This window comes from Flavobacterium sp. 38-13, assembly GCF_001899155.1.
Lineage (GTDB): Bacteria > Bacteroidota > Bacteroidia > Flavobacteriales > Flavobacteriaceae > Flavobacterium > Flavobacterium lindanitolerans.
The window spans coordinates 1-57,671 of the sequence record NZ_MKVG01000007.1 but is presented as its reverse complement, the minus strand read 5'-3'; the positions used below and the strand labels follow the sequence as shown (position 1 = coordinate 57,671).

54 protein-coding genes (1 of these 54 running past the window's edge) are annotated in these 57,671 nt (G+C 38.2%); 19 read left to right on the top strand and 35 right to left on the bottom strand.

The window, feature by feature from the left end; all coding sequences use genetic code 11:
• From BGO88_RS03105 to BGO88_RS03055, 11 genes are all read right to left on the bottom strand, one after another.
• Positions 1-467 carry the 5' end (the start) of a ligand-gated ion channel gene (locus BGO88_RS03105; RefSeq protein ID WP_286705933.1) on the bottom strand. It extends 550 nt beyond the left edge of the window, so 467 of the gene's 1,017 nt are visible here — the first part of the coding sequence; its start codon is at positions 465-467; its stop codon lies beyond the left edge, outside the window.
• Between the two features lies 1 nt (position 468).
• The gene (gene gad, locus BGO88_RS03100; RefSeq protein WP_286705932.1) at positions 469-1,743 is read right to left on the bottom strand and encodes a glutamate decarboxylase; all 1,275 of its coding nucleotides are present in this window, start codon (positions 1,741-1,743) and stop codon (positions 469-471) included.
• A gap of 65 nt (positions 1,744-1,808) precedes the next feature.
• Positions 1,809-2,879, bottom strand: coding sequence for a hypothetical protein (locus BGO88_RS03095; protein ID WP_286705931.1), 1,071 nt, complete (start codon positions 2,877-2,879; stop codon positions 1,809-1,811).
• Positions 2,880-2,939: 60 nt separating this feature from the next.
• Complete coding sequence (locus tag BGO88_RS03090; RefSeq protein WP_286705930.1) at positions 2,940-3,716, bottom strand: hypothetical protein; 777 nt, start codon at positions 3,714-3,716, stop codon at positions 2,940-2,942.
• Between the two features lie 15 nt (positions 3,717-3,731).
• Entirely contained in the window at positions 3,732-4,958 is a 1,227-nt protein-coding gene (locus tag BGO88_RS03085) for a TolC family protein (RefSeq protein WP_286705929.1), read from the bottom strand.
• A 12-nt stretch (positions 4,959-4,970) separates the two neighbouring features.
• Positions 4,971-5,183: a hypothetical protein gene (locus tag BGO88_RS03080; protein WP_286705928.1), complete on the bottom strand. Its 213-nt coding sequence runs from the start codon at positions 5,181-5,183 to the stop codon at positions 4,971-4,973.
• 99 nt (positions 5,184-5,282) lie between these two features.
• Positions 5,283-5,672 (bottom strand): hypothetical protein, encoded by a 390-nt coding sequence (locus BGO88_RS03075; RefSeq protein ID WP_286705927.1) that lies wholly within the window; start codon positions 5,670-5,672, stop codon positions 5,283-5,285.
• A 33-nt stretch (positions 5,673-5,705) separates the two neighbouring features.
• Positions 5,706-6,161: a DUF2589 domain-containing protein gene (locus BGO88_RS03070; protein ID WP_056071224.1), complete on the bottom strand. Its 456-nt coding sequence runs from the start codon at positions 6,159-6,161 to the stop codon at positions 5,706-5,708.
• A 20-nt stretch (positions 6,162-6,181) separates the two neighbouring features.
• Positions 6,182-6,463 (bottom strand): hypothetical protein, encoded by a 282-nt coding sequence (locus tag BGO88_RS03065; RefSeq protein WP_056071227.1) that lies wholly within the window; start codon positions 6,461-6,463, stop codon positions 6,182-6,184.
• Positions 6,464-6,491: 28 nt separating this feature from the next.
• Positions 6,492-7,193 carry a DUF2589 domain-containing protein gene (locus tag BGO88_RS03060; RefSeq protein ID WP_082482210.1) on the bottom strand — a complete coding sequence of 234 codons (702 nt, stop codon included), beginning with the start codon at positions 7,191-7,193 and terminating at the stop codon, positions 6,492-6,494.
• Positions 7,194-7,214: 21 nt separating this feature from the next.
• Positions 7,215-7,814 carry a hypothetical protein gene (locus tag BGO88_RS03055; RefSeq protein WP_101471934.1) on the bottom strand — a complete coding sequence of 200 codons (600 nt, stop codon included), beginning with the start codon at positions 7,812-7,814 and terminating at the stop codon, positions 7,215-7,217.
• Between the two features lie 87 nt (positions 7,815-7,901).
• Between BGO88_RS03055 and BGO88_RS03050 the strand changes: the two genes are divergently transcribed.
• From BGO88_RS03050 to BGO88_RS03040, 3 genes are all read left to right on the top strand, one after another.
• Positions 7,902-8,423, top strand: coding sequence for a hypothetical protein (locus tag BGO88_RS03050; RefSeq protein ID WP_286705926.1), 522 nt, complete (start codon positions 7,902-7,904; stop codon positions 8,421-8,423).
• A gap of 147 nt (positions 8,424-8,570) precedes the next feature.
• The gene (locus tag BGO88_RS03045) at positions 8,571-10,262 is read left to right on the top strand and encodes a tetratricopeptide repeat-containing sensor histidine kinase (protein ID WP_286705925.1); all 1,692 of its coding nucleotides are present in this window, start codon (positions 8,571-8,573) and stop codon (positions 10,260-10,262) included.
• A gap of 3 nt (positions 10,263-10,265) precedes the next feature.
• Positions 10,266-11,015, top strand: a complete 750-nt coding sequence (locus BGO88_RS03040; RefSeq protein ID WP_286705924.1) for a LytR/AlgR family response regulator transcription factor — start codon at positions 10,266-10,268, stop codon at positions 11,013-11,015.
• On the opposite strand, the gene BGO88_RS03035 is transcribed toward BGO88_RS03040, so the two are convergent.
• A complete protein-coding gene (locus tag BGO88_RS03035) occupies positions 11,016-11,861 on the bottom strand; it encodes an EamA family transporter (protein ID WP_056071241.1) in 846 nt (281 codons plus the stop codon).
• A gap of 146 nt (positions 11,862-12,007) precedes the next feature.
• On the opposite strand from BGO88_RS03035, the gene BGO88_RS03030 reads away from it, so the two are divergent.
• The 5 genes from BGO88_RS03030 (at position 12,008) to BGO88_RS03010 (ending at position 19,502) form a co-directional block, all read left to right on the top strand.
• Positions 12,008-12,883: a pepsin/retropepsin-like aspartic protease family protein gene (locus tag BGO88_RS03030; protein WP_286705923.1), complete on the top strand. Its 876-nt coding sequence runs from the start codon at positions 12,008-12,010 to the stop codon at positions 12,881-12,883.
• 164 nt (positions 12,884-13,047) lie between these two features.
• Complete coding sequence (locus tag BGO88_RS03025; protein WP_056071247.1) at positions 13,048-13,437, top strand: hypothetical protein; 390 nt, start codon at positions 13,048-13,050, stop codon at positions 13,435-13,437.
• A gap of 179 nt (positions 13,438-13,616) precedes the next feature.
• On the top strand, positions 13,617-14,696 hold the full coding sequence (locus BGO88_RS03020) for an efflux RND transporter periplasmic adaptor subunit (RefSeq protein ID WP_273238219.1): 1,080 nt from the start codon (positions 13,617-13,619) through the stop codon (positions 14,694-14,696).
• Between the two features lie 209 nt (positions 14,697-14,905).
• Positions 14,906-18,076, top strand: coding sequence for an efflux RND transporter permease subunit (locus BGO88_RS03015; RefSeq protein WP_286705922.1), 3,171 nt, complete (start codon positions 14,906-14,908; stop codon positions 18,074-18,076).
• Positions 18,069-19,502 carry a TolC family protein gene (locus BGO88_RS03010; protein ID WP_286705921.1) on the top strand — a complete coding sequence of 478 codons (1,434 nt, stop codon included), beginning with the start codon at positions 18,069-18,071 and terminating at the stop codon, positions 19,500-19,502. The genes BGO88_RS03015 and BGO88_RS03010 overlap by 8 nt, the downstream gene beginning before the upstream one ends.
• A 105-nt stretch (positions 19,503-19,607) precedes the next feature.
• Here the strand turns inward: BGO88_RS03010 and BGO88_RS03005 are convergent, their stop codons facing one another.
• The 3 genes from BGO88_RS03005 to BGO88_RS02995 all read right to left on the bottom strand — a co-directional run bounded on the left by BGO88_RS03005 (position 19,608) and on the right by BGO88_RS02995 (position 25,307).
• On the bottom strand, positions 19,608-20,774 hold the full coding sequence (locus BGO88_RS03005; protein ID WP_286705920.1) for a restriction endonuclease: 1,167 nt from the start codon (positions 20,772-20,774) through the stop codon (positions 19,608-19,610).
• A 121-nt stretch (positions 20,775-20,895) separates the two neighbouring features.
• Positions 20,896-22,857, bottom strand: coding sequence for a tetratricopeptide repeat-containing sensor histidine kinase (locus BGO88_RS03000; RefSeq protein ID WP_286705919.1), 1,962 nt, complete (start codon positions 22,855-22,857; stop codon positions 20,896-20,898).
• 290 nt (positions 22,858-23,147) lie between these two features.
• Positions 23,148-25,307 carry a tetratricopeptide repeat-containing sensor histidine kinase gene (locus BGO88_RS02995; protein WP_286705918.1) on the bottom strand — a complete coding sequence of 720 codons (2,160 nt, stop codon included), beginning with the start codon at positions 25,305-25,307 and terminating at the stop codon, positions 23,148-23,150.
• Between the two features lie 259 nt (positions 25,308-25,566).
• Between BGO88_RS02995 and BGO88_RS02990 the strand changes: the two genes are divergently transcribed.
• Positions 25,567-26,361, top strand: coding sequence for a hypothetical protein (locus BGO88_RS02990; protein ID WP_286705917.1), 795 nt, complete (start codon positions 25,567-25,569; stop codon positions 26,359-26,361).
• A gap of 137 nt (positions 26,362-26,498) precedes the next feature.
• Complete coding sequence (locus BGO88_RS02985; protein ID WP_286705916.1) at positions 26,499-26,735, top strand: hypothetical protein; 237 nt, start codon at positions 26,499-26,501, stop codon at positions 26,733-26,735.
• Between the two features lie 123 nt (positions 26,736-26,858).
• Here BGO88_RS02985 and BGO88_RS02980 read toward each other — a convergent pair whose 3' ends face one another.
• The 9 genes from BGO88_RS02980 to BGO88_RS02940 all read right to left on the bottom strand — a co-directional run bounded on the left by BGO88_RS02980 (position 26,859) and on the right by BGO88_RS02940 (position 35,957).
• Positions 26,859-28,049, bottom strand: a complete 1,191-nt coding sequence (locus BGO88_RS02980; protein ID WP_286705915.1) for a retropepsin-like aspartic protease — start codon at positions 28,047-28,049, stop codon at positions 26,859-26,861.
• Between the two features lie 140 nt (positions 28,050-28,189).
• Complete coding sequence (locus tag BGO88_RS02975; RefSeq protein ID WP_353743390.1) at positions 28,190-29,578, bottom strand: TolC family protein; 1,389 nt, start codon at positions 29,576-29,578, stop codon at positions 28,190-28,192.
• A complete protein-coding gene (locus BGO88_RS02970) occupies positions 29,575-30,924 on the bottom strand; it encodes an HlyD family secretion protein (protein WP_056071274.1) in 1,350 nt (449 codons plus the stop codon). The genes BGO88_RS02975 and BGO88_RS02970 overlap by 4 nt, the downstream gene beginning before the upstream one ends.
• Positions 30,918-32,588 carry a peptidase domain-containing ABC transporter gene (locus BGO88_RS02965; RefSeq protein WP_286705914.1) on the bottom strand — a complete coding sequence of 557 codons (1,671 nt, stop codon included), beginning with the start codon at positions 32,586-32,588 and terminating at the stop codon, positions 30,918-30,920. The genes BGO88_RS02970 and BGO88_RS02965 overlap by 7 nt, the downstream gene beginning before the upstream one ends.
• 3 nt (positions 32,589-32,591) lie before the next feature.
• Positions 32,592-33,263, bottom strand: a complete 672-nt coding sequence (locus tag BGO88_RS02960) for a TetR/AcrR family transcriptional regulator (RefSeq protein WP_056071280.1) — start codon at positions 33,261-33,263, stop codon at positions 32,592-32,594.
• Positions 33,264-33,413: 150 nt separating this feature from the next.
• Positions 33,414-33,551 (bottom strand): DUF2256 domain-containing protein, encoded by a 138-nt coding sequence (locus tag BGO88_RS02955; RefSeq protein WP_286705913.1) that lies wholly within the window; start codon positions 33,549-33,551, stop codon positions 33,414-33,416.
• Entirely contained in the window at positions 33,548-33,838 is a 291-nt protein-coding gene (locus tag BGO88_RS02950; RefSeq protein WP_371417597.1) for a TIGR03643 family protein, read from the bottom strand. Before BGO88_RS02950 ends, BGO88_RS02955 begins: the two co-directional genes overlap by 4 nt.
• The gene (locus BGO88_RS02945; protein WP_286705911.1) at positions 33,832-35,250 is read right to left on the bottom strand and encodes an SDR family oxidoreductase; all 1,419 of its coding nucleotides are present in this window, start codon (positions 35,248-35,250) and stop codon (positions 33,832-33,834) included. Before BGO88_RS02945 ends, BGO88_RS02950 begins: the two co-directional genes overlap by 7 nt.
• Before the next feature lie 2 nt (positions 35,251-35,252).
• On the bottom strand, positions 35,253-35,957 hold the full coding sequence (locus tag BGO88_RS02940) for an SDR family NAD(P)-dependent oxidoreductase (RefSeq protein WP_286705910.1): 705 nt from the start codon (positions 35,955-35,957) through the stop codon (positions 35,253-35,255).
• A gap of 301 nt (positions 35,958-36,258) precedes the next feature.
• Between BGO88_RS02940 and BGO88_RS02935 the strand changes: the two genes are divergently transcribed.
• Positions 36,259-37,155 (top strand): MerR family transcriptional regulator, encoded by an 897-nt coding sequence (locus BGO88_RS02935; RefSeq protein WP_286705909.1) that lies wholly within the window; start codon positions 36,259-36,261, stop codon positions 37,153-37,155.
• 261 nt (positions 37,156-37,416) lie between these two features.
• On the top strand, positions 37,417-38,400 hold the full coding sequence (locus tag BGO88_RS02930; RefSeq protein ID WP_286705908.1) for a fasciclin domain-containing protein: 984 nt from the start codon (positions 37,417-37,419) through the stop codon (positions 38,398-38,400).
• A 97-nt stretch (positions 38,401-38,497) separates the two neighbouring features.
• On the opposite strand, the gene BGO88_RS02925 is transcribed toward BGO88_RS02930, so the two are convergent.
• Genes BGO88_RS02925 through BGO88_RS02915 form a run of 3 tightly spaced genes read right to left on the bottom strand, consistent with a single transcriptional unit; the run spans position 38,498 to position 41,848 of the window.
• Positions 38,498-39,247 carry a succinate dehydrogenase/fumarate reductase iron-sulfur subunit gene (locus tag BGO88_RS02925; protein ID WP_286705907.1) on the bottom strand — a complete coding sequence of 250 codons (750 nt, stop codon included), beginning with the start codon at positions 39,245-39,247 and terminating at the stop codon, positions 38,498-38,500.
• A gap of 16 nt (positions 39,248-39,263) precedes the next feature.
• On the bottom strand, positions 39,264-41,180 hold the full coding sequence (locus BGO88_RS02920) for a fumarate reductase/succinate dehydrogenase flavoprotein subunit (RefSeq protein WP_286705906.1): 1,917 nt from the start codon (positions 41,178-41,180) through the stop codon (positions 39,264-39,266).
• A gap of 11 nt (positions 41,181-41,191) precedes the next feature.
• A complete protein-coding gene (locus BGO88_RS02915) occupies positions 41,192-41,848 on the bottom strand; it encodes a succinate dehydrogenase cytochrome b subunit (protein ID WP_286705905.1) in 657 nt (218 codons plus the stop codon).
• Between the two features lie 391 nt (positions 41,849-42,239).
• Between BGO88_RS02915 and BGO88_RS02910 the strand changes: the two genes are divergently transcribed.
• On the top strand, positions 42,240-42,884 hold the full coding sequence (locus tag BGO88_RS02910; protein WP_286705904.1) for a hypothetical protein: 645 nt from the start codon (positions 42,240-42,242) through the stop codon (positions 42,882-42,884).
• A 97-nt stretch (positions 42,885-42,981) separates the two neighbouring features.
• On the opposite strand, the gene mnmE is transcribed toward BGO88_RS02910, so the two are convergent.
• Positions 42,982-44,397, bottom strand: coding sequence for a tRNA uridine-5-carboxymethylaminomethyl(34) synthesis GTPase MnmE (mnmE, locus tag BGO88_RS02905; protein ID WP_286705903.1), 1,416 nt, complete (start codon positions 44,395-44,397; stop codon positions 42,982-42,984).
• A 142-nt stretch (positions 44,398-44,539) separates the two neighbouring features.
• On the opposite strand from mnmE, the gene BGO88_RS02900 reads away from it, so the two are divergent.
• Together BGO88_RS02900 and BGO88_RS02895 are read left to right on the top strand one after the other, a co-directional pair.
• Positions 44,540-45,379, top strand: coding sequence for a universal stress protein (locus BGO88_RS02900; RefSeq protein ID WP_286705902.1), 840 nt, complete (start codon positions 44,540-44,542; stop codon positions 45,377-45,379).
• Between the two features lie 32 nt (positions 45,380-45,411).
• Complete coding sequence (locus tag BGO88_RS02895) at positions 45,412-46,782, top strand: NAD-dependent succinate-semialdehyde dehydrogenase (protein ID WP_286705901.1); 1,371 nt, start codon at positions 45,412-45,414, stop codon at positions 46,780-46,782.
• Positions 46,783-47,043: 261 nt separating this feature from the next.
• On the opposite strand, the gene BGO88_RS02890 is transcribed toward BGO88_RS02895, so the two are convergent.
• The 6 genes from BGO88_RS02890 to BGO88_RS02865 form a co-directional block, all read right to left on the bottom strand.
• Entirely contained in the window at positions 47,044-47,586 is a 543-nt protein-coding gene (locus BGO88_RS02890; protein ID WP_286705900.1) for a hypothetical protein, read from the bottom strand.
• Between the two features lie 10 nt (positions 47,587-47,596).
• Positions 47,597-48,715, bottom strand: a complete 1,119-nt coding sequence (dnaN, locus tag BGO88_RS02885) for a DNA polymerase III subunit beta (RefSeq protein WP_056071321.1) — start codon at positions 48,713-48,715, stop codon at positions 47,597-47,599.
• A 98-nt stretch (positions 48,716-48,813) separates the two neighbouring features.
• Positions 48,814-50,478, bottom strand: coding sequence for a gliding motility-associated ABC transporter substrate-binding protein GldG (gldG, locus tag BGO88_RS02880; RefSeq protein WP_286705899.1), 1,665 nt, complete (start codon positions 50,476-50,478; stop codon positions 48,814-48,816).
• Complete coding sequence (gene gldF, locus BGO88_RS02875) at positions 50,478-51,203, bottom strand: gliding motility-associated ABC transporter permease subunit GldF (protein ID WP_286705898.1); 726 nt, start codon at positions 51,201-51,203, stop codon at positions 50,478-50,480. Before gldF ends, gldG begins: the two co-directional genes overlap by 1 nt.
• A gap of 188 nt (positions 51,204-51,391) precedes the next feature.
• Entirely contained in the window at positions 51,392-51,688 is a 297-nt protein-coding gene (locus BGO88_RS02870; RefSeq protein WP_056071330.1) for a putative quinol monooxygenase, read from the bottom strand.
• Positions 51,689-51,801: 113 nt separating this feature from the next.
• Positions 51,802-52,629: an SAM hydrolase/SAM-dependent halogenase family protein gene (locus tag BGO88_RS02865; RefSeq protein WP_056071334.1), complete on the bottom strand. Its 828-nt coding sequence runs from the start codon at positions 52,627-52,629 to the stop codon at positions 51,802-51,804.
• 106 nt (positions 52,630-52,735) lie between these two features.
• Between BGO88_RS02865 and BGO88_RS02860 the strand changes: the two genes are divergently transcribed.
• The 3 genes from BGO88_RS02860 (at position 52,736) to BGO88_RS02850 (ending at position 55,458) form a co-directional block, all read left to right on the top strand.
• Positions 52,736-53,686, top strand: coding sequence for a PhoH family protein (locus tag BGO88_RS02860; protein WP_056071337.1), 951 nt, complete (start codon positions 52,736-52,738; stop codon positions 53,684-53,686).
• Between the two features lie 240 nt (positions 53,687-53,926).
• Positions 53,927-54,877, top strand: coding sequence for a phosphoribosylaminoimidazolesuccinocarboxamide synthase (locus tag BGO88_RS02855; RefSeq protein WP_101471975.1), 951 nt, complete (start codon positions 53,927-53,929; stop codon positions 54,875-54,877).
• Between the two features lie 194 nt (positions 54,878-55,071).
• A complete protein-coding gene (locus BGO88_RS02850; RefSeq protein ID WP_286705897.1) occupies positions 55,072-55,458 on the top strand; it encodes an ankyrin repeat domain-containing protein in 387 nt (128 codons plus the stop codon).
• Between the two features lie 81 nt (positions 55,459-55,539).
• Here the strand turns inward: BGO88_RS02850 and BGO88_RS02845 are convergent, their stop codons facing one another.
• Positions 55,540-56,631: a M42 family metallopeptidase gene (locus BGO88_RS02845; protein WP_056071344.1), complete on the bottom strand. Its 1,092-nt coding sequence runs from the start codon at positions 56,629-56,631 to the stop codon at positions 55,540-55,542.
• Between the two features lie 82 nt (positions 56,632-56,713).
• Between BGO88_RS02845 and BGO88_RS02840 the strand changes: the two genes are divergently transcribed.
• Positions 56,714-57,370 carry a DUF4294 domain-containing protein gene (locus BGO88_RS02840; RefSeq protein WP_273238180.1) on the top strand — a complete coding sequence of 219 codons (657 nt, stop codon included), beginning with the start codon at positions 56,714-56,716 and terminating at the stop codon, positions 57,368-57,370.
• Positions 57,371-57,671 lie beyond the last annotated feature (301 nt).

Here is a 57,671-nt window from a genome sequence, read left to right as displayed (position 1 = left end):
TTTTCCATAGAAAAAGATTCCAACTGGATTGTAAAACATTGTTTGTCATTAGGATATTTATGGAAATCCATAGGAGTTGTAAATCGGCCATGGAAACGTTCATTATAAATAAGATTTTGGTCGGAATTGACAATCAGACGTCTGTTGATAATTTCCCTGTCGCCTAAAATGTTGATGAATTCAAAGGATGGAACCAGTATGTCTTTAGGAAATTCTTTATTCTCATACACCAGTTTGTTGCCATACTTCCGGCAATATTTTTTTTCCAGTTTTGAGTCATGCCACGATAAGACCAGATAGCCGTCAATCATATAGGTCTGGTTGACGGAATTGATGTCGTATATTTTGTTTAGGTGTATGGATACTGCTACCTCAAGCGGGGCATCCTTCTGTTTTGCAGGTTCAGACGCCTGTGCCTTTGGAAACAGGGAAAACAACAGGAGAACCAGTGACAGGATAGTTTTCATTTTAGTCATTTTTAAGGGTTTCATAACTGTAAATCAGGTCGTCACAAAACAATTGGGCAAGTTCAGGACTGATATTTTCTTTTACAACAATCCTCAGAAGCGTTTCCTGTTTGGAAATACCCGGAATCTGATAGGCCGGAAGCATCCAGTTTTTAGAACGGAGCTTGAGCAATAAGGCGGTTAGCATATCCTCTTTTACATCTTTTAGCCTGAATACAATTACAGGAAGTATTCCTTCGTCTATGATTTCAAAGTGGCCTGACCGGCGGAGCCTCTTTCGTATAACATCTGCGGTTTTACAGTAATCGCGTATTGTTTTTTCATAACCTTGCTTTCCGTGCTGCAGTATGGAAAAGTATTGTGCCAGAATCATCGAAGCTCCTTTCGAGAAGTTAAGAGTATAGGTTTCTATTGGCTTTTCGAGATAATGAGACGTGAAAATCAGTTCTTTTGGCAATACAGCAGCTTCCCTGAGAATCAACCATCCTATACCCGGATATACGAGTCCGTATTTGTGTCCGGATAAATTAATGCTCCGAACCAAAGGCAGGCGAAAATCCCAGGTTTTGACTTCTCTTTTGATAAAAGGAAATACAAATCCGCCAATGGCCGCATCGACATGGATACCAACATCCCAATTGTGTTTTTTGTTTAATCGTATGATTTCATCATTGAGTTTTTCAATGGGGTCAATACTGCCGGTATAAGTATTTCCGGCTATGGCGCCAACACAAATGGTGTTTTGGTCAATGCTTTTCAGTATTTCTTCAATAGGATATGAATCATGTGATGTTTGCGGTATTTTGCGAGGTTCCACATCAAAATAGAGTGCAAATTTATCCCAGCAGACATGAGCATTTCCGCTGTATACGATGTTGGGCTTTGAAGCAGAAAGACCAAAAGATTCCCGTCTTTTTTTCCAATTCCATTTGTGCGACAGTAATGCCAGATGTATGGCTTCAGAAGAACCTAATGTTGAGGTTCCGGTTGGATTATGGGGGTCTGCAGCATGCAATAATCCGGATAGCATCCCTATTATTCTGTCATGGATTTTTTTGGTCTGCCCGTATTCATTATAATCAATAAAATTCTTGCCAAGCTGTTCCGTAATGAGTTTATCGGCAAGTGGATTCATGGAAGTCGTGCTAAAGCTTCCCAAATCAAGTTGCACATTGCCGTCTAAAGTCAGCTCGTTACTGATTTTTTGATAAGCGCGAAAAGCTCCTTCTCCTTTTTTAGGAAACTGATACGGTTTAGAAGTAGGTTTTTCTTTCATGGAAGTAAGGATTGGGGTTGAAAAAGAAATATCCCTAAAAAAGTTATAGGGATATTTCAAAATGACTAAAGGGTTAGATATCTGTTATTGATAAGGTTTGCCTTATTGAGTTCGGATTTTTTAGTACCGTTGGCCGTTATTTTTTTTACGATTTCCTGCAATGAACTTCCGGTATAAACCACACTAGCAGAACCATAACTGCTCTTATTCGTGCGGTTTATCAGAGTTGTGTTGCCCGTATCATTGGCCAGATTGGACAAGGCCGTCAGTTCAGTTGCAGTCAGCCCGTTATATAAGGTGACTATATTGGCGCATGGAAGACCCAATTCACGTTTTACAAGCTCTTTCATCAAAGCTGTTGGACGTGCGTTGCCATTGTATAATGAACTGATTTCATCATCTTCAAAAACCATAGCTGAATGCCTGAATCCGCCTATGTAGAATTCGGTATCAATCTGTTTGTTCAGGAGCTGGCTCTTATAGAAATTAAGCCAGTAATCGTCTGCCTTGAATTCATTACGTGCATCAAAACGGGCAGCATAATAGATTACACTGAACAAATCCTCTTTTTTACTGCTGCTTTCAATAAAATTGAGCATATTAAGAATTGGATTTTTCTTGAATTCTGCCGTTTCTGATTCAAGTCCTAAAAGGTCATTGCCTTTGGTGCCCGGTACCGGGTCAACGCCCAGGATTCGTATTTTTTTGATAGGACTGCCTTCCAGCGTATTGCCTTCCTTGCAGCAGGAATACAAGGCTGTGATAAAGCCCAATACACCAGCAGCCGCACCACGGCTGTGCCCTCCAATGATGAGTTCTACATGGTTGTCTTTTTCCGGGTCAATTTCTTCCAGTAATTTGAAATAGTGCTCTAGTTGGGCTAGCTGGTGCTTTTCTTTGTAGCCATAGGCCTGGTCGTGCAAAAGCTCTGTTTTTCTAAAAAAGCCCATTAGCCATTCTGTCCAGCTTCCGGTCTGGTTGTTGGAGAGAGTCTGGCTTTCTGTACGATTGTTTTCAGTTCCAAGACCATCGACATAGGCAATTTTGATGGTGTCGCTTGCGGTAATGTTGAAAAAATTACGCATGTGTTCTGCTGTGGTACCCGTTCCGGAGTACCATAAAAAAAGTTTTTTCATGTTTAAAATTTTAAGGTTAGAATTAGCCGTATAGGCTTGCGATGAGGAAAAAATTCGAGGTTATTCCTTGAATATCAGGTTTATAATGTCAATAAGAAGTCCGGCAATTATACCAATAAACAGGTAGCCAATAGGCGTGAGTTCGATTAAAAGAAGTTCCGGGATTTTAAACGCAATAAAACTGCTTGCCATTAGCCCGAATAAAAGGCTGTTTCGGTAAAAAGGAATACGTTCTGCAGTTAAAGTAACCTCATGGATTTGTCTTGAAAGTTTGGCGGTCAAATAGAGCAGGTTTCCTAAACAGGCAGTTGAAATGCCATAACTTTTGATAAAATACAAAACAGCTGTATCTGTTAATTCGAACGAATAGTAACCGGTAAACAATCGGGTTTCTTTGGTACAAAAACCAACTGCCATCACAATTGCCATAAGAATGATAAGGCCGAAAAAGTATTTTGTCAATGGGAATTTGAAAAAGCTTCTTCCTGTTGGGAAATTTCCACAAAATCGGGTTGCATATTTGATACTTTTTAGACTGGCCGGAGCTATGACTTTTTGAAGTTGTCCGTGCCATTCGATTTTTTGAGAAAGTTTTAAATCGTCTGTTGGAATTTCTAGAGTGTCGTTACTTTTTCTGTGGATATGGTCCAGCATCAATTTAATTTCATCGTCAATATGCAGCTCCATGACTGTTTTGTTCTGCTTTTTTCTTGCAAACAGGAGCCTGTTTTTTTCTTTTTCCAATTCAGATGAAACGATTTCAACGTCTTCGCTGGCGATACTGTCCGTTTCATGGAAATAGGAACGGTTTTTTATTTTTTCGACTATTGCATTCATAAGGACTGTATTGAATTATAAGGTGGTTCCGGTATAGAAATCAAGAAGCTTAGCCTGCGTAATGGTCTGATATTTCAAGGCAACAGAATCCAGAGCGCATTGTTTGTTCCAGTTGCGTACGACCAGATAAGCTTCGGGATATATATTTTTATTCTTCAGCTTTTCTTCACTGTCATTTAGCAGACGTGTTGATTTTTTTAAAGTCGTAAGGCTGATTTCATATAATGACTGCCTGTTTTTTAATTCGCTGATAATAAGCACTACCGCATTCCAAAGCATTTCTTTCTGGTTGTCCAATTGTTTTTCCTGAAACAAGCCTTGTATGGTAGCTTTTTCGATAGCTGTTTTTTGAACAGTACGATTGAAAACGGGCAGTGAAATCTGCAATCCGGCATAATGTTGCAATCCTGATTTATGGAGCTCATAATAAGGCGTGTAACGAAGGCTTACAGTAGGCAGTAATAAAGTTTTGGCAATCCGGCTGCTTTCACGGGCAATATCAATATCAAGCTGATTACTGCTGATTCCAGGGTCGGCAAGAAGAGCCAGCGGATAAGCCACGTCAAGAGTGGTATGGCCTGGTGTAAATGATGGAATTTCTGTAATTTCAAAATCTGGATCGTCATAAAGATTGATGGTCTGCCTGATTTTTAACAAGGCTATGGCATATTGCTGTTCCAACGATTCAATTTCCTGACAGTCTTGCTGTAAAAGAACTTCAAAAAAATATCCATCGGCCGGAGAAAGCAATTTAGAGGTACTGCATTCATCGTAAAGCTGCCGGGTCTTTTCATAAAAATCGATACAGACCTGATACTGACCTTTTTTGGTAAGGGCTTCTGTATAGGCATACAACACCTGCATTTCGACGTTGTTTTCGGCTATAGCAATATTGTATTGACTTTGGGCGATTATCAGGTCGGCTTTCTGCAGTTCATGTTTTTTCCTGAAACCGGAATAAAGGAGCGCATTGACTTCAAGACCTGCATTCGGATTCCATGCAACAGCATTGTTATTGGCCGTAAAAGCACCGTTTGCAAAAAGGTTATACTGCGGCAGGTAGGAAGCACGAATGCTTTTCCTGTCTTCTTTATAGGAAGCGTTGAGTATTTTAATTTCGGAAGCCTCAAAACTGTTGGCTCGTCCATAAGCAATACACTCCTTAAGCGACCATATATTTTGTGCCGTAACTGTTTGGCCCAGATAGAATAGGCCCAGATAAAGTAGGATATGTTTTTTCATGGTCAATTTGTATTAGTTCTTTGCCAATTCATCCAGGTTGATGGCTTTATACTTGCTGATATCGACCTTTTGCCGGATTTCACAATTAGGGTAGGGCACGCCATTTTTTTGAGAAAAATCGGCTATGGCGAAAATGCATAATTCATCATCCAGGGCCAGTCTGTTGACGCTGGTTACATAAAGCATTTCATGATGTTTTCCTTTAACGGTTAGTAAGCTTCCCATGACAATATTTTTTAGGTGAAACAAATAGTTAAACCTCTTTACATCCGGATGTTTTTTTGAGGAACCCGCTACGGGTTTTTATGCTGTGCTTGAGAAAAACTATCTTCTGTAATCGTTAACGGTTTGCCCGTTCTCACGATAGGAAATTTCTATGATTCGCGGCGTGCCGTCCAGGTTCTGGATAATATAGAAATGGAAAGCATAGCCCGAGTTGTCTCTTCCTGTGAAATGCAGGCAAAAGCCTCCTCCTGTAAGGTCTTCCGGCTGATGCGAACCTTGTTCGATAGAAACTTGTTCAACCCTGCCAGGGTTAGTAGCAATATCAATAAACTCAAGTACCCAATGGTCGCTAAAATGATTGCGGGCATTACGAAAAGCGCCAACAATAAGCGATTCAGTAAGTGTGTCCAGAAAGGCCTGGTACTTGCCATATTTTTTAACATAGTCTTTGCGGGCTTCGTTCCAGCCCTTTTTGAAAATAAGTGCCATAATTTTTTAATTTTAATGGTTAGTAATTGATTTTTAGATTACACTCTTGACTAAATAGTCATTGATTCTTAAAAAAGATTCCGAAGGATCTCCTGCCTCAAAGGTGATGTCAACTTTAGCCGTGGCCTGTTTCTTACCGAAAATACCGCCACCGCCGCCCATATCGATGTCTAGGCTTGGTCCGTTTTTGTTATCAGACGGGTCTATCTTTATTTTGCCAAGCCCAACTTTGAAACTCAGCTTCAATTCCTTGATTTTTATAGCAGACGGAGGAAGAAGGCTTAGCAAAGGAACCTTTAGCGTAGTCATTGTTTCGGGGTCATCATCCGGATCGAGAGTCGGTACCTGAATTTCCTGTGTGATAGGTTTTCCGTCTTCATCGAAATATTTCGCTATCTGCATGATATGCTGCTCTTCCGTAATTTCCTGGGCTTTTAAAGCAGCATTGTGGATAGCCTGTAACAAATGGTCAAATCTTTGTTGCGACATGGTATGGGTGTTTTTTAAAGTTATTTTTCATCAAGCCAGTAAGGTTTTCTGGCAAATCCAACATGGTAGGTAGTGCTCTGCATGTTGAGCTCATGCTCGCCTAGCTTAAAGCTCCCGATAGAAATGTCTTTTCCTATGATGATGCCTTTTGGATGCTGTGACAGGCATTTGTTAAGCAACGCCAACTGATCTTCCCGCATATCGTCTGTAAAGGGCGCACTTGGGTTGACAGTACCTATCGTTACTTTTTTGATATATCGTATCTCTGCGATTGTGGTCTTTTTTGAATTGTCAGGAATCATGGCAGTTGGCGTTAACTTAATAGATTAATTAATTTGTGTCTGAAGTAGGAGTTACTTCGGTACCGTCAGCATTGACAAGTTTGCCTTGCTCTGTAGGTTTACCGTCTTCGCCTCTTTCGATTTCACCGTTGGCATTAGGCTTGTAGGCTACAATCTGACGTGGTTTTGCAGCATCATTCATAATGTCCAGTACTCTGGCCAAACCTTCCGGCATACCGTGGTTGGTAGCTTTTACGGCCACATGGTATTTGGCAGAATGGTCTGTGGAACGTGTGTTTTCTTTGCTCGATGAAATCGACCCGGAAACGCTGGCATTGACAGAAAAGAAGGCAATTTTTGCGCTCATAGAAGCACTGAATTCTCCTTTTGAAGCAGAAGATTCGACAGATTTGGTGGAGCTTTTAACCTCCATGTCAAAAGTAATATCGACAAGGTCTACCTGTAGGTTCGGAATGGGTACGATGGCAAGCATCGGCACCTTCATTTTTACTTCTTCAACGGTAGCATTTCCTTCCTTGTCCTGTCCCGGACGTTCGAAAACGAAATCTACCATACGTGCCGGCCCCGGCATAATTGAGCCGTCGGCATCTTTTACTTTTTCAAAACCGATGTCGTTGATGAACGCGGCAGTAGATTTTGCCAGGTCGGTGTTTGACTTTACGGCTGCCGATAACGGCCCACCGATAAGGTCTTCCATAGGAAGTCCCCTAAATTGGTCTCCAATGTTCATAATGAAAATATTTAAGAATTATTAACTCGTAGTGAAGTCGGATTCTTCCAGCAACGTGTAGGTGAAAGAATTGCCGTAAAGTCCTTTAGACTTGTTGCAGATACTCATAAAAAAATGGAAGTCGGCTACTTTTTGGAACACGGTACATCCGGCCGACCATTTTTCAACTGTCAGTGATTCCGAAACCGGATTACTCCTGTGGATGTTGATTCCGAAAATACCCTGGTGCTGCGGTCCGGAAAAATCTAACTTGCCGTCTTTATTGGCATCTCTCCAGACTTTTACAGGTGCTTTTTGTACTAAAGCTTCATATTGGCCTTTATGGAGTCCAATTTGATGCGAACCTTTGTATTGTCCCGGAACCAGAATGGCTGTTCCATTAACATTGGTCGGATTTTTCAACCAGTATAATCCCGGATCGGTAGTAACTGAAAAGGTGAAAATTTGTGGGCTAAGGCTCTCGTCCCTGTAAACAAGGCACAAAGTGTCGTCAAAAGAATTAGCCACGGTATTTTTACTTCGGATGCCAATAATGTTGACATTATAAGGCTTGTTCTGGTCAAAAAAGGCATATCCTTTTTTTGTAAGAACTTTTTGAATTTCAGCAATTGATGGTTTCATTGTCTTGTTTTTTTAAATGAATATTGATTTTCAATGATTTACAAGGCAATATTATCCCAACTCAAAAGGCTTTTCGGCTAAAATGGCATGAGCGGTAAAACAGGAGGTATGAACGGTAGGATAAAAGGAATAAAGTTTATTTGTTTATTTTTACTATTACTTAACCTGCTAAAAAATTATGTTATGACAAAAATTAAGTTTAAACGCCCTGTTCTACTAGTTGCTCCGGATCTGAAACAAAATTTAGAAATTGATTCCCCTTTGCTCAATGCAAAATTCCGTGAGAGCGATACAGGCAATGAGAAATGGACTTTGGAAATTTTCTGTTTGCTAAAAGTTTCTCCGGATTCTATCGAAAGAAGTATAGATATTTTTATGGATGAAGGCATTCATATGATGGGAATACTGCCAATAAAGAAAATATTCATGAATAGGATTGGAGATATAAAAGATGATGTTGAAAATTTATGGTATATAGAAACAGAAGAATTTGAACTGGAGGAATTTTATAATATTATTGAACTTACTATAGATGATAATCTGGGTGGTTGTGGCAAAAAAAGAGGAGGAAAGACCGTGGGAATATATACGTCTCTTTCTAAATTTTAAAAAGATGAAAAATATAATTATTTTTTTTTTGGATGCTATACTGTATTTGGGCAAAACGAAACTTTTGGCGTAGCATCATTACTGAAGCAACAATGCCCTATTTGCAGACACCATACCAATAAGCAACTCCCATTATTGACAGACAATATGAAAGGGACAAAAGACGGAAGAAAGCAACCGGATTTTGTCCCTTTTCACAATATGCACATACAGTTGTATGAAAGGCAATACTCCGAGGTACTTCCTTCTATACTGGCATCTATAGCTGTCTACAGTGAAACTTCAAAGAATGATACGCTTTTGTATTTGTCTTATTATGCCAGGGGAAGTTTCTACAGGAAAAAAGGACTGAAAGACGAGGCACTGGCATCAATGCTACAAGCAGAAAAAATTAGTAAAAACATAAAAAATCCTCCGGGAAATGTTGGTTTCTATTCTGATATTGCCAATCTTTTTTTTGAGCTCCAGCAATATGAAGATGCCCTTCAATATTATTTAGACCTGTTGCATAAAAATGATTTCAGTGCCAATAAAAAACTTCAGGGTGCGATATACAATAATATTGCCCGCTGTTATGCCAATATTGATAAGCATGATTACGAAAAAGCAGAGTCTTATTATAAAAAAAGCCTCGCTTTTTATGGAAAGTTTCAGGACAGTCTGAATCTAGCGGCTGTCCATCTTAATCTTGGCGACCTGTATTTTGAGCAATACAAAGATCGTCTGGCGGTTGACCATCTAAAAAAGGCACTTCTGTATTCTGAGGTTTCTGAAGCGGTGGATATAAAAGACGATATTTATTTTAATCTTTCTCTGGCTATGGAATCTGCCGGACAAACCAAAAAAGCGCTGGAATTTTATAAGAAATATGTGGAACAGTTGGAAGGAATCTGGAACAGGGATAGGATTTGGGGACTTGCCGAACAGGAAAAAAAGTTTATTGTCGATAAAAAACAGACGGAGATCCAACTTTTAGAGAAAGAAGCCAAACTTCAAAAAATGCAACTCGATACCAAACGGATGCAAAGCAATACCTTTTTTTCTATTGCTGCTGTTTTATTGCTGTTGCTTTTGGTGGGATTGTATTCTTACAGCCAACGTATAAAAAAGAATAGGGTAATTGCGTTGCAAAATATACAGCTTGATGAATTAAATGCAACCAAGGACCGACTTTTTTCTATCATCGCACACGATTTACGTACTCCGGTGTATTTGCTTAAAGAAAGTAACCTCAGACTAAAGAAAGCCCTGATAAAGAATGAACTTACGGATTTGGAAAAGCAGTTGGACCTAAATATCAATATGACAGAAAATACTTACTCCATGCTTGATAATTTATTATATTGGTCACTGGAACAAAAAAACGGTTCCTTTTATAAAAAAGAACAATTGCCTTTACATTCCATTGTTGAACAGGTTCTTGTGAATTATGGTAATGCGCTAAAAATAAAGGATATAAGATTGGATAAGAATATACCTGAGGGAATACAGGTTTATGCAGATTCCAACGCTATTAAGATTGTGCTTCGCAATATTATAGACAACGCTATAAAGTTTACGCAGGATGGAGGTTTCATAAAAATAGATGCCGGTATTTATGAAAACCAGGCAGAACTTGTTGTAAAAGATAATGGTATAGGAATTAATAAAGCAATGCTGGACACTATAAAATCAGGAAAGACAGTGCGTCAAAAAGATACTTCTGGAAGGACAAGCACGGGTCTTGGTCTTGAGCTTTGCCGCATTATGACTGAAAAAAACGCAGGACGGCTGATGATAGAAAGTGAAGAAGGAAAAGGAACTTCGGTTAAAATAGTATTGGAATTGGTAAAGAAATAGATTATGGAAAAAATACGGATATTGATTATTGAAGATGATAGCTTTCAGGCAGCATCATTGCAGGAAGCTTTAGAAGAAAAAGGATATGAAGTAACCGCAACTGCTTCAAACCTGAAAGATGCACTGGGTTATTTTTATGCCCAAAAACCGGATATTGTTATCATTGATGTTTACCTTGGGAATGACCCAGACGGTATATTGTTTGCCCAACGCATTAATGAAAACCCGGCTACGTTGAAACCCTTCGTATTCCTGACATCTGCTGTAGACAGGGAAACTTTTGAATCGGCACGATTGACTAATCCCTATAGTTATCTGATTAAGCCGTTTAATGTTTTGGAGTTGCAGTTTGCCATTGAGCTTGCTATAGAAAGATTTCTGGAAATGCCGGGAATGTTTTCTGCCCACCAAACCGGAACGGCAATAATGGAGGCTTTCCTTTTAATCAAAAAGAAAGAAGCCCTGACCAAAGTACTGTTCAGCAGTATTGAATATGTCAGGGTAGAGGGCAAGTATGTTTCTATTTCTACCCATGAAGAATCTTTCCTGATTGAAATGTCTTTAAAGCTGTTGCAGCAAAAATTACCCGAAAAACAATTCATTCAGGTACATCGCAATTATGTAGTCAATATGAATCTTGTCAAAAAACTGCATCTGTCAGATAACCAAATAGAGCTTTTGTCAGGCAACAGGATACCAATGAGCAGAAGATTTAAGGAAAAATTCATGGAACGGTATTCCATTCTGAAATAACTACCTTCTGGAGGTAATCGTTGACCCTGCTGATGCGGCAACAACAAAAACCACGGCCAGAATTTCGTTGAAGGAAAGGTATTCCTGCAAAAATATAAATGCACAGATGGCAGCAGCAGCCGGTTCCAGGCTCATCAATATGCTGAAGGTTCGTGCAGGAAGCCTGCCCAAAGCTTTCATTTCTAAAGTAAACGGAATGGCACTCGATAAAAGAGCCAGAGCGATTCCCATGCCTAAAAACTTAGGAGTAAGCCCTTCCAATCCGCCACCAAAAATTCCGAATGGCACCACAAGGCAGGCCGCCAGAAGCATACCCGTTGCAACCGCTTCATTACCGTCCATTTTTTGTGAAATTTTTCCTCCCAGAACAATATAAGCCGCCCAAAAAGCGCCAGCCAATGTAGCTAAAGCCGCACCCAGAATATCCACTCCGTTTGTGGTCCAGGGAGCGATCAAAACAATGCCTGCGGCTGCAAGTAATACCCATAAAAAATCAACAGCACGTTTGGAACCTAAAACGGCTACCATTAGCGGACCTATGAATTCTAACGTCACGGCCAACCCGATAGGTATTCTTTCAATTGCAAAATAAAAAACGAGATTCATGGCTCCTAAACAAAGACCGTAAGGAATCACAAACTTCCATTGTTCTTTGGTGAGTTTTGTGAGCTTTGGTCTGTAGACTGCCATTAAAATCAAAGCAGAAATACCAATTCGCAATGAAGCCGTTCCCGCAGCCCCTATGGATGGGAAAAGTGTTTTGGCGATTGCCGCTCCTGATTGCACGCTGATTATGGCTAAAAGAACAGCAGGAATAGGAGGTATGTTGATGTTTCTGAATCTCATAGGAAAGATAACTTTGGAGAGGGCAAAATTACAAAATTGCAAGACCGGATAATACGCTGTTATAATTTTTACGAATTTGCCATAATTCCATTCGGGATATTATAGGAACTCTTATATTTGGCAACGAAGATTGAAAAAAACACTCCATGAAGAAAATCTTATTTGCAGTATTTGTTTTTGAATCGCTAAGTGCTTTCGGACAAACTAAAAATGTATTACCAGACACCATTCCTTTAACCATCAATAAACAAAATACTATCTATGTCAAGGCTGTTTTTAATAAAACCGATACCTTAAATCTGAATTTTGATACGGGTACGACAGAATTGGTACTGACGAATGATGTCATGAAAAACAAATTAAAGTCGGCGCCCAAGCTGTATGACACATTTTATGATATCAAAATAGGGAATCAGGACTACAGTACAAGAGTATTTGACGCACAATTAACCGGACATGATACAGATGGTAGGTTTGGTTGGGATTTATTTAAAGGGAAAGTCGTAGAGCTTAATTATGACAAGAACATCATGGTTGTCCACCCGGAACTGCCCATCTCTGTTTTGAAAGAAGATGCTTTCTCAAAACTCATGATTACTTTTTTTCAGGGGATTTTTTTGGTAGAAAGCCAAATTTTTCAGGATATAGTAGAAAACTCAGACTTTTTTCTATTTGATACGGGCTATCAAAGGACAGTTATGCTCGATAATGATTTGCTCAAAATTGGCAAATTTCCTACTCAGAACATGAAAGTAATAAAAAAGATTATTATGAGAGGAGCACAAGGAAACGAAGTCCCGGTGATAACCTCAAGCCTGCAAAAATTGAAAATCGGTAAATATGAATTTAAAGATGTGCCTGTACAACTGGTAACTACTAATAAACCAATGCATGGACAAAACATCCATATTCTTGGGAATGAAGTTTTGAAAAGGTTTAATATGTTTCTTGACTTTCAAAACAATTTTGTCTACTTAAAGCCAAATCATCTTTTCAATGCAGAATATATTGAGAAAAGCTGATACTTATCCTATCGGCTTGATGACTTTTTAGATATTGGCACAGAATAAATTACACTGAAAAAAACATTTTTTCAATCAAAGAAAACGTTGTAGCAGCATTTACTTGTTAAAGCGTAGTGAAATTTCTTTTTTTGTTTAAATACTTTGTTTACTTTTGGCGGCAAATGAAAAAGCTATTTGCATTATTCGTATATGTCTCTTTACTTCTGCTAAGCGGAGGGCAATACCTTAATGCAGCTACGCAACCAACTTCACATTCGTCTCATAGTTTTCAGAAAAAACACAGGGTAAAATTTACCAATCAGGATACAAGCAATACCTTACTTGAAGAGGGTGACTTAGATCTTGATGAAGGGCAACCAGGTGGAGACGATCTCAAAGACGGAATATGGAATAAACTTTTCATAGGAAATTATAGCTTATCTGATAACTGGTATGAGACAATCTACTGTCAGCCCATCCTGGACCGTTATCAAAAGAATTTTAAAACCTTCGCGCCATTTTGTGGCCAATCCAATCCTATTTACATTACCCATAGGGTATTACGTATTTGATTTAACTCGAATATATCGGTTACCTGAGTGTGATCATTATATTTTGTAGTTGTTATTAAACACACTTCTTCAGATATGGCTGTTCGCGTAGCTTCTGGTTACTGATGTTTTTACGCATCCAAAGGAATCGTCGTATTCCAAGCAATCAATCAATCGCTTAATTTCCATTTATTTACCTAATGAAGAAAATCATCCTAACAGGCATCACTGCCTTGTTGTGCCTTGCTAGTTGCACAACTAAAAAAGTAGAAAAAGAAGAAGCCGATAAATTTACGGTAACCAGTCCGGTAAAAATCGACACTACTTTTACTAAAGAATATGTATCGCAAATCAGGTCGGTACGAAACATTGAAATCCGTGCCCAGGAAAAAGGATTTCTGCAAAACATTTATGTTGACGAAGGCCAGTTCGTGAAAGCCGGGCAATTGCTGTTTAAAATCATGCCTAAAATGTATGAGGCAGAATTACTGAAAGCCCAGGCAGAACAAAAATCGGCCGAAATAGAATTACAGAACACTAAAATCTTAGCAGATAAAAACGTAGTTTCAAAAAATGAACTGGCTGCTGCCCAGGCAAAACTTCAGGCCGCAAAAGCAGAAGTATCATTGGCAAAACTCCACTTGTCATTTACAGAAATCAGGGCTCCGTTTGACGGAACTATTGACCGTATTCCATTAAAATTAGGAAGCCTTATTGAAGAAGGCGAATTACTGACAACGCTTTCAGACAACAGCCAGATGTTTGCCTATTTTAACGTATCAGAACCGGAATACCTTCAATACCAGACTAACGTCAAAGACCGCGCAGAAACTAAAGTCAATCTGATTTTAGCCGATGGCCAGCCTTTTAAATACAAAGGTGATGTTGAAGTAATTGAAAGTGAATTTAACAACGAAACAGGAAACATTGCTTTCAGAGCCCGATTCCCAAATTCGACTAAATTGCTAAGAAATGGCGAAACAGGACAAGTACAAATGCTTGTGCCTTTAAAAAATGCCATTGTAATTCCACAAAAAGCTACCTATGAAATCCAGGACAAAAAATATGTTTTTGTAGTCGGGAAAAACAATGTGTTGAGTTCAAAAGAAATCACTATTGGTGGCGAAATGCCGGACTTATATGTAGTCAATAACGGCATTAACGAAAATGATAAAATCTTATTGGATGGCGTCCAAAAAGTCAAAGACGATGACAGAATCGCTTACGGTTATGTAGCTCCTAAAAAGGTAATGAGTAGTCTTAGATTAAAAGCAGAATAAACGAATTAGTCTATTTAGTTGATAATGGATAGTTGTTAGTTTTTAGTTGACAATGGATAGTTTTTAGTGGATAGTTGACAGTTGATAGTGTATAGTTATTAGTCTATTCATCTATCATCTATTCTCTATTGTCCAAAATCTAAAATCAAAAATCCTAAATCACAAATCCAAAATCTCATCCTTCTTTAATCATTAAAAAATCAAAGTAAATGTTCAATAAATTTATACAAAGACCTGTGTTGTCGATAGTAATATCGCTCATAATTGTCTTTTTAGGAGCCTTGTCAGTACTCAACCTGCCAGTGACCCAGTTTCCTTCGATTTCGCCTCCAAAAGTGAATATAACAGCAGATTATCCGGGGTCTAACGGTGAGCTGATGATTAAATCAGTAATCATTCCTCTGGAAAGAGCGCTGAACGGAGTACCCGGAATGAAATACATGACCTCAGATGCCGGTAACGACGGTGAAGCAAGTATCCAGGTCGTATTCAACCTCGGAACAGACCCGAACCTCGCAGCTGTAAACGTACAAAACCGCGTAGCCTCTGTAGTGAATAAACTACCGCCATTGGTAGTGAGGGAAGGAGTAAAGATTACGCGTGAAGAATCAAGCATGCTGATGTATGTCAACCTTTACAGCGATGATAAAAATACCGACCAGAAATTCTTGTACAACTTTGCCGATATTAATATCCTATCCGAATTAAAAAGGGTTAATGGTGTGGGTGTTGCGGATATTTTAGGAACCCGTGAATATGCCATGAGAATCTGGTTAAAGCCGGATAGAATGCTGGCGTATAAAATTTCTGCCGATGAAGTGATGGAAGCCCTGTCAAGCCAAAGTTTGGAAGCATCACCGGGAAAAACAGGTGAAAGTTCCGGAAAAAGGTCGCAGGCGTTTGAATACGTATTAAAATATTCCGGTCGTTTTACAACCAAAGAGCAATACGGAAATGTAGTCTTACGCTCCAACCCTAATGGAGAGCTGTTGCGACTGAAAGATGTAGCCGATATTGAACTGGGAAGCTCCATGTATGATATCTATTCCAACCTGAACGGAAAACCATCAGCGGCAATCGTATTAAAACAATCCTATGGAAGTAACGCGAGCCAGGTTATTAAAGACGTTAAGGCTAAGTTGGAAGAAATCAAGAAAAGTTCTTTCCCGAAAGGAATGAACTATGAAATCAGTTATGACGTTTCTAAATTCCTGGATGCTTCTATTGAAAAAGTAATCCATACGTTGGTTGAGGCGTTTATTCTGGTAGGTATCGTAGTATTTATCTTCCTGGGTGACTGGAGGTCGACGGTTATTCCGGCCATAGCAGTACCGGTTTCCCTTATCGGAACGTTCGTTTTCATGCAGTTTTTCGGAATCACCCTGAATCTTATTACGTTATTTGCTCTGGTATTGGCAATTGGGGTCGTCGTCGATGATGCCATTGTCGTCATCGAGGCCGTCCATGCCAAGATGGAAGAAGAACATCTCTCGGCGCTGAAGGCCACCAAAAAAGCGATGCATGAAATAGCAGGGGCTATTATAGCAATTACGTTCCTGATGGCAGCGGTATTTATTCCGGTAGCCTTTATGTCGGGCCCTGTAGGTATATTCTACCGTCAGTTCTCTATTACTATGGCAACGGCAATTATCCTTTCGGGTATTGTGGCTTTGACGCTAACACCGGCACTTTGTGCTATCATGCTGAAAAACCATCATGGCAAACCAAAAAAGAGAACTCCTGTAAAAATCTTTATCGACGGTTTCAACAGGACATTCAATATTGCTTCTGACAAATATCAGAATGTATTAGGGAAAATTGTAAACAGAAGAACCGTAACCTTTGCTGCATTACTTGGTTTCTGTGCCGGAACCTGGTTTATAAGCAGCACGGTTCCTTCAGGATTTATCCCGAATGAAGACCAGGGAATGTTTTATGCCATTATTCAGACGCCACCGGGTTCTTCTCTGGAAAGAACAAATAACGTTGCGGAAAGGCTTCAGAAAAAGGCAGAAACGGTAGAAGGTGTTCAATCGGTTTCCGCTTTGGCGGGATATGAAATCCTTACAGAAGGTACGGGTGCCAACTCAGGAACCTGTCTGATTAACCTGAAAGACTGGAGTGAAAGAAAACATTCTGTACAGGAAGTAATGGAAGAGTTGGAAGAAAAAGCAAAAGAAATTCCGGGTGCGAATATCGAATTTTTCCAACCGCCGGCCGTTCCGGGTTATGGAGCCGCAGGTGGATTTGAATTGCGTCTGTTGGACAAAACAGGTTCGGGCGACTATAAGAAAATGGAAACCGTTACTCAGGATTTTGTAAAAGAATTGAACAAACGCCCTGAACTTTCTTCGGTATTTAGTTTTTACAGTGCGAGTTTCCCGCAATTCATGCTAAAAGTAGACAACGACCTGGCACAGCAAAAAGGAGTTTCTATTGAAAATGCCATGAACACCTTGTCAACATTGGTAGGTAGTAACTATGAAATCAGCTTTATTAAATACGGATTCAACTATAAAGTAATCGTTCAGGCAGCACCGCAATATAGGGCTTTGCCGGATGATATTCTAAAACTGTATGTCAAGAATGATAAAGATGAAATGGTGCCTTATTCTGCTTTTATGAGAATGGAAAAAGTGTACGGGCTCTCTGAAATCACAAGACACAATATGTATACTTCTGCGGAAATCAGTGGGGCTGCTGCGGCAGGTTACAGTAGTGGTACGGCCATTAAGGCGATTAAAGAAGTGGCAGAGAAAAAACTGCCAAGAGGTTACGGAATCGACTGGGCTGGTATTTCTGCGGATGAAGTGGCACAAGGAAATCAGGCTATCTGGGTTTTCCTTATCTGTTTAGGTTTCGTTTACCTGGTATTGGCTGCCCAATACGAAAGCTTTATTTTGCCATTGTCGGTTATCCTTTCGCTTCCGGCGGGTATTTTCGGGGCTTTCCTGTTGCTGAAAATCATGGGATTGGAAAACAACATCTATGCTCAGGTGGCTATGGTAATGTTGATTGGTCTGCTCGGTAAAAATGCCGTGTTGATTGTCGAATTTGCCATCCAAAGGCATGCTGCCGGTAAGTCGGTTTTAGAGTCGGCTATGGAAGGAGCAAAAGCGAGATTCCGTCCTATTCTGATGACTTCGTTTGCCTTTATTGCAGGTTTGATTCCGTTGGTTTTTGCAACCGGACCCGGAAAAATAGGTAACAGAACCATTGGTACTGCCGCGGCAGGAGGGATGCTTCTTGGAACGATTTGCGGTGTATTTGTAATACCGGGATTGTATTACATATTTGCCCGAATTGCCGAAAAGCACAAGTTGGTTAAAAATGAAGAAGAGAACCCATTAACAGAAGAAATCGATAACAATCATGTTTAAATCCAAAATATACCAATATAGTATTGTTGTAGCGCTTTGCCTTGCCGTAATTGGCTGTAAGGCGCCACAGACAATAGCCGAGACTCCTAGCAAGCCGGTTCCGGAATCTTTCGGAACCAGCAAGGATACGACCAATATGTCGACGATTAAATGGAATCAATTCTTTAAAGACCCGAATCTTGTGGAATTGATTGACACGGCATTAAAAAACAACCAGGAGCTGAACATCACTTTGCAGGAAATTGAAATCGCAAAAAACGATGTCCGTGTTAAAAAAGGATTGTTATTGCCAACGGTTGGACTTCGTGCCGGAGCCGGACTTGAAAAAGTGGGCCGATACACAAGCCAGGGTGCGGGTGATGCCACAACCGAAATCAAACCCGGAGTTGAAACACCAGACCCGTTACCGGATTATACGATTGGTGCTTACGCCAACTGGGAAGTTGATATTTGGAAAAAACTGCGTAATTCTAAAAAAGCGGCCGTCAACAGGTATTTGGCAACCGTTGAAGGAAAGAACTTTGTCATCACAAATCTTATTGCCGAAGTAGCCGATTCGTATTATGAATTATTGGCCCTTGACAGCCAATTGGATATTGTAAAACAGACCATTGCATTGCAGTCCAATGCCCTGGAAATTGTAAAAATCCAGAAACAGGCAGCCAGAGCAACAGAATTGGCGGTTCAGAAATTCCAGGCGGAAGTATTGACTTCAAAAAGTTTAGAGTTTGAAATCCTGCAAAAAATCAAGGAAACGGAGAATAAGATTAACTTTTTACTGGCCCGTTACCCGCAGGAAATCAAAAGAGACAAAACCAATTTTACGGACTTATTGCCGGCTACTGTAAATTCAGGTATTCCGTCACAATTGTTGAGCAATCGTCCGGATATCAAAAAGGCAGAATTGGAATTGGTGGCTGCCAAATTGGATGTAAAAGTAGCCCGGGCTGAGTTTTATCCATCGCTTGATATTTCAGCAGCGTTTGGTGTACGTGCCTTTAAACCGACATATCTGTTTACGTTCCCGGAATCGCTTTTGTATTCTGTGGCTGGTGATTTGGCTGCCCCGCTGATTAACAGAAATGCCATCAAAGCAGAATTTAAAAGTGCCAATGCCAGACAGCTTCAGGCATTGTACAATTATGACCGTACGGTTTTAAATGCCTATCTGGAAGTATCTACCCAACTTTCTAAAATCGAAAACCTTCAAAAAGGCTACGATTTAAAATCACAACAGGTGGATGCTTTAAACCGTTCCATTGATATTTCAAACGATTTGTTTAAATCGGCAAGAGTCGATTATTTCGAGGTACTGATGACCCAAAGAGATGCTTTGGAATCCAAACTTGAACTGATAGAAACCAAAAAAGAACAACTGAACGCTGTTGTTCATGTATATAAAGATTTAGGAGGAGGCTGGAAATAGGTTGATTTGTTAGGTTGATTGGAGAACTAGTCAAGGGGTATTATTCCTTGGCTAGTTTTTTTTTAAAAGAACTTTATATGATTATAAATTTAATATAGAAATTAATTACTCTACATTATCCTCATTTTCTTCATTGAAATATTCAGTATCTACCACATAATATTCAAAGCTTTTTTTAGATACACCAATTTTATATTTTAAGAGTAAATCAATTAACTTTTCCCCGTTAATTAATGTTATCGGTGCCGCTCCTTTTTCAAAAGCAGCATCTTTAGCTCCTTTTGCAAAATCAGATAATGTTATTATTGTGCCTTGAAAAGCATCAAATCTATGTAAACTACCTCTTAAGCTATCTAAAACAGGTCTTATAACATTTGAAGTGGTATTTCTTTTAACTTGAATCACCTCTTTAACGGTTGTGATACCATTTTGACTGATTCCGGTAACATCCACTCCTTTATCATTAGTAGGCGAAGTTACTTCTACATCTTCGTAGCCCATTGCGTAAAGTAAGTCTTTTACAATATGCTCGAATTGATAAGGTTTTGTTTGTTTTAAATATTCTTTTAAAAAATTTCTTTGCTCTATTGTAAAACTTTCAACTTTCCGGCTTAATTTAGTTTCTTTACTTAAAATTGAATTTTCTTCCTCTAACTCAATAGAATCTAAATAAAGTTTTCCAAGTTCGGTAATTAAGTAAGCATTTCCATTCTTTTTGACATATTTCCTATCAATAAGATTTACAAGTCTTCTTCTTAAATAATCTTTGATTACTGATTCTTTTTTCAGATTAGAATTATTAATAGTATAGTTTTCCCAATCATCTATCAGATCAGCTCTCTTACCCTCTTGTATCGAGGAAAGTTGAACTAAAATCTGTACTAAACCTTCTTTAATATCAATATCTTTAGTTACTAGATTTTCTTTATTATTGATAAACACTTTCCCTTTTTCGGTTAATTGATAGATTCCTTTATTATCTTCAATTAGTTTGTAAGCATTGATAAGAAATTGAGAACCTCTTGTCCAACGTGGATTTAAAGTTTTATTGGATTCTTTCCAAATTTTTAAAGCAATTTCCTTTTCTATTCCTGATAATCTTTCTCCAATCCATTCATCGGGATTTTTCCAATCTACAGTATTTTGCGGAGTGCCTCTTAAATCCCAGACGGTTGTCCACATAGTTTTAAAATCTTGTACAGGCATACCATCAATTATTTTTAATAATTGAATAGTCATTGTATAGGTTGGATATAAAGGAATTTTTATCATGAATTAATAGATTATAAATAATAGGACTCAGTAAACATTCACAATTTCACAAAGATAAAAGTTGTTTTTTCTGGATTTCGATATTGGCGTTTATTTTATTAAAAGTATATCATCCATCATTTCAACTCTCATAAATATAAGGAACCTCAAAAGCAACTTTCGCTCCTTCTATAGTTCCGTCTGAAGCGATTACATTATTAGTTTGCACTATAAAATCTTTATTCTTGGTGTAAGAAACCAGGCGTTCTTTGGTAATAGTCATGGCCAGTGATTTGTGATTGCTGACTTTCTCATCGGTACCAAATCCTTTACCGTTATCGGTTACTTCAAAATAGAGTTTTTCTTCTTTCAGATAATAGTGAATATCAATTTTGCCGTTTTCGGTTGTGTTGCTTAACCCATGTTTGATGGCGTTTTCAATGTAGGGCTGAGCCAGCATTGGTGGTAAAAATATGGATTCGGTATCAATATTTTCTTCTATACGGATATTGAAAGTGAATTTGTTTTCATATAAAAGCTGCTGTATAGCGAGGTAATTCTCAAGCATTTCAACTTCTTCAGCCAATGAAATATAGTTCTGGTTGGAGTGTTCAAGAATTTGTCGGGTTAGTTTGGAAAACTTGCCCAAATAGTTTACTGCATCATCATTTTGTCTGTTGTTAATCAGGCTTCTGATGTTCTGAATCGAATTGAATATAAAATGCGGGTTCATTTGGGTAATGAGCAACTTTTGCTTGATTTGGTTTTTTTCCAGGACCGTAATGGCCTGTTTCTGCTTATTGTTTCGGTAGTAGAAATAAGCGCCCAGTAACGAAAGCAGAAATACAGAAGAAACGGCAATCAGCCAGTTGTTTTTAACGGCCGTTTTCTTTTCAGAAATTAGTTTGATGGCAGCTACCTTTTTTTCCTGAGCGAGTTTCTGGTTCAGCTGTTTTTTTTCAAAATCGTATACCAACTGTTGTCGGGCTAATTTATTTTTTGAAGTTTCCATTGCCATTTTCTTTTGGGCTTCGAGCTCAACGGCTGTTACTTTCTTTTGCTGGAGTATTTTTTGCTGCAGTTCTTTTTTCTCAAACTGGTATTTGAGTTCCTGTTGTGCCAATTCGTTTTTTGAGGCTTCTAAATTTGTAGAATCTTTTATTACAATATTCGCTTCATGCATTTTTAATGCTTTTTCATACTGTCCGCTTTCTTTATAAATTTTATATAGCAGGGAGGTGAGACCGGACTGTGAATTGATGTTTTTATTCTTTTTTGCCAGGCTGTAGCTCAACTCACCATACTCTGCCGCCTTATCATAGTTTTTATTTTTGTAATTAATACGTGCAGCACTTCCGTATACTCCTTGCCTTGAAATATCATCATTACATAAATCCAAGGCTCTTTTTAAATAATCTTCCGACTCAGTTAGTTTTCCCAATTCACTGGAGGATTGCGCCAATTGTACTAAAATTATTGATTCTGCCTGCGGGTCTTTATTTTTTTTGATATAATTGTAGGCCTTTAGGAAATTATTGTGGGCTTCGGTAAAGTTTTTAAGACGGGTATAAGATGTACCTATGTTATTATGAATAACCGCTAAACTATGGCGGTCTGATTTTCTTAATTCTGACTCCGGGACATCATAATAGGGCAATGCTTTTTTTAGATGGACAATAGCTTTATTCCAGTCCTGCTGGGCTATACAAGCGGTTCCTATTTCCATATTTACGGTTGATATTCCGCTTTCATTATGAATGCTCTCGTAGAATTTTAAGGCTTCAAAAAAGTATTTGAACGTATTTGGCCAGTCGGCAATATGGCGGTAGTACGTTCCTTTACCAACCAACGCTAATGCCATAGGCTTATAGTCTTTAGAGGCTTTCCAATACTTTATAGCTTCATCAAAGTGGATTGGTGCATTTTTGTTGCCCTCACTTGTTTCTTTTTTTGCGGTATTGTAGTAATACACACCTGCAGCAAATTGGTATATCTGCTTTACTTTTGGATGAAGGTTGGGCATTGCCAGTCCTTTAGTAAAAACAGGAAGTAGCTGATTGTAGTAGGCCACATGTGCTTTGCTCAACATGATTGTGTTATCCATACCCGCAATAATTGTATTAATGCGTGTTGTGTCACTAATTTTGCGATTCGCTAATATCGTTTCTATAGAATCAATTGTTTTATTCTGGGAATAAACAGGGAGGCTGATAAAGAGAAGGAGTAGAAAAGATACTAAATGCTTGCAATTTAACATAAACGTGAGGGATGTGATTAAAAAACGGAGGTAAAAATAATCAATTGATAGATACATACTGCTAAACCCAGCGAAAATAAAAAACCAGTTAAAATACTTTAACTGGTTTTTTTAGGATTTTTATATTATTTATCACTTTAGCTTTCATAAATATAAGGAACTTCAAAAGCAACTTTGGCTCCTTCTATAGTTCCGTCTGAAGCGATTACGTTATTGGTTTGCACCACAAAATCTTTGTTTTTAGTATAGAATGTCAAACGTTCTTTAGTGATGGTCATGGCCAGTGATTTGTGATTGCTGACTTTCTCATCTGTTCCAAACCCTTTACCGTTATCGGTTACTTCAAAATAGAGTTTTTCTTCTTTCAAATAGTAATGAACATCAATTTTTCCGTTTTCTGTCGTGTTGCTCAATCCGTGTTTGATGGCATTTTCAATATAGGGCTGCGCGAGCATAGGCGGTAAAAATATCGATTCGGTATCCATATTTTCTTCTATATGGATATTGAAAGTGAATTTGTTTTCATATAAAAGTTGCTGTATGGTGAGATAGTTCTCAAGCATTTCCAATTCTTCAGCCAATGAAATATAGTTCTGGTTGGAGTGTTCAAGAATTTGACGGGTTAATTTAGAAAACTTACCCAAATAATTTACCGCTTCATCATTTTGCCTGTTGTTAATCAGGCTTCTGATGTTTTGTATGGAATTGAATATAAAATGCGGGTTCATTTGTGTAATCAGCAATTTTTGTTCTAACAAAAGCTGTTGGTTCTGCATTTTTACCCGTCTGATTTTTAATAAGGCAAGTAAGAAACCTAAAACAATCAAGAGACCTATAAAACCACCAATCAGCCATTTTTTTTGTAATTCTGAAACTGCTACCGTTTTCTTTAAGGTGTTTACGCTTTTCTTTGCCGTAGTCAGAGTATCCTTATAAGCATATTCATATTTTATTTCTGCCAGCTTATCAAAGGTTTCTTTTTTATAAAGACTGTCATTCAGTTCTTTATGTTCCTGTCCGCTTTCATAGGCCAACTTATATTCTTTAAGAGCATAATAAATTTTTGAAAATAAAAGAGAATAATCAGTTTGCAGGCTCAATAGTTTAAGTTCATTAGCAATATCACTTCCTTCTTTGGCATACTGTAAGGCTTTATCATACTCTTTTCTTGAAAAATAAATTCTACTTATATTCAGGTAACTGGTAGAAAGTTCCCGCTGAGCTCCTATTTTTTTATACGTTTTTACCGCTTTTTCATAATAAGGAAGTGAGGCATCATAGTTTTCAATCATAAAATAATAACCACCTATATTGTTATTGAAAAAAGCAACGGCAAAGGCTTCATTAGCTTCCTGGCTTAACCGTAATCCTTTCTTAAATATTGCTAAAGCTTTAGGATTTTTTTCCGACATCAGGATAATACCAATGTTACTCAGACAACCCATAACTTCCTTATCTTTTTTTAACTTTTCAAAGATGGCTAATGCTTTATAGTAATTAGGGAGGGCGGCTTTGTTGTTTTCCATTTCCTGATACAGCGTTCCAATATTGTTTAAATTGGAAGCAACACCATACTCGTCGTTAAACTGTTTATAGATCTCCAGCGATTTATTATAATGCTCTAAAGCAAGAGTGGGTTGGTTTTGCTGTTTATAAAGATTCGCCAAATTAATATAAGTAACGGCAATTCCCTTTTTGTCTCCCAGCTTTTCATCGATTACAATTGATTTTTTATAATATTCCAGGCTTTTGTCATAATCTCCCTGAGTGTTATAAATCATGGCAATAATCATCAAAGCATTTGAAGCTACTCTTAATTTTCCGGATTGCTCACTAAGTTCTGTGGCAGTTTTAAGATGCTCCAAAGCCTTTGGGAAATCGGTAAGATAGTAATAAGACCTGCCAATGTTCAAATGACAATTGGCGACACTTACTTTAATTTTTAAATCTTCATATACTTCAAGGGAATTCTGAAAATAAGTGATGGAAGTTGGATAATCTCCTTTTTTGGAATAGGCTCTACCGGACATCAATAAGCTATAGGCTTTTCCTTTTTTATATTGCAGGGCTTCAGAAAGTTGTTCGGATTCTTTATAGAGCTGCAATGCTTTGTCAGTATCGCTTTCTATTATTTTTAGAGCCGCGGCATTTAATAATTTGACTCTTATCGTATCTTTTTTTGTATAGGTCTGTAAACTGTCTACTGCTTTATTTTGAGAAAAACCATTCGACAGGCTGGCTAAAAAGAATAGAAGAAAAATTCGTTTTAGAAATAGAGAAGATTTGATAGTAAACATCAGTAAGGCGGTGGCTTTTTTTGGTTTTGTTATGTTTTTAGAAAATCAAAAATAGAATAATTTTTGTAGTAAACTCACTAAACTATAAACAAGTATCGTTTTTGTTTATTATTTCCTGATTGCTGTAATTGAAAATACAATAGCCCTGATAAATCAGTATCGATTAATAAAAATTTTATGAATATATAATTCTGTAGAAAAAATCTTTCATTGGGTCATCCGAATTGATTTTTATCTACATTTGGAAAAACCAATCCCAATGAATATCCTAAAAATTAAAGACTATAAATTTCCTATCAATACTGGGAAATCATTCATAAAAGAATACAACCAAGAAGATTTAGAACCCGTTTGTACCGTCTGGGATATTTGGGTACAAAGTGATGAGGCTCCTTTTATAGAAGGAAATCATAGCGGGAATATCCGTTGTGAACAGATGATGGCTACGCAGGGCAATTTGCAATCGCTGGTTGGGAAAACCATTTCTGTAAAAGATTCCTATGATTATGTGACCGACGAACACCTGTTTATCTTTTATATGTTTAGACACAACGGTATCAAGGACAATGAAATCACATTCGGAAAAATTGAAAACAACAAAGTTGATGTACACTGGAAAGGCATAATTGAAGAATTGGGCTTTGAAGGCGAATACAATACCGATGTGCCTTTTGAACTTTCCTGCATATTGGAAATTAAACAAATGGTGGATAATAAAGACTATAGATCGCCATCTACCGAAGTGCTAAGGCTTATCGCTACCGCTGATGATGACTTTGACAACAATCAGGAACTACTTGAAGCTATTATCGATATCACCGACGAATACCGATTGGATGATGCAGCTTATACTGCAATTATAAATCTTTTAAGCTCTGAATCTTTTCTCGAAACCTTTGAAGAGGAAACTGACAGCCTGGAGGATTTTATTTCAAATTTTACCCATTTCAGCAACGACCGTACTACTCCCGTACCACAAAACATTTCAAGGAAAGCCCTGAAAAAGTGGCGTAAAATAGATTTGCTGGCTGAAATTATTGGAGATGACGAATAGTTGTATTGTGTAATACTATGCGTCTGCAAATATCAGTATATAAACTGTCCTAAATGTGGAGCCTTTAATTTTAACTGGATGTAATAAGCCACACGAAAAGATATAGAGAAATAAATAAAAATGACTATAGGGTAGTAATGAACACCAAGAAACTAATAGAAAAAAAAGATTGGCATTATTATGTTTATGAAGAAAACAATAGCATCACATTATCTGTCCCCATTCCTAAACCAAATCCGGGATTTGACATCCTGTATACTTTAAACGAATCTGAAAAGGAAAAATATGTAAGAACAGGAATTAAATCCCTTGAAAACAGGATAGAAGACATGAAAACAAACTTTTCAAATTATGAAATGAATTCCTGGAGATAGGTAATTATTGGTTTAATAAAGGGAAGCGGAAGCATATCTATTGTAGTTAATAAAAAAAACCAACCTGTAATGGGTTGGTTTTTTGTTTTCATACTTATTTACAAGAGAAAGAAGTTAATTACTTTATTTTTTAACCAGCTCCACATTTTTGACTTCTCCTGTTTTTATGTCTTTCAGTACCATTACAGCGGTATCCGTCTGAGGTTTCCTGTTCAATTTAAATGATTCACAAGGATTCATATCTGAAAAATCAAATTCCCCGAACTTTAGTATTTCATCTCCTTCATTAATCCTGTCATTCAATGCAGCATCCCACACTATACCCACAACAAATTTATCGTCTTTGATTACAGGTTGTACAGGCCAGTTCTTTTCGGCCAAATCTATTGCACCATCCTGATAAGGATTGAAATAGAGTTGTCTGCCCGGATAATCGACTACAACATCTCCATAGGATAATATTTTGCTTCCTATTCTCGATTTGGTGTCGCTGGTAGTAGTCGTGGTAATATTTTTAAGGGTAACTCCTGCAAAATTTAGTTCGGGAATCGACAGCATAAAATGTTCTTTTTGGCTTTCAACACCATGTATGCCTAACGAATAGGCTCCCTTAGCCTGATAGAGTAGAGAAAAAAGATTAATTTTTTGGGATAATGCATTTTCGTAAACACCTAATGACAAATCATATAGCCCAACCATTCCGGAATCGAACAAAAGGGTTTCAGTTGCTTCTGCATCCTTATTTTTGATGTCAATCTTTAAGTATGGATTACTTTGAAACTGGTCCTTTAATAAACCGGCACTTTTCTTTTTATCAATGCTAAAATTTTTCAGTTTATCGGTAAAACTAACGGTCTTATCCTTATATGAAAATTTCACGATGCTGTTACGCATCATATTGCTACCAATAAATCCGTCAATTCCTAGGCATTCTAAAAAGAAACTACTATCGGTAACCACTGCAGGGACATCAGCAAAGGTAATATCGCCCACCTGAACAGGTGGCAGTGTTACGAGTTTCATATTCTGTCGCAGGTTGCTGGAATCGCCAACATCAAGCCCATTAACAGATTCCAGCCCCAATTCATTATACAGCTCTTGCGAGATGGCGCTCAGTGCTCCGGTATCGACAATAAAATTATAGGTATTCCCTTTAATAACAGCCTCAACTATTACCAGACCGTTTATATCCTGATAAGGAACGCTGACATTATAATTTTTTTGGACAACCCTGCCTTTATTAAGAGTTTTAATGTTTTGGGCAGTGGATAAATTAAGGCACAAAAGTGCAGAAATGAGATAAAGTAGCTTCATAAATTATTTGATTGGTTGAATACACATTCACACAATTTATGCCAAAATAGGAATGTTAAAAAAAGATATTCGATATTTCTTATTCAGGGTACTATTTTCTGATGTTGATAAACGGTTGTATCTGGCTGTTAAAGTAATTATTAAGGAATGCTCAAGACCTTATAAAGATTAGCTATTGAGGCAAGAAGCCTGTTTTCCGTATTGATTTCGGCCAGTCTGCTGCTAACCACATTATTTTCTCTGGAATTAATAAGGAAAAGAGAGCTTTCCCCAAAGGAAAACAATTTTTCTTCCGATGAAAGCATTACGGTATAATCCTTTACAAGCTCAGCCGCGGTTAGCTGCTGTTGGTTAAGCGATTCAATTTCTGCACTATAAGTAAGGATTTTATTTTTTAGCGCTACACGTTCCAATTCCAGATCCAGTTGGCCATCCTGGATTTTCAGTTTGGCTAGCTGCAATGCACCTCTTTCTTTACGAAGGAACAAAGGGAAGCTGAAATTTAGACCTATCTTATAATCCTGAAACCTGTAATCTGTAAAATAGGCTGGCTCAGAAAGATAATTGTAGCTTACATTCATTTCAGGGAGTAGCATGTTTGCCTTGTAACGACGTTCAATTTCGAGCATACTCAACTTACTTTGTAACGACTGTATTTTAGGATGGCTGTCTAAAGCAGCGGACGGGTTTACTTGTAAGTTGGTGTTCAGGCTGGCATCGACGCTGTTTCTGACATTTTCTTCCGGCGTGATATTCTCTTCGAGTTCAACGGGAACGTTATCAATCCATAGAAAGTTGGACAATTCCAGTCGTGATTTTGTAAGTTTTAGCTGGGCATCTTTTAGGCTTAGCTCACGTGTCTTAACCAAAATACCCGCTTCTACGCTGTCAATTGCCGGTTTATCGCCGGTTTCTATAAGACGTAAAATCCCATCGTAGCGCTTCTGTGCATATTCCAGATAGGTTTTATATAACTCTGCTTCATCAAATGCTCTCTTCCAGTTAAAGTAGGCCAGGGATGCCTCATATATGACATCTGTTGTCTCCATTTTTTGCTCTGCGGCACTGAGTTGAAGTTGTACCTTTGCCATCCTGACATCGGCCATGCGTTTATTGATAAAAAGTCCCTGTCCCAAAGGGATGGATATTCCTATGGAAGTCAGGCCATTGTTAGGTGTTGTATTTTGTGGATTTACATACAAGCCTTCGCTGTTGTCAAATGCAGCTTTAATTTCAATTCCATACCAGGTGGGTATCTTAAAAGTACTTTTTAGCAGTGAATAATAATTCTTATCCTTAAAATCCTTCTGATCATAATCTACCTCAATTTTAGGGTCAAATCCACCACGGGCTGTCAAAAGTTCGGCTTCTGCTTTGTTAAGCAGTAATCCTGACTGCCTGACAAGCGGATGGTATTTCTTTACATAACCAATATATTCGCTAAAACTAAGCTCTTTTTCTTTGAATGATTGAGCCTTAATGTGATAGCTAGTCAGTATCAATAGGATTATAAAAACTCGTTTCATCATTTTTCTTTAGAATTCTGATTTTGGGAATGCTGGTAATAATTAGGAGGAAATCCGTTGAGTGTTCTCCAGATTTCAAACCATATCGGTACGGTATCAAGCAGGGTTATAGTCTGTACTCCGGCACCAATGCTGAGTTGTTTTGGCCATGGAGCCTCATTTTTGTCTGGTGCGATCAGCACTCTGTACTTGCCATTCGGACTGATGAAATTTTCAATAGCAACTATCCTGCCTCCAAATGTACCATAGGACATACCCGGCCACCCGGAGAAAACGATGGTTGGCCACCCGTCGAACCATACCCGCACTCTGTCGCCTTTTTTAAGCAGGGGAAGATCAATAGGCTTAACATAGGTCTCAACCGCAATTTCGTAGCTTGCCGGCATTATACTGACAACAGGCATACCTTCTTTTATAGTTTCGCCAATCCCTGATTGTAAGGCACGGTTAACAAAACCACTTTGGGGTGCTTTTATATAATACATGCCATTACGTATACTGTAATTGACATATTGGTTTTCGAGCTTTGATACCTGAGCTTCTGTATCATACTGGCTGCTTAGTGCTGTAAATTTATCACTGCTTGACTTTGCAATTTTTTCATTGTATTCTGCCGTTATCCTTCCAATCTCGACTTTCGCATTAATGAGCTCATTTCTTGCGGTAAGCAATTTATTTTCCTGAGTGATGATCTTGGCTTGGGCATCCTGGAGTTTAAGGCGTTTTTCTTCCACATCAGTAAGAGGCTTCAGGCCATCCTTATTGAGCTGTACAGAACGGTCAAATTGCGTGTTGGCAATTTTTAGCTGCGTCTTGACTGCCTCCAGATCAATGCTGTCGCTTTTAACCTTTAGAACTGCCTGCCTGATTTTGTTGGTGGCCTGCTGTATTTTTAGGTTCTGCTCCTTCGAAAGTGCGCTCATTTGAGATTCCAGTGATTTTACCTTACCATCATACGACTGCAGGGCACTTTTCTTTGCATCTACCTGCTGTTTGGTATTTTTTACCAGGTTCGGATCAAAATAATCTTCTTTAATTTCTGAAATATAGAGTATCGTATCGCCTTTCTCTACAAAATCTCCTTCCTGGACATACCATTTTTCGATTCTACCTGCTATGGCAGTATGGATGGTCTGCGGACGCTGATTTGGCTTTAGTGTTGTGACTGCCCCGTTGCCGGAAACATTTTGTGTCCAGGGAAGGAATAGCAACACTATACCCAATAGGCACAGTCCGATGATTATCCTTTTCAATATCTTATAATGCGGCCTGTCTGACAATTGCTTTATTGTACTTAAGTGCTGCATTGACTCAATTCGCACTTTTTTATTATTCGAAATATTTAGCATGGCGTGAAGTATTGATCGTTAATTATCTTACCGTTTTCCATTGTAATGCGCCTTGTTGCTCCTTCTTCCCAATGTAAACTGGCAGAAGAAACCACTACGGTCCAGGGATTTTTATCTGAAAAAATAAATTTTATGATTGCTTTTGTGGCTTCGTTATCCATACGGTCTGTCGGATCCTCATAAAATAGAATCGATGGTCTGTGAACGATACTCCGGGCAAGTAATATTTTTTGGGCGTTTGAAGAAGAAAGGTGCCTTCCTTCCGGGAAAATTTTGGTGTCGAGACCATCTGGTAGCGATTTTACAAAATCGGTTAATTGTACCGCATCGAGGGCCCAATGCAAATCTTCCATGGTAATTGAAGGATTGTTGAAAGTAATGTTTTCACGAATAGTTCCTTCAAAAGGCGTTTCACCCTGAATAATGTATCCAATCCTTGCACGGTAGGAGGCCGGATCAATCTTTAACAAGGAGTCATCATTTATGGATAGCACACCTGATGTTGGCTGTAACAGACCGGATAGTATTCGTATTAATGTAGTTTTACCTGCTCCGTTATTTCCTTGCAATAATATTTTTTCACCGGGTAAAATCTGAAGATTCACATTTTTGAGTGCGTCTTTTTTTGCATCAGGATAATGGAAGCGGACATTTTCTGCTGCAATAGTCATTTCGGTTCCTTCCGGAAGGACATCACTGTATTTTTCATCGTCAAGATCCATATCAGATACCTGGCCAATCTTTTCAACAGAGGTAAGCACATCATAAAAGCTTTCAAGCCCAATAATAATTTTCTCAACAGAATTAATCACAAGGAGGATTACAATTTCTGCAGCGACAAACTGCCCGATATTCATTTGCTGGTTGATTACCAGAAATCCCCCAATCAGAAGGAGTCCGGCTGTAATGATGATCTTAAAGATAATCAATTGGATGAACTGCCTCCTGATAATATTAAAGTGCTGTTCGCGATACTTAAGATATCCTTCTACTAATGCATTATTTTTATCCAGCGCAAAGTTAAAGTTTAGGATTGTCCTGAAAGAGGAAGTATTCCTGGCAATTTCCTGCAACCAGTCTGCCGCTTTATATTTGTACTTTGACTCGCTCAAACTCGTCTCCAGACCCGGCCGGTAGGAGAATTTAAAAATAAGGTACAATAATATAATCAGCAGTATTCCAAAGAGAATAAAGAATGGATGGTATAATGACAGTAGTATTATACCAAAGCCAATTTGCAGCAAGGCGGACGAGAAGTCAATAAGAAGTTTTGAAACACCTTTTTGTATGGACATGGTATCAAAAAACCTGTTGGCTATCTCTGGAGGATACACATTAGTATGCGTTTCTCCAAAACGGATCTTGGGAAGTCTGTAGGCAAATTCAAAGGACGACCTGACAAAAATCTTTTGCTGTAAATTTTCGGTTATTCGCAATTGCATTAATGACAGTATGCCTACAAGGGCTACACCGGCAATAACAAAAATTACGAGGACAATCCAGGAAACACTCACTCTTCCGCTTTGTATAAAGTTGATAATTGCCTGTATGCCCAACGGTAGTGACAAGCTGATAAACCCTGCAAACAAGGCATAGAAAAATATCTGTGAAACGTCCTTACTGTCGAGTCGTAAAAGGCTGAAAAATCGTTTGGCTGGTGTCATTTTTTACTTATTTAACGATGTGATGAGATATAAATAGAAATCAGTGGGGCTGACTTTTTCATTGCAGTCCGTGATCGTTTTAAAATGGTCTTTAATAAAATGTTGATGGAGCGAACCTTCCACAATACTTGATGCAAAAGATTTTGGATAGGGAAAATCAGGGTTTAAATCAATAATCATAGCTACAATTCTATTAATCACCTGTTTGTAAATTAAGAAAAAACCTTCCTTATTTTCTTCATCAACTTCTTTGGTCAAAAAAGTCTTGGTAAATTCTGCAATAATAATACGGTTTAATACAGATTCATCAATGTAGTCTGTGCTTGCGTCATCTTTTATCTGCTCGGTTACAAGCGTTATGGCCTGGCGCAGCTTTTCGGAAGGATCAGAAATATTAGCTGTAGCAAATACTATCCTGTATTCCATCCAACTCCAATACCAGGAAGAAAGGTATACTAGCAGCTTATGCTTATTTTCGAAGTAGCGGTATAGCGAACTTTCATTAGAACCGATACGTTCTCCAAGTTTCTTAAAAGTGAAGTTGTCAAATCCCACTTCATCAATAAGTTTGATACTTTCCTGAACGATTTTACGTCCCAGCTTGGAAGTTTGCGGATCCTTGAGGTAAATTTTTGGATTTACCTGGATTTTTAAATACGCTAGTAAACTTTTCATTTTGTAAAATTTACACGCAAAATTAATAGTAATGCTATTACATTTGAAATTATTAATAGTATTTAACTTTTGTTTAGGTTTTTAAAATTTACATACTATAGAAACTTTATTAAATAAGGAAGGTTTAGGAACTTAAAAATTACATATTTATCATTTCCCTTTTCTGCATCGTTCACTGCAATATCTTACATTATCCCAATCTTTTTTCCATTTTTTTCTCCAGGTGAAGGACAATCCACAGTGAATGCAAGTTTTTGTTGGGAGGTTTGATTTTGCGACACGTTTCAACGCTTGGAGATTTTATTGTTTGTAATAATTCGTTGCCTGCTGCACTTAAAGCGGGTGATACCTTGAAAGCGTCTGGATGCATGTTTTGTTTTGCACTGTTCAATCCGGCTTCGCCAATTTCTGTAACTGGATGGACGTAATACTTTATGCATCAGTTTACGAAGCTCTCCCTCCGTAAGTCCAAATTGTAATGTTATGGCCTCAAACGGCGTACGGTCTTCCCAGGCCATTTCTATAATCCTGTCCAGATCCCGGTCATTGAAAGTATTCAACTTCTTTTTCACGATGCAATCTTTTTTATCATGCCGTTAAATATGAAATAATGAAATGGAAGAACAAAGTACCAGTATAATCTGCCCAAAAGGCCCAGAGGGCGGAAAGTTGCGGTTTGTTTAACAATGCCATCAGCGATGGTAAATTCCAGCCATGCCTCACCGGGCAATCGCATTTCAGCATATAGGAGAAGTCGCATTTCTTCACGGTCAGCATACAAAACCCTCCAAAAATCAAGTGACTCTCCCGTAGAGATGTGAGAGGCATTCCTGCGCCCACGTTTAAGACCGACACCTCCAAAGAGTTTGTCAAGAAAGCCTCGAAAACTCCAGAGCCAGTCTGCGTAATACCAACCTGCTGTGCCTCCTATTGCGAAAATTCTATTTGCGGCCTGTTGCGGGTCTGTGGCTTTCATGGTTTTGACATCTTTAAAAACCCCAAATTCAGGTACCTGAACTGTGGAATAAAGGCGCGCCTGGCGTTCTGAACCGAGTGCGTCTTTCCAGGTAGAGAGCACCATGTCCTGTTCAATCTTTCCAAATGCCAGAGCTATAGCCTCGCGATAGGATATAAGTTGGATTTTCAATAACCCGGCAAGGTTGTTAGGAACTGCAACAACATCCACTTTCATACTATCCACCAGGTTTTTTGCCAGTGGATATGAAGTGGAAGTGACAAAATAAAGCCAATAGGAGGAGAGCTTCGGTGTCATTACAGGCACAGTAATAATCCGACGCTGTAATCCACGCTCGGAAGCAAAGTACATCAACATCTGTTTGTAGGTCAGTATGTCAGGACCATAAATATCATAATGTTTGTCAAAGGTCTGCTTTTGAAGCAACACTCCGGCAAGAAATTCAACAACATTCCGTATGGCGATAGGCTGGCATCTGGTATGTAGCCACTTTGGAGCTACCATTACAGGCAGTTTTTCCACCAGGTCACGTATTATCTCAAAGGAGGCGCTGCCGGAACCTACAATAATACCTGCCCGCAAAGAAGTAAGCGGAACATGGCCGGAAGCAAGTATATCTTCCACATTTTTGCGGGAGGCAAGGTGTGGTGATAGCTTTGAGTCATTAATAATCCCGCTGAGGTAGACGACCTGCTGAGCCTTTGTCTTTCCTATTGCTTCTGTAAAATTACGGGCTGCTTGTTCTTCCAGTGATGTGAATTCGCCTGAGGCACTCATAGAATGCACCAGATAATAGGCAGCATCAATATCTTTTGGTATTCCGGAAGTAAGACTTTCAGGTATCAATAAGTCTGCTTCCAAAATTTTCGGAGGAATAATTCCCGTAAATTTTCCGGTGTCAAACCTGCGGCTATTGCGCACAAGACATATTACCTCATGTCCTTGCGCCATCAGCACCGGAAGGAGCCGTTGTGCGATATATCCTGTTGCACCTGTCAAAAGTATCTTCATGCCTATTTAATTATAGTTCCAAGACCTCCATTAATATTATAAACCTGTCCTGTTACCCAACGATATTCGGTCAACATATGAAAGGCAACCTTAGCAATTTCTGCTGATGTGCCGAAAGTATTCATGGGATGCCGTGCCTTTGCGGCCTGAATTTTTGCTTCTGTATTAAGCAGTCCAGCTGCTAGCGGTGTATCTGTTAGGGAAGGTGCAATGGCATTTACGCGCACATCGGGTGCCAGTTCTGCAGCCATGGCAAGGGTAAGACCTTCTACGGCACCTTTGGCCATTGCAGTTGCAGCATGAAAAGGCATTCCCGTCCGAACAGCTACGCTGCTAAAGAGGAGTATAGAAGGGTCTTTTGTGTTTTTTATATTAGCCAGATACTGTTGTACAAATAAAAGCGCAGCAGTAGCATTTAAAGTTATAGTTTTGTTGACATCTTCTTTAGATATCCTTGCCAGAGGCTTAAGCATGATACTTCCCGGACAGTACACCAGTCCCGCAGCTTTAACGGTAATATCTGGCAGCGGTTCATCACTAAGGAAATCGTGTGAGTAGTGTCTGTAAAGCTTGTGACCGTTAAGCGCTCCCGGGCTACGGCTGAGGCCGCACACTTCAAATCCATGGTGTATGAGCAAAGTGGCAAGCTCAAGACCAATTCCGCTACTTGCACCCGCCACAATGTAGGTATTTGCTATATTTTCCATTATTTATTTTGTATTGGACGATTGTAATTATTAAATGACAGTCAGCTAACGGGAAAGAATTTTGGAGCAAAGCACAGGAGTGGGTTTCGATATTGTCGATTTGCTTTTTGAGATTGCTAAATGACATTTGAAACTCCATTGGTTGTATATTATTTTTATCTACTTGTTTAAATAAAATACAAATATACATAAACATTTTTTTCTGTTTAACAATTATGTATTTTTGTTAAACAAATTTCTTATTTTTGTGTTCTTAAGTAGAGCTTCCGGCTTTTGCAATTAAGTATTAAATCCTTAATCGATGAGCAACATCAAGACTGTATTTTCTATTGGAGACCTTGAGGGACTATCTGGGGTAAAAGCACATACAATACGCATTTGGGAAAAAAGATATGGTCTTCTTTCACCAGAGCGGAGCGAAAATAACTTACGTTATTATGGTCTTGATGAATTGCGTAAGCTTCTTAATGTGGTACTTCTGACAGGTTACGGAGTGAAGATTTCTAAAGTAGCCAAAATGAGGACAGAGGAAATCGAGATGATGGTGGGCGAAATTCGTGTTGGCAGGGAGGACATCAAACATACACTCCATCTCTTCAAGCTGGCAATGATGACTTTTGACCAACCACTGTTTCTGGATGCCACAGATCACCTATTGGCAAAAATGCCGTTTGAAAGAGTTTTCAATGAATATTATATACCATTCTTACAAGAGATTGGCCTGATGTGGCAGGCCGGAACTATCCAACCGGCTCACGAACATTTTATCAGTTGCCTGATACGTATGGTATTAATCCAGCAAATTTCTTTGTGTAGCAGAAGGGTCAGAAAAGGCACGTTGCCTGCGTATGTACTTTTCCTTCCCTTTGGCGAAATCCATGAGTTGGGTCTGATGTTCCTGCAATATTTAATCACTTCCTACGGTCATGGTTGTGTGTATCTGGGCAGCAGTATTCCGCTGGATAGCCTGTCAGAGGTTACCAAGCTTTTCAGAGGTGTTACTTTCATCACCTATATGACGGTACTGCCTGAAGAAAAACCGCTCGATGAATATGTTGAAGCATTGCTCGAAAAGGTACGAGACAACCATTCACAACTTTGGATAGTAGGCCGCCGTGTTGCCGAACTGACAATGGGTGATAGGGATAGCCTTACTCTTTTTACTACGTTGCAGGATATTGCTGCAAAATTATCATAACTATACTGCAAATATGGGTATTAGATTTTAAATCTAAACTTTTACATTAGCAAATCATATGGTTTTGTTCAGCCTTTCTTCCTATTTTTTATTCTCTAGTAATTCAATTGCCTTCTGTTTAGAGACTTTCTGTAATTTATAGTACAGCTATAAATAACTATTACCTAAACAAAAATTAATTTTTTGTTTAATTATTTAAGTGTTTTTGTTAAACAAAATTTTGTATTATAATTTTGAGACACTAACCTAAAAATAGAACTTATGAAAAGAAATTTTTTCAGAAAGGGGATTGCAATACTCACCCTTGCTTTTATTCCAGTTGTGTCATCGTGCAGTGATGATGATAATGAGCAAATGCCACAGGGCAATACCATTGTTGATATAGCTTCATCGAATGCTAATCTTTCTTTGCTGGTAGATGCTCTTGATAGAGCTGACTTAGCGGCAACTCTTGACGGAAACGGAAGTTTTACAGTATTTGCACCAACTAATCAGGCGTTTACGGCATTCCTGCAACAAAAAGGATTTGCGAATCTGAATGCTGTTCCGGTTCCGGTTCTTAAGGAAATACTGCTCAACCATGTTATTTCAGGTGCTGTTACATCGTCGTCACTTACTACCGGCTATGTTAAGACAATGGCCAAAGGAAGTGCATCGGCAACCAACACATTAAGTATGTATATCAATACAGCTAATGGGGTTGTGATCAATGGAGGTGCAGCCAACGGAGGTGCCACAGTAACTACAGCCGATGTAATGGCAAGTAATGGTGTAGTACACATTGTTGGAAATGTTATTGATTTGCCTACTGTGACGAGCCATGCCATTGCCAATCCTGATTTTTCGATCCTTGTTCAGGCACTTACAAGAAACGATCAGCCTGACTTTGCTGGCATTCTTTCTGGTACACAAAATTCACCATTTACGGTATTTGCACCAACCAATTCAGCATTTGCCAGCCTGTTGACCGAACTTAACCTTACGGGTCTGTCACAGATTCCACAGGCAACACTGGAAAATACTCTAAAGTATCATGTGGTAGCAGGACAAAATATATTGGCGGCATCGCTTATGAATAATATGAGCGTGACTACATTCCAGGGTAGCAACTTTACGGTTAATACTCAAGGAGGAGCTTCTATAAGAGATGCTAATGGTAGAGTGTCTACTATTACAGCAACTGACGTTCAGGCTTCTAACGGTGTTGTGCATGTAATTAATAAGGTACTTTTACCTCCTATGTAATAGCTAAAAAGAAGTGAGTAGAATTTACAGGGTGTCTTTTTAAAGGCACCCTTATTCATTTAGTAATTTATTGCTATAATCTGAAATCGTTCAATATTTATTTTTTCTTGAAAAACAAAGCTCTGTTATATTCATAATTCATTCTTGCAATACTCAGGACAGAGATACCCTGAGGGCATTCGACTTCACAGGCTTCTGTATTTGAGCAGTGTCCGAAGTGTTCAGCATCCATTTGTCGTACCATATTCAACACACGTTCACTGCGTTCTTCCTTTCCTTGAGGAAGCGAAATCATATGCGTGATTTTTGCAGATGTAAATAAGGCTGCACTGGCATTTTTACAGGTAGCCACGCAAGCCCCGCAACCAATACAGGCTGCGGCATCGAATGCTTCTTCAGCCGTCTGATGCGTAACGGCAATGGCTGTTGCATCAGGAGCCTGGCCTGTGTTTATCGAAACAAATCCACCGGAAGAGATAATTCGGTCAAATGCCGACCGGTCAACTTTAAGGTCTTTTTTGACAGGAAAAGCCTCTGCCCGAAAAGGTTCTATCAAAATCGTTTCACCGTCTTTAAAGGAACGAAGGTGAAGCTGGCAGGTGGTTGTTTGTTTTAGAGGCCCATGTGCGATACCGTTAATCATCATCCCGCATTGCCCACAAATTCCCTCACGGCAATCATGGTCAAATTCTACGGGTTCATCGCCTTCAAGAATCAGCTTTTCATTCAAAGTATCCAGCATTTCCAGAAATGACATATGTGGATTAAGTTCAGTAAGATCATAATTTACCAGTTTCCCTTCACTTTGACGGTCTCTCTGTCTCCATATTTTCAGGTGTAAATCCATAATTCCTGTGTTTTTCTTATTTATAACTTCTAACCGTCGGTTTTACTTCTTCAAAAATCAACGGTTCTTTGACGAGCTCCGGTTCCTTATTTTCACCCGTCCAATTCCAGGCAGAAATAAATTGAAATTCAGCATCGTTTCGTAACGCTTCTCCGTCAGGTGTTTGAAATTCTTCCCGAAAATGGGCGCCACAGGATTCATTCCGGGTTAACGCATCATAACACATCAATTCGCCAATTTCGAAGTAATCTGCCACACGGCCAGCCTTCTCGAGTTCGCTATTCATTGCGTTTCCTTGTCCGGAAACTTTCACATCTTTATAAAATTCCTGTTTCAGTTTCCTGATTTCGTTGATGGCATATTTTAATCCTTCTTCATTTCTAGCCAGTCCGCAATAATCATAGAGCAGTTTTCCTAAGGTTTTATGGAAATAATCTACCGTTTTTGTTCCTTTGATAGAGATGAAGTTTTCAATTTGCTGCTTCACATGATTCTCAGCTTCTTCAAACTCTGGAGTAGTAGTAGCTATTTTTCCGGTATGAATTTCATTCGATAAATAATTTGCTATGGTGTAAGGAGCGATAAAATAGCCATCAACGGAAGCCTGTAGTAAGGAGTTGGCACCTAATCGATTGGCTCCATGGTCTGCAAAATTGGCTTCTCCCAATGCAAATAACCCCGGAATGGTCGTCATCAATTCATAATCCACCCAGAGCCCGCCCATAGAAAAATGTGCGGATGGGGAAATCATCATTGGTTCCTGATACGCATCATATCCGGTAATTTTAAGATACATATCAAAAAGATTTCCATATTTCTCCTGAATCTTTTCTTTTCCCTGCTCTTTGATGGCTTTGGAAAAATCAAGATAGACCGCATTTTTTAAAGGGCCAATCCCGAAACCGGCATCAATTCTTTCCTTTGCAGCCCTTGAGGAAATATCCCTTGGGGCTAAATTTCCAAACGCCGGGTATCTTCTTTCCAGATAATAATCCCTTTCATTTTCAGGAATATCATTCGCTTTTCTGGTTTCGTTTTTATTGGATGGCACCCATATCCGCCCGTCATTTCGTAAGGATTCGGACATCAGCGTTAATTTTGACTGATAATCACCAGATTGGGGCAGGGAAGTAGGATGAACCTGTATCCAGCTTGGTGAAGCCATTAGTGCGCCTTTTTTGTGCGCCCTCCAGATGGCAGAACCGTTGCATCCCATAGCCAGAGTTGACAAATAATATATTTTTCCATAACCTCCGGTTGCCAAAACCACGGCGTGTGCGGCATGTCGTTCAATTGCTCCTGTATCCAGATTCCTGACAATAATTCCTCTTGCTTTTCCGTCAATCACAACCAGGTCGAGCATTTCATGTCTTGAAAATAGTTGTACGCTTTTCTTCCCGACTTGTCGCATCAAAGCCTGATAAGCACCCAATAGCAATTGCTGTCCGGTTTGTCCTCTTGCATAGAAAGTACGGCTTACCTGAACGCCCCCAAAAGAACGGTTGTTGAGATAACCACCGTATTCTCTTCCAAAAGGAACACCCTGTGCAACCGCCTGGTCAATCAGGTTCAGTGAACATTCTGCCATTCGATATACATTAGCTTCCCGGGCCCTGAAATCTCCGCCTTTCAAGGTGTCAACAAACATTCTGTAGACGCTATCTCCATCATTTTTATAGTTTTTTGCAGCATTTACACCGCCTTGCGCTGCAACAGAATGCGCCCTTCTCGGGCTATCCTGAAAACAGAATGATTTTACATTATAACCCATTTCTCCCAATGAGGCAGCAATGGAACTCCCTGCCAGACCGGTTCCAACAACAATGACATCCAGTTTTTTTCGGTTAGCCGGATTTACAAGTTTTGCCGTTTTTTTATAGTTCTCCCATTTTTTTTCTAAAGGGCCTTCGGGTATTTTTGAATCTAAAACCATACTGTTTCAATTTAGCGGTAAGTGAAGAATATGTAAAAAGGCATTAATGCAAATCCTATACTGATGATAACAGAATAGGCGATACCAACTCTTTGGAACCATCTTACAAACTTCGGATGGTACAATCCCAAAGTTCTGGCGGCACTGTGAATTCCGTGAATCAAATGATAACATAAAGCAATCATCGAAATGGCATAAATAAGGACATACCACCATTCCTGGAAGACATTCACTACGATTATATATAAGTCTTTATTTCCATTGGCATCCAAAGGCGGATTTCCGAATTTGTAGACATACCAGAAATTCTGAAAGTGGATGACAAGGAAAATTAAAATCAGTGTGCCCAAAACGCCCATATTTCTGGAGTACCATTTGCTTGCTCTTCCCCGATTTTCCACTTGGTAGTTTCCGCCTGCTTTTTTGTTTTTTAAGGTAATGACCAAACCATCAATTGCGTGGAGGATAATGCTTGCATACAGTATATATGAAACTAATTTAATAAGGATATTTCCGGACAGAAAATGGGAATACGCATTAAATTGAAGATGCGCCTGTTCCTGTGGTAAAAATAGTTGGAGGTTTCCCAGGAAATGAATCAGGAGAAAGAAGCTTAGAAAAAGCCCTGTAAGACACATTAGCATTTTTCGAGATAAAGTTGAAAGCATACTTTTCAGTTTAGATTACTACTAACCAGGAATTAGTATCCAAAGTTCTCTGATGCCAATAAAGATAATCAATAAAAAAATACGATTTTTCAGACGTATGATTTTTTTACTTTTGATTAATTAAAATGATTAAAAATGTTGATCAGAGAGAAATTGTTTTTAAAGGAAACTATCTAAAAATGAAAAAACAAAATAACTGGTTAACATGCAGATTTAATATAAAGATTGAAATACATAGTTTAGTCAAAGCTTTAAAATTTTTATAAAGAATTTAAACTTACCTTTACCAATGGTAAAATGTTTGATTATAATATTTGCCTTTGATTTTTTAGACACAAGATCTAATGTGTTAGAAGTAATGGTTTAATTCAGAATGATTACGTAATTAAAAATGGACAATCATATACACGAACTCCTTTACCACTATAACGAAGATGGTTACGAAGGTTATGATTTAAGGGAAGTACAACTCCTTGAAAAAATAGATTTAGAAAGAGTTGAAAAATTAAAATTGCTTCTTCATAATGATGACAAATATATTGCTTATCAGGCAATGCTTATTTTACTTGCATGGTCAATACCGGATGGATTTAAACAACTGGATAGGTTTATTTCCGAAAAATGGGATGAAATAAAAAATTTTGAACCTCACAGACTATATAATCAGGATAATGTATATGATGTAATAACAGATGCATTATCTGTTGCAACATTAAAAGGAAAAAGTGAGCAAGAATTATATCCTTACATTAAATATTTTTTGAATATTTATGGGGATCATTTTTTTGAATCAAATCTAAAAGAATTCCTTCTAAAGAAAAATTGCAGACCGCTTTTACAAGAAATAGAACAAGCTATGCAAAGTGCTTTAAAAAATAAAAAATACTATCAGGCAAGTCAACTGTTTCCTGTTATTGTTCAGTATGACAAAGATGGCTTTAATAAGTTTATAGATATTTTTAATGACTTAATAAGTCAAGACGATAGAATTTCATATAATATAGAAGAAGCAAAAAAAATATTTAATAGACTATAGGAAAAAAGATTGGCATTATCGATAAAATGGAAAAACCAGCTAAATTGCTGTTTTATGGGCTTTAACTGGTTTGTGATTTATGTGTTTTTTATACCTTTTACTTGCCGATACAGAAATTCGCAAAAATATTCCCCAATAATTCATCATTAGTAACCTGGCCTGTAATCTCGCCAAAGTAATACAAAGCCTGTCGAATATCAATAGCCATCAAATCACTTGAAATACTGGATTGAAGCCCAAATTTTACTTTTTGTATTTCTTCCAACGCTTTTAATAACGAATCATAATGCCTTGTGTTAGTCACAATCGTTTCATTATTTCGCAAAGCACCCGTATTTACAAAAGAAAGAAGTTGGTTTTTTAAGGCTTCAATATTGGTGTTTTCTTTAGCTGAAATTAAAAGTATTTCTGGGATTTCTGATTTGAGATTTTGGATTTGAGATTCGGTTAGCGTATCAGCCTTGTTACCAATAATAATCAAAGGTTTTAAAGGAAACTGATTTCTTATTTTTTCAACCTCAATCTTTACATTATCTAACTTGTTGCTATCTGAAGTCTGAAATCTGAAATCTAAAATCCCCGAGCTGTCCAAAAGATAAACAATAACCTGTGCCTGTTCTATTTTTTCAAAAGTCTTTTTGATACCGATACTTTCTACGACATCTTTTGTTTCACGGATTCCGGCTGTATCAATAAATCTAAAGCTGATACCGTTAATGACCAACTCATCTTCAATCGTATCGCGGGTGGTTCCGGCAATCTCTGAAACGATGGCACGTTCTTCATTTAATAAGGCATTCAAAAGCGTAGATTTTCCCACGTTAGGTTCACCCACAATAGCTACCGGAATTCCGTTTTTGATAACATTACCCACGGCAAACGAATCAATAAGACGTTTCAATACAAACTCGATACGCTCCAATAAATCATAAAATTGCGTTCTATCGGCAAATTCAACATCCTCTTCAGCAAAATCCAATTCCAGTTCAATAAGAGAAGCAAAATTCAGCAGTTCTTCACGCAGTTTGGCAATTTCATTCGAAAAGCCACCTCTCATTTGCTGCATGGCGATTTGGTGCGAAGCCTCATTTTCTGAAGCAATCAAATCAGCTACAGCTTCCGCTTGTGAAAGGTCTAATTTACCATTGATAAAAGCCCTGAGCGTAAATTCTCCCGGTTCTGCCATTTTACATCCTTTACGTAACAATAGCTGTATAATCTGCTGCTGTATATAAGTCGAACCATGGCATGAAATCTCCACTACATTTTCACCTGTATAGGAATTTGGGCCTTTAAAAATAGAAAGCAATACCTGGTCATATACTTTCGTGCCGTCGATAATATGACCCAGATGAATGGTATGCGTCTTCTGTTTCAGGAGGTCTTTTCCTGAAACCGACTCAAACACGGAAGCCGCAATCGTCAAGGCGTCTTTTCCTGAAACCCTGATAATGGCAATGGCTCCGGCTCCGGATGGGGTAGCTAAGGCAACGATAGTATCTTGTGAAACCATAATATATTATTTTATGCAAAGATAGAGTAAAGTTGCCATAAGCAAAAACCACACGCCTATGTTAAATAAAAGCAAACTCGCCGCTGTGATTTTCCTGGGGTTGGACTTTTTTGTAACTTTATAGATACAAAACAACTGAAAAATGAAACGAATCCTTTTTCCAACCGACTTTTCCGAAATCGCAGACAACGCTTTTCTATATGCGCTGAAAATGGCAGATTCGCTGGAAGCAGAAATCATCCTGCTCCATACTTTTGATATGCCAATTATTGACGGTGCAGAAATCCCGATTAATTTTAAAGAAATGTACGATACTCTCGAAATACAGCAGATGTCACATTTCAAAGATTATATTCCGCATTTGAAACAGATTGCCGAGAAAAATGGAATGGGACACATACAGATGTCACACCTGCTCAAATCGGGCGACCTGACCTATGCCATGCAGGATGTGGTTCAGGAACACAATATAAATTTGGTGGTTATGGGCACGAGTGGTGTTTCCGGATGGTTCGATTCACTTTTTGGTTCGCAGACAGGCGAGGCCATTACTTCACTGACCGCTCCGGTATTAAGTATTCCGATTGAAGCGAAATACAAAAAAATCAAAACCATTGCCTTTACCAATTTATATAGGGAAAAGGATTTTGAAGCTTTGCAGCGTCTGGTTGAAATTGCCTTAAAATTTGGCGCTACCATAAAAAGCTTATACGTTAAAAAATCATTTACGTCACTTTCAGACGAAGATATAAAAGCATGGGAAGAAAGATGCAGTGCCTGGCCGGTACAGTTTTTTGTTATTCCTCATGATGATGTCAAGGAAACCATACAGGACTTTATCAATAACCAGCATATCGATTTGTTGACCATGCTTACAGAAAAAAGAGGGTTCTGGGAAGACCTTTTTACATCCAGCCTTACCCAGAAAATCTCCTATAAGATTGAAATACCAATGCTGGCACTTCACGAAAACGGCTTGTAAGGCACAATTATATACTCCTAAAACATTTAAAAATGGCTATTAAGACAATCAATCCCTATAACAATAAAGAAATCAAATCCTTTGAAGAGTTTTCCGAAGAAGCGGTGGAGAAGAAAATTGCTCAGGCAGATAAGACCTATCAGAAATGGAAAACCATTGCCATAAAACAACGGGCAGAACTTTTAATGAATGTTGCTTCCCTCTTCAGAAAAAGGAAGGAAGAACTGGCAAAGTTGATTACATTGGAAATGGGAAAACTAATTGCCCAAAGTGAAGCTGAAGTTGAAATGTGTGCTTCAGTCTATGAATATTATGCGAAAAATGCGGCTGATTACTTAGAAGATAAGCCCATAGAAATAAAAGACGGAAAAGCCTTTGTCCGATACACACCAATCGGGATTATACTGGCGGTTGAACCGTGGAATTATCCGTATAATCAGGTAGCCAGAGTTGCCGCGCCAAACATTATGGCTGGTAACGTAATCATGGTCAAACACGCTTCTAATGTACCGCAATGTGCCGCTGCTATTGAAGAAATTTTTAGGGAAGCTGGAGCAGATGAAGGAATCTATACCAATCTATTCCTTTCCAGTTCAAGAATTGCCAAGCTGGCAGAAGACCCAAGAATAGTTGGTTTGTCGCTTACAGGAAGTGAAAAGGCAGGGGCAAGTCTGGCAGAAGCCGCGGGAAAAAATTTGAAAAAATCAGTTTTGGAATTGGGTGGAAGTGACCCGTTTATCATTCTGGAAGATGCCGATTTGGACAAAGCGGTAAAAAGTGCAGTAAAAGGGCGATTCGGAAATATGGGACAGGCCTGTACTTCCTCAAAAAGAATTATAGCCGTTGGGAAAATTGCTGATGAATTTCTGGAAAGATTCAAAGAAAAAGTTACCGGACTAAAAGTAGGCGACCCTATGGAAAGAGATACGGAAGTAGGTCCTTTAAGTAGTGAGGAAGCAGCCCAAAAAATTGAAAAACAAGTAAATGATACCGTAAAGTCAGGAGCTAAAATTGTCTTAGGAGGCAAAAGAATTGATAGGGAAGGAGCTTTTTATGAACCGACTATACTAACAGATATAAAACCGGGCATGGTAGCCTACCATGAAGAGATTTTCGGACCTGTTGCATCTTTCTATAAAGTAAAAGACGAAAAAGAGGCCATAGCTTTGGCCAATGATTCTACTTTTGGTTTGGGTGGTTCTGTTTTCAGCAAAAATATAGACAAAGCTGTCGAAGTAGCAAGCCAGATTGAAACAGGAATGGTATTTATCAACGAACATGTGGCATCCCGCCCGGATCTGCCTTTTGGTGGAACCAAACGTTCAGGTTACGGACGTGAACTTTCTGAATTGGGAATTGAAGAATTTGTGAATAAGAAGCTCATTAGGATAAGTAATAAATAAGTTGCTAAGAGACTAAGGTTTTGAGGTGCTAAGTTTATACTTTTTAGTAGGTAAAAGGAATAAGTTATTGAAAGTGATTTTTATAGATGCTTATTTGGTGCTAAATCTCACAATAGCCACTATCGACTAACCATTATCAATTATCAACTATCAACTATTATCTAGACACTATCCACTTTCCACTAATCACTATCAACTAAAAAAAAGGCCGTAGCTCAGAGAGAGTCTACGGCATTTTTGGTATAAAGGGTTGGTTGTAGCTTATTCAGTACTGCTCAGGTCAGTAAATAATCCGATATACTTTCCGCTGAATGTTTGCCCATCTGTTCGGGTAAATTGGAAAGTCAAATCGATTTTGTTTTCAGATACAGAATTAATCGTAACCGTTTTTTCAGTAGCATTAAGTCCCGCTTCCGAGTTTTTCAGTAAAAAAGTACCGTCAACATAGGTATAATTCTCATCATCTGCATTCTGTACATAGGCACCGCCGGTTTGTATAGAATAATTAGGAATATCGGTTATAGTTCCGGCTTCCAGATTGACACCGTTGAAATCAAAATAAATTTTGCTGATATTGGATACTGCGGTTGAATCGTTCAGGTTTACATTCGAAAGTACAATAGAAATAGGACCCGGAGTGTCATCTACAATATTTTCGTCTGTGACAAAAGCGTTATTCAATACATGAAAGCCGCCATTAAAAGTAAAACCATTTTCACCTAATTTTCTTCCGTCATCGTCAGAACAGGAAACCAACAGGAACAATGCGAGAAAAGGAAATATTTTAATGATTGAGCGAGCCATTGAAAAGATTTTAGTTATTAAGCATTACTGGCATAACAAGCATCGTAACGGTTTCACCATCTTCCAGTCCGTCAACAGGAGTCAGGATTCCGGCTCTGTTTGGCAAGGACATTTCCAACATGATTTCGTCAGATTGAAGATTGGTCAGCATTTCAGTTAAAAAACGGGAATTGAATCCAATCTGCATGTCGTCACCCTGATAGTCGCAGGTCAAACGTTCTTCTGCCTTGTTTGAATAATCAATATCTTCTGCAGAAATATTCAATTCGGCACCGGCAATTTTTAAACGGATTTGGTGCGTTGTCTTATTAGAGAAAATAGCAACACGACGAACCGAACTCAGGAATTGTGAACGGTCAATCATCAGCTTATTTGGATTTTCTTTTGGAATTACAGCCTCATAATTTGGATATTTTCCGTCAATCAATCGGCAGGTCAAAACGTAGTTGTCAAAAGAAAACGTAGCATTGGAATCGTTATATTCAATTGTTACTTCAGCTTCGGAAGTTCCAAGGATATTTTTTAAGATAGTCAAAGGTTTCTTTGGCATGATAAAATCTGCTACTTGTGATGCTTTTACATCGGTTCTCGCATATTTTACCAATTTATGTGCATCAGTTGCCACAAACGTAAGTCCTTCCGGTGAGAATTGGAAAAATACTCCCGACATTACCGGACGTAAATCGTCGTTTCCGGCAGCAAAAATAGTTTTGCTTACCGCTGTAGCCAAAACTCCGGCAGGAACTATAGTTGAAGACGGGTCATCAAGATTTACAGATTTCGGGAATTCTTCACCTGGTGCGTATGCCAATGCATATTTACCGGAATTGGAACTGATTTCAATAGTACTGTTTTCCTCTACAGTAAAAGTAAGCGGTTGCTCCGGGAAAGTCTTTAAAATTTCCAAAAGCAGTTTTGCAGGAACAGCAACGCTTCCGGTACTTGTAGAATCAATTTCTAAAGTAGCAGACATGGTGGTTTCCAAATCGGATGCTGAAACGGTCAATTGTTTGTTATCCAACTCAAAAAGGAAATTATCCAGAATTGGCAAAGTATTGCTGCTATTGATAACGCTTCCTAAAACCTGCAGTTGTTTTAATAAGTAGGAACTCGATACTATAAACTTCATTTTCGTCTTTTATTTAATAAGGATTGTAAAACTACAAATATTTTACATTGCACAAATATATCTTAAACTAATTCTAAAACAAAACCAATTTATTAACATTATTTGCTATAAGCCCGCCTTCTAAGGTAGGTAAACACTAACCCGAAAATTGCGAGAATGAGGATTGGTAATCCAACAGTTAGGAATTGGGTAAAGGTATAATTGTCAGAAACTTTTTTCTCATCCAGCAATGCAAGCTCTACATTTTTACCTCTAATGTTGATAAGTCCCGTATCATCAAGCAAGTAGTTTACAGAATTCATCAGGAAATCTTTATTGCCATAAACCTGTTGTGTCCATTGATCAATTCCATTCATCAACGGCTTTTTATTGACATACGTATAATTAATAACATCACCATCAGCAATCACAATCATTTTGTTAGCTTTTCCTTCATCAAGTTCCTGATTCGCCTTAAATGGCTTCACACGGTTTTTAAAAGCAGAAGTAAATTTTCCTTCCAGCAATACCCCTAATGTTTGATTTCCTTTGGAATATTGGGCTTCATTCAGTTCATCCATAAACTGGTGCAGGCTGATTTCTACAGGAGTTCCTACCACCCTGGATTGAGGTGAACTTTTTAGGAGTACCGTTTTTTTGATATTGTTTTTTAAAGTATCAATCTGATTGGCAAACTCTAACTTAACCAGATTAACATTTTTATTTATTGGATGGTTTTCGGCCGATTTTACAATTGGGGAATACAGCCAGTCAATAGGGAAATCACCATTTTCAGAACGTGCCGTGATTGGTGTTGACAATAAATCCTCTACAAGATTATAGTTGATACGGATACCGTATTTAAAGAACATATCATCAAGATTCAATTCCACAGGAAGAGCCATAGCCGATTGTGATTCGTTTTGAAGGTTGTCAATATCCGCTGCAACCTTATCAATAAGCCAAAGCGTCTTGCCGCCATTCATGACATATTGGTCCAGAATGTATTTTTCAGAATCGGTAAAAGCCTCCGTTGGTTTGGCAATGATTGCGGCATCAAAATGAGCCAGATTCTGCATCGTCTTGTTTGGGTCATTGGCAAGCGAATCCAGATTGAATTCTCCAATCAGGTAATATTCTTTTAAGTTAAGGACAAAATCAGCCAGGTATTTGTCATTAAGTTCGCCGTTTCCTTTCATTACGGCAATCTTTTTCTTTTCTGTTACGGCCAGTTTTGTAAGCGCATCTGCAAAAGCAAATTCTAACAACTGTACTGATTTGCTGATATTCTCATCGGCATTATTACCAAAATTGTTAACCAGCAAAGGAACGCGAACCGACTTTGTACCATAATTGGCAATAGCCCACGGAAAAACCTGAATCATAGATTTCTTTCCGTTTTTATTGCTCTGTATATTGGTAGGAGTGAACCCAAGACCATTCAGTTCGGATACGAATTGTTCGGCCTTAGACTCATCGGCCAACGGGTCTGTGAAATTAAAAATGATGTTGGAGTTGTAAGCCCTGAATTCTTCCAGCATTTGTCTGGTTTCCCCTTCCAGGCGTTTGAATTCCGGTGGAAATTGCCCATCAAGGAATACGTCAATATAAAGAGGCTTGTCCACCTTTTTAATCATGTCAAGCGTACTTTTCGACAAGGTATAACGCTTATCTTTTGTAAGGTCGAAACGCTTAAAAAAGAAATTTCCGGCAATATTTGCTGCAATCAGTAAAATAATAACGATGCTGAGCTGCTTCAGGCTTTGTTTCTTAGACGCTTTCATTAGGATTTCAAAGATTTAAGTTTAAAAGCGGTAAGCGATAAGAACAATACCGTGATGCTTATGAAATAAATAATATCCCGCGTGTCCAGAACACCACGGCTCATACTTTTAAAATGATAATCCATACCTATAGAAGCTACTATAAGGTCAAAACTTTCGGCATAAGTTGAAATACCGTCAAAACCAAAGTAGAATACAAAGCATAAAAGCACTGAAAGGATAAAGGCTACAATTTGGTTTTCTGAAAGTGTTGAAGTAAAAATCCCGATAGCTGTATAGGAAGCAATCAGGAAAAGTAATCCGAAATAGGAACCCAAAGTACTTCCAAAATCCAAATTTCCTTCAGGATTTCCAAGATTGGAAACAACCAATACATATATAAGAGTAGGAATGATGGCTATTACAATTAATAAGAAAGCACCAAAGAATTTACCATTAATAATTTCCCAGATGCCTAATGGTTTGGTAAAAAGTAATTCAATAGTTCCCTGTTTTTTCTCATCCGAAAAGCTTCGCATTGTTACTGCCGGAATAAGGAAAATCAAAATCCAGGGTGCCAATGTAAAAAACGGGCTCAAATCGGCAAATCCGGAATTGGGAATGTTAAAATCGCCTTCAAAAACCCAAAGGAAAAGTCCGTTGAGCAGCAGAAAAATAGCAATCACCAAATAACCAATCGGCGAACCGAAAAAGGATTTGATTTCTCGTAGTAATATTGATTTCATTTATAATTGATTGTTGATAATGTATAGTGTATTGTTGATTTCAAATTTCTGATTTCTGATTTCTGCCATCTGTCATCTGCCTACAGCCTACAGCCTACAGCCTACAGCCTACAGCCTACAGCCTACCTGATAACGGGGCAAGTTACACCAAAAATCTTAAATCTTAAATCTCAAATCATAAATCCAAATTATTCAAGCGTCACAAGCTTATCCACGCTCCACGCTTCGGGCTTATCATTAAATAATTTTTTGGTAAACGTCCAGATATCGTCAAAAAGCGCCGACTTCCTGTAGTTTTCCAAATCTTCTTCTGTTTCCCAATAACTGTATGTGAAAAATACACACTTGTTATTTTTGTCCTGATACAATTCTAAGAAACGATTTCCGGGCGCATTTCGTATTTTTTCTTTCATCAATTCGAAATTTTCTAAAAAGGCAGGAATGTTTTCTTCGTGGAATGACAGTTTTACAATTCGTACAAACATAGTTTTATGATAGGTAAATTTGTGATTTATGATTTTAGATTTAAGATTTGTGATTTGTCTATTGCAGAAAGCCTACTGCTTACAGCCTAAAGCTTAAAGCCAAATATATAAAGCTAAATAAAATTAATACTTACGAAATCGCGGTACTTTAATCCCAACAGGCTGGAGGCGCCTCCAACAGAATTAGGATTGCTACGGTAGATTGCGATTTCTAAAAATCCCGCCTCATTGAAAATAGCCAACTCCTTTCCTTCATAAAATTTAATGGAATTCTGCTCAAAATTAACAATCGATGAATAATTAGGAAGAATGGTTCTTAATTTATAATTCTTAAAGCTGACTTCATATTTCCTGCCTTTTCCTATTTTAGTGAAAAGCTGCTTGGAAATATTAGTCACCACATTTCCAAAATGGTCAATATAGATAGCATAGCCTTTAATACTATTATTATCCTGACTAACCACAGCCTGCAATTCAGTGACTTCTTTTATTTTAGTAATCTCCTTTCCTATAACATTCAGCAATCCGCCTCGTGCTAAATGACAAGCCACAGTTACAAAAACGTCCATAGCCGTTGCATTGATTCCCAGTCGGTCGTGTATATTAATAGATACAATTTTCTGTGGAATGATTTTTTGAATCAAAAGGCTCAATATTCCATTGTCAGCACAGATAAAATACTGGTCGTTCCATTGCATTGCAATATGCTGCGTTTCGGGATGCAGTTCAGAATCTACGCCTATAATATGTACGGTTCCTTTTGGAAAGCTGGAATAAGAAGCACCAACAATATAACTGGCTTCAGAAACATTAAACAAATCAATTTCATGTGAAATGTCTACAATCCTCGCTTCAGGATATTCAGAATAAATTTTACCCTTTAAAGATCCGACAAAGTGGTCTTTGCATCCAAAATCGGTCGTAAGGGTAATTATTGACATAAAATTGTTTATAACATTAACGCCAAGGCGCCTAAATTTTTATTAAATTTGAGATATGCAAAGCTAACAAAATAGCCAGATAATTTTTAATTTAATACTATAGCTTTTGAACGAAAGAACAATCGAACTCGTAGATATTGCGCCAAAAGATTTTTGGGGCGCCCAAGATTCTCATCTTGAAACTATTAGGAAATACTACCCTAAACTAAAAATTGTTGCCAGAGGAACTACGATTAAAGCTTTTGGAGAAAAAGAAGTTTTAGATGAGTTTGAAAACCGCTTCCAGCGCCTGATGCTCCATTTTTCACGCTACAATAATATTGACGATAATGTTATTGAAAGAGTTATTGAGGGTGGTAGCCAACAGGTGGAAAGAATGGCAGACCATGACAAAATTCTGGTACATGGTGTAGGTGGAAAAATAATCAAGGCAATGACGCCAAACCAGCAGTTGCTTGTAGACACCGTAAACAAAAACGATATGGTCTTTGCTGTTGGTCCGGCCGGAACCGGAAAAACATATACCGGCGTGGCAATGGCTGTAAAAGCGTTAAAAGAGAAGCAGGTCAAAAGGATTATACTTACGCGTCCTGCGGTAGAAGCCGGAGAAAATCTGGGATTTCTTCCTGGTGATATGAAAGAAAAACTGGACCCGTATATGCAGCCGCTTTATGATGCCCTACGGGACATGCTGCCCAACGAAAAACTGGAAGACTATATCACAAAAGGAATCATACAAATAGCACCATTGGCTTTCATGCGTGGACGTACGCTTGATAATGCATTTGTTATTCTTGACGAGGCTCAGAATACAACACATTCACAAATGAAAATGTTCCTGACCCGTATGGGGAAAAATGCTAAATTCATGATAACGGGCGACCCGGGACAGGTTGATTTGCCAAGAAGGACAATTTCAGGATTAAAAGAAGCTTTACTGGTACTAAAAGATATTGACGGAATAGGAATCATCTATCTTGATGATAAGGATATTGTTCGTCACAGACTGGTTAAGAAAGTAATAGAAGCCTATAAAAAAATTGAAAACCACGATTGAGAATAGCAGTGTATAATTAAATTAAAGTATAACGCAACAGGTTGATGTTTTTGGTCTTACACCAGGCTAAAGCAGAAACATATAAAATAGTAAAAATAACCAGTTGTTTTAAAACAATTATTAAAATGACTAAGGCTCGGAAGTACTAATTAATAGGTATTATTTCGAGCCTTTTCTTTTGTGTATCTCTGCCAAACGAATTACTTTTGCATCTTTACAAACAACACAACAACCATAGAAATGAACAACACAATAACTACTACCAATTTTAATTTTCCGAAACAGAAATCTGTTTACAGAGGAAAAGTTCGTGAAGTGTATAATATTAATGACGAACTTTTGGTGATGATTGCTACTGACAGGCTTTCTGCTTTTGATGTGGTTTTACCCAAAGGAATCCCCTATAAAGGACAAATATTAAACCAGATTGCAACCCGATTCATGGAAATGACCTCACATCTTGTTCCGAATTGGCTCATTGCATCACCGGACCCAAACGTAGCCGTTGGCCATTTATGCGAACCGTTTAAAGTAGAAATGGTTATACGTGGTTACCTGTCAGGCCATGCTGCAAGAGAATACGCAGCCGGCAAAAGAGAAATCTGCGGTGTTGCAATGCCTGATGGGATGAAAGAAAATGATAAATTCCCGGAACCAATTATCACACCCACAACCAAGGCAGATAACGGAGAGCATGATGAGGATATTTCAAGAGAGGCAATTTTAGAAAAAGGAATCGTATCTGAAGAAGATTATGAAGTATTGGAAAACTATACAAAAGTGCTTTATAATAAAGGTACGCAGATTGCAGCCGACAGAGGTTTGATTCTGGTTGATACAAAATATGAATTTGGTAAAACAAAAGATGGAAAAATCGTTTTGATTGATGAAATCAATACACCGGATTCTTCAAGATATTTTTATAAAGAAGGTTATGAAGAAAGACAGGAGAGAGGAGAATCCCAAAAACAGCTGTCAAAAGAATTCGTTAGACAATGGCTTATTGCCAATGGCTTTCAAGGTAAGGAAGGACAGCAGATTCCGGAAATGACAGAAGAATATGTAGAATCAGTTTCTGAAAGATACATTGAATTGTATGAAAACATTTTAGGAGAACAGTTTTTTAAAGCCGATATCTCCAATATTCATGAGCGCATCGAAAAAAATGTGCTTGAATTTCTGAATAAATAATCTAACACAATCATAATTATCTGATAACCACACTCTGCGTGGTTTTTTTGTTCTTTGTAGTGTGAAAGTAACAGGGAGCATAAAACGCTAAATGTTAAAGTTATGTTAGAAAAATAAAATACTGTAACAAAAGAAAAAAACAGTCGTCTATTAAGTAACAATCAAATCAAAAAATAATTTAAAACACAATCATCATGAAAAAATCAATCGTTTACTTAGGAATTGCATTACTTGCATTTGGAAATGTTGCTATTGCAGCTAACACTAATTCCCTAACAGAAAACACTGTTGTTGTAAAAGCTAAAAACGTAAGTCCTTTATGTCAGGCTATTGCTAAAGGAGATGTTGAAACTGTAAAAAGAATGATAGAATTTGGTACAGATGTCAATGCTACTTCAAATGGAATGACACCATTAATGTTTGCTGCACGCTACAATAAGGTAGAAATCGTAAAATTACTTTTGGAAAGCGGAGCGAAGGTAAACACAAAAGATGAAAAAGGATTTACAGCATTAAAACATGCTGAGCTATCAAATGCTACTGAAGCAGCTGAACTTATAAAAGCGCATAAAAAAGCATAAGAAATCATCAATCAAAATAAAGTCCCGTTATCTCATCAATAACGGGACTTTTGTTTTATACCTAAATATTATATAAAGGTGTTATTTACCAAAGTAGGTAAACGTTTCTTCGTTTTTAATTTTAAGCAAAGATTCGTAAATCAGTTTTATCACATTTTCTACATCATCACGATGAACCATTTCAACTGTTGTATGCATATAACGAAGAGGCAAAGAGATTAATGCCGAAGCAACACCACCATTACTGTAGGCAAAAGCGTCCGTATCGGTTCCTGTAACTCTTGAAGAAGCCAATCTCTGGAACGGGATTTTCTTTTCTTCTGCCGTATCCAGGATTAATTCCCTAAGATTGTTTTGAACGGCAGGCGCATAAGTAACAACCGGTCCTTTACCAATTTGAGTATCACCTTCAATTTTTTTATCAATCATTGGTGTGGTCGAATCATGGCAAACATCCGTAACTATGGCAACATTAGGCCTGATGGTTTTGGTAATCATTTCAGCACCGCGCAAGCCTACTTCTTCCTGAACGGAATTGGTAATATACAATCCAAAAGGCAGTTTCTTTTTATTCTCGTGAAGCAGTCGGGCAACTTCAGCAATCATAAAACCGCCAATTCGGTTGTCGATAGCCCTGCAAACGAATTTGTTTTCATTCAGAACCATGAAATCGTCCGGATAAGTAATAACACAGCCAACATGAACGCCAAGTTTTTCAACCTCTTCTTTTGTTTCGCAACCACAATCAATAAAAATATTATCAATTCTGGCGCCTTCTTCCTTACCACGATTTCGGGTATGGATAGCCGGCCAACCAAAAACACCTTTTACAATTCCATTTTTGGTATGAATATTGACGCGTTTTGAAGGAGCAATCATGTGGTCCGAACCGCCATTTCTGATTACATAAATTAAACCGTTTTCAGTAATATAATTGACATACCACGAAATCTCATCGGCATGTCCCTCGATAACGACCTTATAGTTCGCTTCAGGGTTGATGACACCAACAGCAGTTCCGTAGGTATCCGTAATAAAAGTATCGACGTATGGTTTTAGATAGTCCATCCAGATTTTTTGGCCTCCGGATTCATATCCGGTAGGTGACGCATTGTTCAGATAGTTTTCCAGAAAATCAAGTGAAGACTTTTTGAGTATAGATTTTGATGCCATATGATTATTTTTTGGCTAAAATATAAATTTGAAATTACAGTTATCCATATATTATATAATTTTACATAACAAATCAAACTTAATGAAAACTATAAACTATTTCTTTTTACTCTTCCTTTTATCTAATACATTAAATGCACAGGTAGATAAAAATGACGAGTACCTGAATCAGCCGGATACAATTAAGGTAGTCCAGCTGGATGAAGTACTCATATTAAAAGGAGAGATTGATGAAGAAAGTAAAAAGAATTTCCTGATTTTGCAAAGAAGAGTACAACGCGTATATCCTTATGCAAAGGCTACAGCCGAAAGGTTGGTTGCGTTAGAAAAGGGAATGGCTAAACTAAAGACCGAAAAAGAAAAGAAGAAGTACTTTAAGATTGTAGAAAAATATCTCGTGAATGAATTCGAAGGACAGCTGAAGAAATTGTCCAGTAGAGATGGGCAAATTCTCGTAAAGTTAATCCATAGGCAAACGGGGTCTACCACTTTTGATTTAATTAAGGAGCAAAAAAGCGGATGGAAGGCATTTTGGGCCAATAAGACCGCTCGCGTTTTTAGTATAAACTTAAAAGCACAATACAATCCGTATAATGTACCGGAAGATTTTCTAATTGAAACCATATTGGTAAGGGCTTTTGAAGAAGGCAGACTCCCGAAACAAAACCCGGGTATCAATATCAATTACCAGGAATTAGCTAAATCATGGAATGAAAAAGTAGCAAAATCGAAAACATAATAGGGTTTTTATAGCCCAAACAGAAGAAGGTAGTCTCGAAAGGCTACCTTTTTTATTGCTTTTGATGGAGTTGAAACATATTTTGCCTGTATTACCTATATATATGTATATAAATTTTACTTGATTTTCTGTTAGAAATAACCCTGCTTACAATTCCTCATCCCTGTTTTCCCGGTTTCTGTGAACCCGCCTGAGAAAAGTCTAAAAAAAAGTTCGTCTATAGGCTTCTGTTTTCCAGCGTCTTGCAAAAAAGTTTGAAAAAAAGTTACCAAAAAACTTGCAAAACGAATAAAAGGTGCTA

Coding starts and splice junctions, on each gene's coding strand:
- gad (WP_286705932.1), bottom strand. CDS start 1,743: ATGAAAGAAAAACCTACTTCTAAACCGTATCAGTTTCCTAAAAAAGGA.
- BGO88_RS03095 (WP_286705931.1), bottom strand. CDS start 2,879: ATGAAAAAACTTTTTTTATGGTACTCCGGAACGGGTACCACAGCAGAA.
- BGO88_RS03090 (WP_286705930.1), bottom strand. CDS start 3,716: ATGAATGCAATAGTCGAAAAAATAAAAAACCGTTCCTATTTCCATGAA.
- BGO88_RS03085 (WP_286705929.1), bottom strand. CDS start 4,958: ATGAAAAAACATATCCTACTTTATCTGGGCCTATTCTATCTGGGCCAA.
- BGO88_RS03080 (WP_286705928.1), bottom strand. CDS start 5,183: ATGGGAAGCTTACTAACCGTTAAAGGAAAACATCATGAAATGCTTTAT.
- BGO88_RS03075 (WP_286705927.1), bottom strand. CDS start 5,672: ATGGCACTTATTTTCAAAAAGGGCTGGAACGAAGCCCGCAAAGACTAT.
- BGO88_RS03070 (WP_056071224.1), bottom strand. CDS start 6,161: ATGTCGCAACAAAGATTTGACCATTTGTTACAGGCTATCCACAATGCT.
- BGO88_RS03065 (WP_056071227.1), bottom strand. CDS start 6,463: ATGATTCCTGACAATTCAAAAAAGACCACAATCGCAGAGATACGATAT.
- BGO88_RS03060 (WP_082482210.1), bottom strand. CDS start 7,193: ATGAACATTGGAGACCAATTTAGGGGACTTCCTATGGAAGACCTTATC.
- BGO88_RS03055 (WP_101471934.1), bottom strand. CDS start 7,814: ATGAAACCATCAATTGCTGAAATTCAAAAAGTTCTTACAAAAAAAGGA.
- BGO88_RS03050 (WP_286705926.1), top strand. CDS start 7,902: ATGAGCGGTAAAACAGGAGGTATGAACGGTAGGATAAAAGGAATAAAG.
- BGO88_RS03045 (WP_286705925.1), top strand. CDS start 8,571: ATGAAAGGGACAAAAGACGGAAGAAAGCAACCGGATTTTGTCCCTTTT.
- BGO88_RS03040 (WP_286705924.1), top strand. CDS start 10,266: ATGGAAAAAATACGGATATTGATTATTGAAGATGATAGCTTTCAGGCA.
- BGO88_RS03035 (WP_056071241.1), bottom strand. CDS start 11,861: ATGAGATTCAGAAACATCAACATACCTCCTATTCCTGCTGTTCTTTTA.
- BGO88_RS03030 (WP_286705923.1), top strand. CDS start 12,008: ATGAAGAAAATCTTATTTGCAGTATTTGTTTTTGAATCGCTAAGTGCT.
- BGO88_RS03025 (WP_056071247.1), top strand. CDS start 13,048: ATGAAAAAGCTATTTGCATTATTCGTATATGTCTCTTTACTTCTGCTA.
- BGO88_RS03020 (WP_273238219.1), top strand. CDS start 13,617: ATGAAGAAAATCATCCTAACAGGCATCACTGCCTTGTTGTGCCTTGCT.
- BGO88_RS03015 (WP_286705922.1), top strand. CDS start 14,906: ATGTTCAATAAATTTATACAAAGACCTGTGTTGTCGATAGTAATATCG.
- BGO88_RS03010 (WP_286705921.1), top strand. CDS start 18,069: ATGTTTAAATCCAAAATATACCAATATAGTATTGTTGTAGCGCTTTGC.
- BGO88_RS03005 (WP_286705920.1), bottom strand. CDS start 20,774: ATGATAAAAATTCCTTTATATCCAACCTATACAATGACTATTCAATTA.
- BGO88_RS03000 (WP_286705919.1), bottom strand. CDS start 22,857: ATGGATAACACAATCATGTTGAGCAAAGCACATGTGGCCTACTACAAT.
- BGO88_RS02995 (WP_286705918.1), bottom strand. CDS start 25,307: ATGTTTACTATCAAATCTTCTCTATTTCTAAAACGAATTTTTCTTCTA.
- BGO88_RS02990 (WP_286705917.1), top strand. CDS start 25,567: ATGAATATCCTAAAAATTAAAGACTATAAATTTCCTATCAATACTGGG.
- BGO88_RS02985 (WP_286705916.1), top strand. CDS start 26,499: ATGAACACCAAGAAACTAATAGAAAAAAAAGATTGGCATTATTATGTT.
- BGO88_RS02980 (WP_286705915.1), bottom strand. CDS start 28,049: ATGAAGCTACTTTATCTCATTTCTGCACTTTTGTGCCTTAATTTATCC.
- BGO88_RS02975 (WP_353743390.1), bottom strand. CDS start 29,578: ATGATGAAACGAGTTTTTATAATCCTATTGATACTGACTAGCTATCAC.
- BGO88_RS02970 (WP_056071274.1), bottom strand. CDS start 30,924: ATGCTAAATATTTCGAATAATAAAAAAGTGCGAATTGAGTCAATGCAG.
- BGO88_RS02965 (WP_286705914.1), bottom strand. CDS start 32,588: ATGACACCAGCCAAACGATTTTTCAGCCTTTTACGACTCGACAGTAAG.
- BGO88_RS02960 (WP_056071280.1), bottom strand. CDS start 33,263: ATGAAAAGTTTACTAGCGTATTTAAAAATCCAGGTAAATCCAAAAATT.
- BGO88_RS02945 (WP_286705911.1), bottom strand. CDS start 35,250: ATGAAGATACTTTTGACAGGTGCAACAGGATATATCGCACAACGGCTC.
- BGO88_RS02940 (WP_286705910.1), bottom strand. CDS start 35,957: ATGGAAAATATAGCAAATACCTACATTGTGGCGGGTGCAAGTAGCGGA.
- BGO88_RS02935 (WP_286705909.1), top strand. CDS start 36,259: ATGAGCAACATCAAGACTGTATTTTCTATTGGAGACCTTGAGGGACTA.
- BGO88_RS02930 (WP_286705908.1), top strand. CDS start 37,417: ATGAAAAGAAATTTTTTCAGAAAGGGGATTGCAATACTCACCCTTGCT.
- BGO88_RS02925 (WP_286705907.1), bottom strand. CDS start 39,247: ATGGATTTACACCTGAAAATATGGAGACAGAGAGACCGTCAAAGTGAA.
- BGO88_RS02920 (WP_286705906.1), bottom strand. CDS start 41,180: ATGGTTTTAGATTCAAAAATACCCGAAGGCCCTTTAGAAAAAAAATGG.
- BGO88_RS02915 (WP_286705905.1), bottom strand. CDS start 41,848: ATGCTTTCAACTTTATCTCGAAAAATGCTAATGTGTCTTACAGGGCTT.
- BGO88_RS02910 (WP_286705904.1), top strand. CDS start 42,240: ATGGACAATCATATACACGAACTCCTTTACCACTATAACGAAGATGGT.
- mnmE (WP_286705903.1), bottom strand. CDS start 44,397: ATGGTTTCACAAGATACTATCGTTGCCTTAGCTACCCCATCCGGAGCC.
- BGO88_RS02900 (WP_286705902.1), top strand. CDS start 44,540: ATGAAACGAATCCTTTTTCCAACCGACTTTTCCGAAATCGCAGACAAC.
- BGO88_RS02895 (WP_286705901.1), top strand. CDS start 45,412: ATGGCTATTAAGACAATCAATCCCTATAACAATAAAGAAATCAAATCC.
- BGO88_RS02890 (WP_286705900.1), bottom strand. CDS start 47,586: ATGGCTCGCTCAATCATTAAAATATTTCCTTTTCTCGCATTGTTCCTG.
- dnaN (WP_056071321.1), bottom strand. CDS start 48,715: ATGAAGTTTATAGTATCGAGTTCCTACTTATTAAAACAACTGCAGGTT.
- gldG (WP_286705899.1), bottom strand. CDS start 50,478: ATGAAAGCGTCTAAGAAACAAAGCCTGAAGCAGCTCAGCATCGTTATT.
- gldF (WP_286705898.1), bottom strand. CDS start 51,203: ATGAAATCAATATTACTACGAGAAATCAAATCCTTTTTCGGTTCGCCG.
- BGO88_RS02870 (WP_056071330.1), bottom strand. CDS start 51,688: ATGTTTGTACGAATTGTAAAACTGTCATTCCACGAAGAAAACATTCCT.
- BGO88_RS02865 (WP_056071334.1), bottom strand. CDS start 52,629: ATGTCAATAATTACCCTTACGACCGATTTTGGATGCAAAGACCACTTT.
- BGO88_RS02855 (WP_101471975.1), top strand. CDS start 53,927: ATGAACAACACAATAACTACTACCAATTTTAATTTTCCGAAACAGAAA.
- BGO88_RS02850 (WP_286705897.1), top strand. CDS start 55,072: ATGAAAAAATCAATCGTTTACTTAGGAATTGCATTACTTGCATTTGGA.
- BGO88_RS02845 (WP_056071344.1), bottom strand. CDS start 56,631: ATGGCATCAAAATCTATACTCAAAAAGTCTTCACTTGATTTTCTGGAA.
- BGO88_RS02840 (WP_273238180.1), top strand. CDS start 56,714: ATGAAAACTATAAACTATTTCTTTTTACTCTTCCTTTTATCTAATACA.